The sequence below is a fragment of the Acrocarpospora sp. B8E8 genome (assembly GCF_039871605.1).
In the GTDB taxonomy this organism is placed as follows: domain Bacteria; phylum Actinomycetota; class Actinomycetes; order Streptosporangiales; family Streptosporangiaceae; genus Acrocarpospora; species Acrocarpospora macrocephala.
Window position 1 is genome coordinate 1 of record NZ_JBDPLV010000005.1, and the last position, 57,671, is coordinate 57,671.

A 57,671-nucleotide genomic window follows, 5' to 3' on the forward strand; every position below is an offset into this window, starting at 1 on the left:
TCACAGAGACGATTCTACTCTGAGGATCTTGGAAGCGCTCAAATTTAGTGACTACAATTTGTGAGGGAGGGGCATCCTTTCCGCAGCTCAGGCAAGCGATACTACGGAGAGTCACAGCAAGCCCGGCTTAGACCCGAGACCAGAGCCCGGCCATGGACGCAGGCCAGTTCGTCATAGTCGACGTAGACCACCCGCGTGTCAGGAACCTGTTCGACGTCCGCGTACATCGCCCGCATCCTCCGCTGGAGGATTTCATGGGTGTTCTCGCGGGTCGGCAGCCCCGATCCGACATCGATGAACTGCCGGACCCCGGCCTCGGCCAGCTCCGTGACCACTCGGTGAAGGAAGTACCGGTTCTCCCGCACCTGGGCAGGAAGGTCGGGAAGCAGCTTTACCAGCCGATCCGCCGCATCCCGGTCCGCCTGGAAGTTGTCTTTCCCGCCCAGCAGGCGATCGTAGATCCGCGCACCGTTGGGAACGTCGGCCTTAAAGAGCACCGCACCCGGCACCAGATCACGACGCTGCTTCAGCGCGGAATCAGGGTCGAGCTCGGCCGGCACGTTCACGGACTCAGGGCCGGCCATTGAAGCCAGTGGCTGTGGGCCAGGGCCGCTGATCATGTCGTCGTTCTCCGATCGGGTAATGCCGTGCGTGAGGAGGAGACGGGTGGGACGGCGGCTCAGGAAATGCGAGGCCCTCCCACTGTTGGGGCCAAGGGTCAACCACGCCGCCGCCCCGCATGAGGGAGTTCGGCCCGCGGAGGCCGCAACAACCGGTGCGGCGGCTTTCCGCGCTCCACAGAGGGCCAGGGCGGCCGTCACGCCGTGAAGCATCGCGTTTCCACTCCTTCGGTCTGTTGGGGGATGACCTGGCCTTGTAGGGGAGGCCCGAGCCGGTCCACGCAGTCCACGCACCCGCAGTGCGACCAGGTTCCGCTTCCATCCAGGGCGGAGGTGCAATCTCCCCAGGCGTTCACTCGTAACCCCCAGATCTGACCACCGGCCACTGAGTCGGCCGCCCTCGGTTCGTCGAGGCGTACGTGCTCTCCAAGGCAAGACGCAGTTGGTTCGATCCTTGGCGGCAGTCGGGCCACTTCGATCTCGTGAGCCAGTACGGTCCGGGTGGGGTCTGTCGATCTATTGGTGGTACGACATACTGCATCGCGCTCAAGATCAGTGCGCCCGGCAGCTCCCAGCAGTCAGCCATGCCAACGCCCACCAGAAAATACAGGGAGCGCCTATCGGGATCGACGATGACGGGCACGTCGGGATTGGACAGCCGCTGGATCGTGGACAGGCCAATGTGCCGAGGGACGCGGATAGCCTCCCAATTTCCCTGCCCCACGATGATGGTCGTCGGCAGGCGGCGTGTGCACATTGGGGCCTGCGCTGGGCCGTCAACAATCCGCATGACTGCGAAGGTAGGGAATTTCGGGGCCTGCCAACCGAACTGCCAGTTTGGCCCAACCGGCTGTTTGCCTCGTCAGAGGATGTTCAGACGCTCCGCGAGACCGTTCACTTGCCGCTGATATGTGCGGTGGGCGCGACGACGAAGGCGGGCCACCATGTTATGAGCAGCAGGGCTACGAGCCAGGTCCTCCGGAGCCATCTCTTCAAGGTCCAGGAGGTGGACCAGCACGGCGGTATCTTCGCGCCGAAGGTCATGGCACCGAGCCACCTCAAGGAGAAAAGTGAAACGACGCTCCAACGATGGCAGGCGGCTGGTGTCGATTTGATTCGCGACTCTCAAGGCTTCCGCAGCCTCGCCGGCTTCCATCTCGATGTTCAACCAGTGGAGTTGCACGTTGGTAGGGCCGAAAACGGTCCAGCCCACGTTTCCTTCGCCGACCTCGCGAGCGCGTAGCATGGCCTGGTCCCGGAGACGGTCACGCGCCTTCCACCATCGCTTGCGGCGTGCATCGGCGACGACCGCCACGAGCTCCAGAGCACCTGTCATCGCAGCCGTATGCTTGCTGCGTAGTTCATCACGTAGGTGTTCGATGCCGAGGAGCGCGACTTGTTCGGCGCCTTCATACTCGCCATCGCCGAGGAGAACATGGCCGAGATTCCATTGAGCCACGGCTATGCGCACTGGATCATCAGCGTCTTCGGCTGCGCGTAAGGCACGGTCAGCGACCATGAGCGAGAGGTCGACCCGGCCAGCTCGGCGACAGTAGGAACGGAGCATGAAGTACAGGTCAGCCGCTACGCGAAGAGTCTCTCGTCGCGTAGCGATGTCGCTGCCGATGCGATGGATACGCACGGCGTGCTCGGTTTCGACGATCAGGCCTGGGAGGAGGGAGGCAGCCTCCGTGAACCTAGTGCGACTTGTCTGCCACATGCGCCAGGCTGACTCCACGCCCTCACGTAGCGCGGCAGGGGCAAGGGGTTCTGAACTGGCTGAGGGCCCGTAACCCATCAGGGCGTGGGTGACGCTTGGGGCGACGGTGATGTCACTGGAATCGTACTCACTCGGCGCTTCACCCAGCAGAGCTGAGATGGGCACACCAAGCTCTTTGGCAAGAGCGTGGAGGACCTGTAAGGACGGGGTCTTGAGGCCGCGTTCGATTTGCGAAAGGTATTCTTCGGTGATGCCGATGAGCCCGGCGATGGCGACCTGCGTGCGCTGCCGCTTCTCCCGCCAGAAGCGGACATATTGCCCTATGGGAGGTGCGGGCGGGCTCATCTCGGGCATCCTCGGCATCCTTCCTGACGAAAGCAGCGTAGACCGCGTTAATGCCCGTGTGGTCTGATCCGATCGACTGTGTGACACAGGAGGGACGTTGGCCGCTCGCCAGCTCGTGCTCTGGGACATCGACCATACCTTGATTGACACTCGGGGTGTTGGCCGGGAACTGTCCGCTATGGCCTTCGAACGTGTGACGGGGATGGCGATGCGGGTGCAAGCGAAGATCGATGGCATCACTGAGCCGGTTATTTTCAGGGAGACCGCTAAGCTCCACGGTCTGCTGACGGGCCGTGCGCTCTTCGAGCGATTCGCCGAGGCTCTTGCCGAGGCGCATCTCACGCGATTTGCTGAATTGCGAGAGCGTGGACACGCGCTGCCCGGTGCGGCGGCTGCCCTGAACGCCATGGCCATGATGCCCGGCGTTGTGCAGACGGTGGTGACTGGCAACGTCCGCTCGGTGGCGGAGACCAAGCTCCAGGTGTTCGGCCTTGACGGCTACATCAACTGGGGTATCGGGGCATTCGGGGAAGACAATGACACCCGCGCGGAATTGATTCGCATTGCTTTGGAGCGGGCAGAGCGAGCCTTTGGCCAGCCCATTACGCCCTCCCAGGCCGTAGTCATCGGAGATACCCCTGCTGACGTGGAGGCCGCCTTCAAGAACGGCGTTTCAATGATCGCCGTGGCATCGGGCCGGAGTTCCTCGTCTGACCTCTACGAAGCTGGCAATCACTACCTTGAAGTACAGCGTTCAAGTGATCGCAATGGCATGAGGCCGGAATTTCACGTCCTGCCGAACCTCATGAACACGGCATCGGTGCTGGCCCTCGTCCGTCGCGCCGACTAGTTGCCATGCAGCTCAGCATAGCGAACGGTCTCGCGGGAGCGTCTGAACATCCTCTGACGAGGCAAACAGCCGGTTTGGCCAAACTGACAGTTCGGGTGGCAGGCTCCGGAATTCCTTACCTTCGCAGTCATGCGGATTGTTGACGGCCCGACGCGGGACGGCGACCGCCACGAGGCAGACGCTGCCCCTCCGTACAGATGGGAGAGCGGCTTCCCGCCGCTGGCGATGCTGCTGTGCGAGTGGCGGTGGTCCTACCCGGCCGCAACACCACACCGTGCGGCACACAGGGCCACACCGAGGGCCGGGAGCGGACTCACGTCGAACGGTGGCCACACGTCACGTTCACCGGCCGGGCGGCCTTCCCCGAGGTCGGCCCCATCTACCGCACCAGCCTGGCCACCGTCCTGCTGATTCATTTGTTGACGCGACGGCGGCGATACGGTGCGGCATGCCCCTGCGGGGCACTAGCCCCGGGAGGGTTCCAGCTGCCTGCTTCATAGAGGAGCAGGACACTCTCGCCAACCGCATAGACAAGGACAGCTCCTTTGAATGACGCAGTTGAAGACACCGACGCCCGGCGTGTCGCCGAGTTGCGGGATGCGCTCGTGGAGCGCCTGATCGCGACCAGGCAGATTACCTCGGCCGAGGTCGAGGCTGCCTTCCGTGCCGTGCCACGGCACGAGTTCGCTCCAGCCGGCACGCCGTTGGAGGCCATCTACAACCCCGGCGACTCGGTGGTCACCAAGCGCGACGAGTACGGCGTGGCCGTATCCTCGATCAGCGCGCCGTTCATCCAGGCGCGGATGATCGAGCAGGCGGAACTCGGACCGGGCATGAGCGCCCTGGAGGTCGGGTCCGGCGGCTACAACGCCGCCCTTATGGCCGAAGTCGTCGGCCCGAATGGCCGAGTGGTCAGCGTGGACATCGACCCGGAGGTGTCCGACCGGGCCCGAACTTTGCTGGAGACGACCGGATACGGCGACAGGGTCACGGTGGTGTCCGGCGACGCCGGGCATGGCGTGCCCGAGTTCGGGATCTTCGACCGGATCATCGTGACGGTCGGGGCACCGGACATCCCTGGGTCATGGCTGAAGCAACTGGCCAGGGATGGGGTGATCGTCCTTCCACTGATCATGAACGGGGTCACCCGATCGATCGCGTTCCGGCGCCAGGGCGACCACCTGGCGAGCACGTCCGCCGAGGTGTGCGGGTTCGTCCCCATGCAGGGCGATGGGGCACAGCCTGAAAAGGTTCTCCTGCTCCCCGACGCGCAGGGCTGCCACGTCCGGCTCCGGTTCAACGACGGAGGGCCGGAAAACCCGAGCCTGCTGGACGGGGTGCTGGCGACCGAACGGACCACGGTGTGGTCCGGCGTCACGATCCCGCATGGCGTTTCGTTCGCTGACCTGCACTTGTGGTTCGCCGGGTTTCTGCCTGGGTTCTGCAAGCTGGCTGCGGATGAGGGAACCGTACTCGCCGAGGAGCGTAAGACCTGGTTCCCGTTCGGGGTCGCGCGCGGTGATTCTTTCGCGTACCTGGCGGTGCGCCCGGCCCTGGAGGGCGCCGGAGTCGAATTCGGGGCGCGAGCCTATGGGCCGCACGGCCAGGATGCCGCCACCGCGATGGTTGAGCAGATCGAAGCGTGGGACCGGCGTGCTCGACGAGGACAGGTCCCGACGTTCGCTTTCTGGCCGACCGGAAGCGACAGCGACAGTGACCAGATCCGGGCCCGGCTGCCCGAAGGTGTGGCGGTCTTTACCGCGGCACACGGGCTAATCACAATCTCCTGGCCCCCGGCGGGCTGACCGGCCGTCGTTTCGGCGAGAGCCAGGATGCACTACACCCAACCCCAGATGAGGAGTGTGATCCGATGGCTGTACCGCTGACCCTGGACGGCATTGAGGCCCTGGACATGGAGAGCATCGCCGAGGAGGACTTCGTCCTGGACATGCGCGTGGTGGAGGCGACCACGCCGCTCGTGGTGATGATGTGCTCTACCGATGACGGGTGCGGCAGCACGTGCGACGGCAGCGCGTGCAGCACCAGCTCCAACGACCCGGCCTGATTCAGCCCTCTCGCTGTCGGCGTCCGTAACACTCTGGGGCGCCGACAGCCTGGCCCTAGGAACCAAAGGACCAAGGACCAAGCCCAGAGGTGGATTACCGTGACCGTGCCCACCCGCTACCAGCACGCCGGCCTGGTGCTGGTGCGTGCGACGACCGACCCCGGAGACCTGGACCCACCGGTTCACCTGAACTGGTCCGATTCAGCCGCGATCGAACGTGACGGCCGAAACTGGCTGTCCAGAGTGTGGTCGCGCGGTGAGGTACGTGAGGCACTGCAGTTGGCCAGCCCTGTCCTCGCGGCGCGCGTCACCCGGCTCCTGGATCCCGACGCCGCTTCCACCGTCAAGGATGTGCGCCGCGACCTGCGGCGGGTCGTGGTGTCCGTGGCCTCATATCTGCTGCGCTGGCAGCGGCGCGCCACGCCGTTCGGGATGTTCGCCGGAGTCACCGCCGCCGGGCTCGGGCCCACGGCGGCCAAGGTGGGTGCCGGGCACCGGGCGCTAGCGCGCGCGGACGCCGAATGGCTCACCACGCTGATCAACCGGATCGAGCGCCATCCTGGCCTGCGCCCGTATCTGATGGTGGCGGCCGACAGCTCCGCGTTCGTGCGCGATGGCCGCCTGATCACGATCGGGCGGGCCGATGTGAGGGCTCGTGTTCCCGGCCCGCTGCGGGAGATCTCCGTCCGCTACACCCGGCCCGTCCAAATCGCGCTGACCACCGCGGCCAACCCGATCCAGTTCGAGACGCTGACCGCCCTGCTTGCTACCCGATTCCCGGCCGTCGCGCCGGAGAAAATCTCCTCCCTGGTACACGCCCTTGTCGATCAGGGCTTCCTGATCACCAACCTGCGCCCGCCAATGACCGCCGTCGACGGGCTGACCCACCTGCTCACCGCCCTGCGCGCGGCAGGCGCAGAGCGGCTACCCGACTTCACGGTGCTGCTGGAACAACTCGAAGAGATCAGCGACCACCTGGCTCGTCACAATCGCGGCACCGACCCACAGCCCGCTGCGGAGCTCCGCTCCTTGATCGCCGCCCGGATGGCAGCGCTTGCCACCGGGACGGGGTCTGTGCTGGCCATCGACATGCGGCTGGACGGGCAGATCACCTTGCCCGAACCGGTGCTGGCGGAGGCCGAACTGGCGGCCAGTGTCCTGCTACGGCTGACCTCCCAGCCATTCGGGTCGGCGGCGTTTCTGGACTACCATTCCCGATTCCGCACCCGCTACGGCGTCGGCGCTCTGGTGCCCGTGCGCGAATTGGTGGCCGATTCCGGGCTCGGCTACCCAGGCGGCTACCTCGGCGCGCCACGCGCCCGGCCCGCCTGGCGGATGCTGACGGACCGCGACGCTGCCCTCCTGTCGCTGATCCAGAAGGCCACCCTGGACGGAGCCGAAGAGATCGAGCTGACCGATGCCGATATCGCGGCGTTGACCGTGGGCGACCACACCGACATCGTGGCACCCCAGCGCATCGAGCTCGGCGTCGCGTTACGCGCCGCGTCGGCTGAGGCGATCGACCGGGGTGCATTCGAGTTGTGGGTCACCGCCGCGCCCCGCGCCCACACCAGCATGGCCGGACGTTTCGCCCCCCTGCTTGATGAGATCGACCGGGATCTACTGGCCGCGACCTACACAGACCCGCATCCAGGAAAGGACGCCGGGTGGGAGTCGCTTCGCGGCGTCGTGAACAGCGCTGTTCACGACGATGTTGACGACACTGTGGTGGCGGTGCAGCTGTCCTTCCCCCCGCGCCGCCCGCACAACGAGAACGTGGTACGCGTCCCGCGGCTGCTCCCCGACGTCGTGTCCCTGGCCGAGCACCCCGACGGCGACGTCATCGACATGGACGACCTGGCCGTCACCGCCGACGCTCACCAGATGTTCCTGGTACAGCGCTCTACCGGGCGGCGAGTAGTCCCCCGGATCCCGCACGCGTTGGACACCTCGCTCCAAACCCCGCCGCTGGCCCGGTTCCTGGCCGAGGTCGCCGACGCTCGCAGCGCGGTATTCGGACCCGTCGACATGGGAGCCGCCCGTACCCTCCCGTACCTCCCGCGCCTGCGCTACCGGCGTACCGTGCTGGCGGCCGCCCGGTGGATCCTCACGGTCACTGACCTGCCAGATCGTGAAGTCGATGCCAGGTGGGAGGCGGCGCTGAACTCATGGCGGCGACGCTGGAAAGTCCCGGCCCGGGTCGTCTTGTGCCATGGGGAGCTCCGCCTGCCGCTCAACCTTGACCACGGCCTGGACGGCGTTGTGCTGCGGGCGCGCCTGGAGCGCGCAGGGCGGATCGAGCTCCAGGAAGCCGGGCCACCGCACGGTCAGGACTGGATCGGGCGCCCGGCGGAATTGCTGATCCCGATGACCGCGATCAACCCGCCGCCGCGCCGGCTGCCGGTAACCGCGCCACCGGGCGCGCTCTTTCGGCCCGGTGACGCGGCGCTGGTCCACGCCCAGCTCGCGGGTAACCCAGCCCGGTTTGACGAAATCCTGACCAGTCACCTGCCCGCGTTCGTCACTACGCTCGGTGACCTGATCGAGCGCTGGTGGGTGCGCCGACACCGCGACCTGATCCTGCTCGACACCGATCAGCACCTGGCCTTGCTGCTGCGCCTGACCGCCCCCGAGCAGTACGGAGCCGTCGCGGCGCGCCTTGCCGCATTCTCGGCCGGATTGGCGGCGCGTGGCCTGCCCGCACAGCTCACGCTGGTCTCTCACTCGCAGCATCCCGGCCGCTACGGCGACGGTCCGGCCGTGGCGGCGGCCGAGCAGGTGTCCGCCGCCGACACGACCTCGGCCATCGCGCAGATCAACGTGGCTGCAGCAGCTGGAGTTGCCGCCCAGGCCCTAGCCGCCGCGTCGATGGCCGACCTGGCGGCGGCGTTCGCCCCCGACCCGGTCAGCGGTTGCCGAGCGCTGCTGAGATGCCTGAAGCAGGAACACGGACCCTTGGACCGGCCCCTCCGTGACCTGGCCCTGAGCTTCGCCGACCCCACCGGCGATCTTCGAGCCGCGCGGGCTCTGCCGGGCGGGGACGTGATGGCGTCCGCCTGGCTCGCCCGGCGGACGGCGCTGACGGCCTATCACCGCGTGCTGGCCGAACAACGCGACCCGGCCACGGTGCTGCGCACGCTGCTGCACGAGCACCACATACGCGCCCTCGGCGTCGATCCGTCGTTCGAGAAGGCCACCGGACGTTTGGCCCGGGCGGTAGCACAGCGCCGACTGGCCCTGGCCGGTGCCCTGTGAGCATCGACCAGGCGGCCGGGCCGGTGACGCTCACCGCCGACCAGGCCGCCGATCAATCCCTCGCGACGGGGGCTGTCGGGACCGCGCTGCTGTCCGTCGAACGTGCCCTGGCCGGCTCCGGAGGCTGGAGAGACGCACACGAGCGCATCCGGCAGGTCACGGCGGGGCCGATCGACGCAGCCGCGCACGCCGGACTGTACTACGGCGCCCCGGCGATCGCCTTCCTGCTGCACGCCGTCGGCACCGGTGGGCACCCCCGCTACCGGGCGGCGGCCACCACCCTGGACTATCCCGTGCTGCGTCTGATCCGCCGTCGCCTGACGGCGGCCGAGAACCGGATGAAGCGCGGCGGACCCGCCCAGTTCCGCGAATACGATCTCTTCTACGGGCTGACCGGTCTCGGGGCGCTCCTGCTGCACCGGCTCCCCGGCAGCGACACCTTCGCCGACGTCCTGCGCTACCTGATCCGCCTGACTGAACCGCGCCGGGAGGACGGGGAGGGCGGGCTGGAGCTGCCGGGATGGTGGGTCCCGCACGATCCTGACCGGCTGCTGCCGACCCCGGGAGGGCACGCGAACCTCGGGATGGCGCACGGCGCCGCTGGCGTACTGGCACTGCTGGCCCTGGGCATCTCCCATGGCCGTATCGTCGACGGGCAGGCCGAGGCGGTCGAGACGTTGGGCTCCTGGTTCGACCGGTGGCGGCAAGATTCGGCGGACGGACCGTGGTGGCCGCAGTGGATCACCCGTGAGGAACTGCGCACCGGGCGCCTCCTGCAGAAGGGTCCCGTTCGGCCGTCATGGTGCTACGGCGCGGCCGGGATCGCCCGCGCCCTCCAGCTCGCGGGCCTGGCCACCGGCGACACGGTACGGCGGGCGACCGCCGAGCAGGCGCTGGCCGCGTGCCTCGCTGACCGGCAGCTCGACCGGATCACCGAGGCGGGACTGTGTCACGGCCTGGCAGGGGTGTATCAGACCGCGTTCCGGGCTGCCAGCGACGCGGGGAGTCCCGCGATCGCGCAGCGGCTGCCCGCACTGGCCTCCGTACTGATTCGGCGCACTACAGCCCCGGACACCGAAGGTGAGGGGGCCGGATTTCTGACCGGATCCGCCGGGGTGAGCCTGGCGCTGGAGACCGCGCGGCACACCGCGCCACCGTGCTCGGGATGGGACACATGTCTGCTGATCGCATGACTCTCGCCCGGCCGGATCAACTCGCAACCGGCGTGCTCACCGTGCTCGGCGGCACGAGCCTGGAAGTCGTCGCGGCCGGAAACGGCCTGGATCCGTGTGACCTCGCTGAGGCTCTGCAGGTGTATCACGCTGCCGGGCTCGCCGCGCTGGAACGGCGCGCAGGCCACGAGTGGTATCAGGTGCGCGTCCAGTTTCCCGACTGGGGCACGGCCGAGACGGCCGCCGCCACACAGCTCGGGACCCGCCTGGATCTGCTCCTAGATGGCGGGGCTGTGTCCGGGTGGTGGTTCCTGCGCAAGCATCCCTGCTGGCGGCTGCGGCTGCGCGACGCGGACATCACGGCCGTCGACCAGATGCTCGACGAGCTGACCACCGCCGGGATACTCGCCGGGTGGCGGCCGACCATCTACGAGCCGGAGATCGCCGCCTTCGGCGGTCCGGCCGCAATGCAGACCGCCCACGACCTGTTTTGTGCCGACAGCCGCAGCGTGCTGAACTACGTCCGCCAGGACGCGCCGGGCCTGGGGCGTCGTGAACTGTCCCTCCTGTTGATCAACGGACTGATGGGCGCGGCTGGGCTGGACGCGTTCGAGCGCGGCGATGTCTTCGCCCGGGTGGCTCGGCTCCGGCCCGCACTCGATGCCGCCCACGTGGCGCGCGCCGAGGAACTAGCGGGGAAGGTGCGGATCCTGCTGGCTGTTCCGCTACAGCCGAGCAGCACACCGAGCAGTGCCCTGTTCGCACCCGGCGGGCCCGTCGCCTTCGCCACGCCCTGGCTCGCCGCCTTCCAGAGCGCAGGCCACTGGTTCGGCGAGGCGGCGGCCGTCGGCAGACTCGAACGTGGGGTACGCGCGATCCTCACCCACGTGGCGATCTTCCATTGGAACCGGATCGGCCTGTCGGCCGCCACCCAAGCCGTCCTGGCCCGCGCGGCGCGCGCCGCCCTCCTCCCGGAGACTTGATCATGGACCGCACGACATTGAACGCCGCAGTACGCCGCTTCCCGCTGCTGGGCCGCCCCCGCCCCGCCTGCCCCTCCCTGCCCGAACGGGTCGCGGAGATCGCCCACATCGCCGAGGCAGCCGCCCAAAGCCACGGAATCGACACCATGGCCGAGGCAGCGCACGCCCTGAACAAGGCCGCTCTGCTGGCCAGCGACTGCGGCCTGCCTGAGCACGCCCGAGACCTGTGCTGGCGGCACATCAACCTCTACCGCCAGCCGGGCACCCGGCTTACCGTGCTGCAGGCCCGGTATCTGCTCGAACCCGTCCTCAACCTAGCCCGGCTTCAGCTCCGCGCCGAGGACGGCGATCCCGCTCTGCGGCTGGTGGAGGCAATGTACCGGGCCGTCACAGCGAACACCGACTTGGTCGTCGACGGGCACACGCTACCGCTCGCCGACCTCACCGGAACCTGGGAGGAGCACTACAGACTCCGCGAGTGGGTCTGGCTGCACTACGTCGGCGACGGGATCCGCGCCCTGACACTCGCAGATCGCTGGGAGGAGGCGGTCACGCACGCCACGACACACAGAGGGATCGGCCTGCACCTCATGGAGGGCAGACAGGCCGCGATCATCGCCCCCCTCCTGCGCGGGGAGCTGTCGGTGGCGCGAGCGCTGCTGGAGGAGAGCACGCCGACGCGACCATGGGAACAACAGGTCGCTTCCTGCCTGACCGTGATGTGCACCGACCCGGATAAGACCTCCGCCGCTCGGAACATCACAACGATGATCGAGCACTTCCTCGGATCGGAACCGGTTCCCGGCTATGCGGTCTTCCGAGCCCGGCTCGGACTGACCGTTGTCACCCTGGCCAGCGACGCCGACCCGGCGGCGGCCGCCCACGTGCTCGCCCGAGTGGCCAGAGAGGCGATCGAAGCCGATGACGGGTACGCCGCCCGCGACGTGCTCGGTTACCGCAGTGTCCTCATCAGGCTGGCCAACGTGCAGCGTGAAGCACTGTCGGCTCTGGTGACCTCCTCTGGTTTGGGGGCCGGGAGCGTATCGGCACCGCTGCTCGATTCCCTCATCAGCTCGACGAAGGTCGCTGAAGTGGCAATGGCGGTCTGGACCAAGAGCTGGACAAGCGCCTGGATGCGTTCCACGAGCCCCGCGAGGACACCCACCCGCTAGCCACGTCACCAATCCACCGAGGCGGAAGACCTCGCAGAGCTTGAAGGAATACAACTGTTATGACCGCTTGGACACCGGCACCACGTATCGGCTGAACACCAGGTCCCGCAGCACGTCGTCGCCGCCCTCCACGATCGACACGTACCGCACGTCGCGCAGCAGCTTGCCGATCACCGCGTCGTGGGTGTATCCGACGCCGCCGAACATCTCCGACGCGGCCGAGGCGATCTGCCAGCCGGTCTGGCCGCAGAACATCTTCGTGGTCAGCGCCGACTTCAGCGTGCCCACCCGGAGGAATTCCTCGCCCGCGTCCGGCCGGGCCGCGATCTCGTCGTACTGGCGGGCCGCGGCCAGGCACTGGTTGGCCATCACGTCGATCTGCATCTCGAACTGGCCCAGCTTGGCCGCGAACACCGCGTTGTTGGCCAGCGCGGTGCCCTTGACCTGCTTGGACTTGCCGTACTCCATGCACACGTCGCGGATCCTGCGGGCGATGCCGAGCGCGGTCGTGGCGATCAGGATGCGGCTGGCGTTCAGCCCCACCTCCAGCAGCCGCAGCCCGTTGCCGCGCAGCACGTTGGCGGCCGGCACCCGGCAGTCCGCCAGCGTCACCTGGTAGGTGGCCGAGGACCGCAGCCCCTGCACATCCCAGCGCTTGTCGATCCGGATGCCCGGCGTGTCCCGGGGGACCAGCACGGCCAGGTAGCCGGCCGGGTCGTCCTCGGCGCGGGCGATCACCACCAGGAAGTCGGCGAAGTCGGCGTTCGTGGAGAACGCCTTCTCCCCGTTCAGCACGATGTGGTCCCCGTCGCCGCGGGCGGTCGTGGTGATCCTGGCCAGCTCGCTGCCGGCCGCGTGCTCGCTGCCGAGCGTCGCGCAGAAGCCGTTCCCGGCGACCAGCTTGCCCAGGTAGTGGTCCCGCAGCTCGGGGGAGCCGTACCAGGAGAGCATGCTGGTCGTCAGGACCGGGATGAACAGGGTGAACGCGGCGCCGGCGTCGGCGTAGGCGAGATCCGCGACGATCCGGACGCTCTCCTCCAGGCCGAGGCCGGGGCCGCCGTGCTCCTTCGGCACCCACCAGTTCGCCAGGCCGGTGTCCGCGAACCGCTCGTACAGCGGGAGCGGGGCCTCGGCCAGCGAGTCGAGGTAGGCGTCCTTGCCGGTCAGCTCCCTGCGGGCGAACGCCTGGACCGCCCGCAGGTACTCCGGTTGCTTCATTCCGCCTCCCGGTCGTCGAGCAGCTCGGCCAGCAGGCGCACCGTCGGGCACTCCAGCAGGCCGGTCACCGGGACCGACGCGTTCAGCGCCTTGCGGATCCTGGTGGTCAGCTCGATCGCGAGCAGCGAGTGGCCGCCCAGCTCGAAGAAGTTGTCGGTGGCGCCGATCGGCTCGATGCCCAGCACCCGCGACCAGATCTCGGCCAGCGCCGCCTCGGTGCCCTCCTTCGGCTCCACGTACGGGTTGTTCAGGTCCGGCCGGGGGTGGCGCTCCTGCTCGTCGAACTCGTCGTCGGCGCTGTGGATGTCGCCGGTGACCCACTGGGCCAGCCGGCCTTCCAGCGGCCCGGTCGAGATGACCAGGTGGCCGACCCGGTCGGTGGCCGACAGGGCCCGCTCGAAGATGTCGACGCCCTCCGCGGGGGCCATCGCGAAGCCGACGACGGCCTCGCTGTGGCCTTCCAGGCGGCCGGCGTCGATGCTCCAGGTGTCCCAGTCGACGGTCACCCAGCGGCCCCGGTCGGATACCCGGGCCTGCCGGATGTAGGCGTCCAGCGCCGCGTTGGCCGCCGCGTACGGCGCGAGCGTCATGCCGCCCAGCACCGCCGCGATGGACGACAGCGTGACCCGCCGGTCGGGGGCGTGCCCGCCGAGCACCTTCTGCAGCACGTGGAAGCCCTTGACCTTGGCCGCCAGGTGGGCGTCGCACTGGTCGCGGTCCATCAGGTGGGCGAAGTTGAAGTACGCCCCGTCCTGCACGCCCGCGCCGTGCACCACGACGTCGATCCCGCCGAACCGCTCGACCGCGGCCGCGACGACGGCCGCCATCTGCGGCTCGTCCGCCACGTCGGCGGACAGGCACAGCACGCTCGCGCCCCGGCTCTCCAGGTCCAGGATGTTGCGGATGTGCCGGGCGGTGCGCTCGCCGCCGGGGGGAGTCTCAGCCAGGTACGCGTCCCACTCCTCGCGGGGCGGCAGCGGGGACCGGGCGGTCAGGACCAGGTTGCAGCCGTACTTGCCGGCCAGGTGCCGGGACAGCACCAGACCGACGTCGCCGAGGCCGCCGGTGATCAGCACGGTCTCGCCGTCCTTGATCGGGCGGGTCTCGTCGGTCAGCTCGTCGATCGGGAACGGCTCGTAGGTTCGCAGCCAGGTCTCGCCGGCGCGGACCGCGACCGGGCCCTCGTGCGGGGTGAGGATCGCGGCCAGGATCTGGGTGGTGAGCTGCCCGAGCGCGGCCTCGTCGCCGGCCGCGACGATGTCGGCGTCGATCGTGCGGGCCCGGACCCGGGGGTTCTCCTGGGCCAGGCTCGGGGCCAGCGCCGCCAGCGTGGACTGCTCCGGGTGGCGCAGGTCCGAGCCGAGCACGCCGACCGCCCGCGAGGTGAGCAGGGCGAGCTCGGCCCGCGGCGCGGAACCGCTGTTGTCGACCAGCTCCCTGGCCAGCGCCAGCACGGAGTAGAAGCCGCGGCGCTGCTCGGCGTCGAAGTGCTCGGCCGGGTCCTGGCCCGGCTCCGGCTCGACCCCGGCCAGGCTGAACCCGTGGATGATCGCGCGCGGCGCGACCAGCAGCGAGTACAGCAGCTCGGCCATGTCATCGGGTTTGTCCGGCCGGATCGTGAAATTTCCGGCGTCGTCTTGGTCGAAGGTCGTGCCGCGCCGTACCGCGGTGACCTCGGCGCCCGCCGCGTTCAGGCGGTCGATCAGGGCCTCGCCCCGGGCGTCGTCGGCGAAGACCAGCCACGGACCGGCCGCCCGCAGCCGCTCGTCCAGGTCGGCCACCGCGAACGGCCGCTGCTTCCAGGTCGGCAGGTACGTCCACTTCGACCGGTCGAACGTCTTGTCGTTGCTGACCGGGGCGGCCTGCATGTTCGGGTTGGCCTTGACCCAGTAGTGGCGCTTCTGCCACGGGTAGGTGGGCAGCTCGACCCGGCGCCCCGCGCCGCGGTGCAGCGCGGTCCAGTCGATCGCGCTGCCGGCCTGCCACAGCCGGGCCAGCGTGGCCAGCAGCCACTCGGCCGCGGGCTCGCCGTCGGCGGGAGCGACGGTGATCTCCTCGGCCGGTACGTCCTCGCGCGTCACGTGCACGCCGAGGCGGCGCAGCCCGTCCGCCAGCGCGCCGAGCGCGTCGCCGCGGTCGGTGCCGTCTTCGATGCCGAGCACGGCGTCGATCGCCGCGAGCAGCTCCGGCCACCAGGCATCCGGCACGCTCTCCGGCGTGACCAGGCGGACCTTCGGGTTGCGGCGCTGGGTCTTGGCGCCGATCCAGCGGGCGGAGTCGGCCAGCGCCAGGACCGCGTCGTCACGGTCGGCGACCACGACCGCGCGCCGCAGCGCGAAGCCGCCGCGCGACACCTGCAGCGTGAACGCCACGTCCGCGAGGTCCTCGGCGGCGTCACCGGCCAGATAGCCGGCGAGCCGCTCGCCGAGCTGGTTCAGCGCGGTCTCATCGGCCGCGGAGAACGTCAGCAGGTGCGGACCCGGCCGGTCCGGGCGGGGCGCGCGCGGCGGCGCCTGCTCCAGCACCACGTGCGCGTTGGTGCCGCCGAGGCCGAACGAGCTGACCCCGGCCCGGCGCGGGTGCGGCCCCTCGGGCCAGGGCTGGTGCTCGGTCAGCACGGTGAACCGGTCCCGCGCCGTGGCCAGCGCCGGGTTCGGCTGGACGTAGTCCGGCACGCCCTGCAGCAGCTCGTGCTTGAGGCTCAGCGCGGCCCGCATCAGCCCGGTCACCCCGGACGCCCGGTCCAGGTGGCCCAGGCTCGGCTTCAGCGAGCCGAGCACGGCCGGGATCTCGCGCGGCTGGGTGAACACCCGGTTCATCGCGGCCAGCTCGATCGAGTCGCCCAGCATGGTGCCGGTGGCGTGGCACTCCACGTACCCGATGGTGTCGGGCTTGACCCCGGCCACGCCGAGCGCCGATTCGATCACCTCGGCCTGGCCGTCCACGCCCGGCGCGGTGTATCCGGCCCGCATCCGGCCGTCGTTGTTGGCGGCCGAGCCGAGGATGACGGCGTGGATCACGTCGCCGTCCGCGAGCGCGTCCGACATCCGCTTGAGCGCGACCGTGCCGACGCCGCTGCCCATCACGGTGCCGCTCGCCTCGGCGTCGAAGCTGCGGACCTTCCCATCCGGCGACATGATGCCGCCCTGCTCGTACAGGTAGCCGGCCGGCTGGGGGAGCGGCGTGAACGCGCCGCCGGCCAGCGCCAGGTCGCACTCGTAGGTGAGCAGGCTCTGGCAGGCCAGGTGCACCGACACCAGCGAGGTGGAGCAGAACGTCTGCACCGACACGGCCGGGCCGCGCAGGCCCAGCTTGTACGACACCAGCGAGGCCAGCGAGTCACGCTCGTTGCCGATCGCCATCAGCAGCGCCCCGCCGGGCTGTTGGGACAGGTGGAAGATGTTCTGCACGATGTAGTCGGGGAACCCGCACCCGCCGAACACCGCGACCTGCCCCGGCACGTCGGTGGGGCAGTAGCCGGCGCTCTCCAGCGCCTCCCACGAGCACTCCAGGAACAGCCGGTGCTGCGGGTCCATCATCTCGGCCTCGCGGGGGTTGATCCCGAAGACCGTCGCGTCGAACTTGTCCAGGTCGGCCAGCGGGCCGCCGATCCGCACGTAGCGCGGGTCGGCGAGCTGCCCCGGCTCGACGCCGGTCTCGCGCAGCTCCGCGTCGGTGATCTCGCGCAGTCCCTTGATCCCGGACAGTACGTTGCGCCACAGTTCGGCGACGCTGTCCGCGCCGGGGAAACGACCGGACATGCCGATCAGCGCCACCGCCGAGTCGTAGTCAGTTTCGCTCATGACGTCCTTCCGCTCCGGAGCATGTTGCGCCGCTGTTCGATGCGCGACGAGCGCTGCTGCTCGCGCACGTCGGCCGTCTGCTCTTCCTTGGCCTCGCCCGCGGTGGCCGCTTCGGCGAGCGATGAGATCGTGGGCGACTGGTAGAGGATGTGCGGCGGGAGGTAGGACAGCCCCAGCGCCTTTCGGACTTCCGTGATGATCTCCATGCCCAGCAGCGAGTTGCCACCCAGCTCGAAGAAGTTGTCGTGCACGCCGACCGACTCCAGGCCGAGCGCCTCGGTCCACACCTCGGCGATCTTCTCCTCGGTCTCGGACTGCGGCTCGACGAACGCGGTCGACAGGTCCGGCCGGGGGTGCCGGCCGAACGCGTCCCTGAGCTTCTTGACCGTCGCCTGGTGGCTCTCGATCGAGGACTTGCGGCTCATCGCGACCAGCGGCGCGAAGTCCTGCGTGGAGGCGACGACATGCCGCTCGCCGCTGGCCAGCACCCGCATCAGGGTCTCGAAGCCGTCCTCGTAGCTGAGCCCGAACAGGCCCCGGTACCAGGTGAAGTACTGCTTGGAGCCCTCGTCGTAGTTCTCCAGGCCCTCGGTCCAGCCGTTCCAGGTCCACTCGCACCAGTCGACCGAGGTGACCAGCGTGCCGGGCAGCGGGTCGCTGAGCGCGAACGAGTCCAGGAACGCGTTGGCCGCGCAGTAGTCGACCTGGCCCGCGCCGCCGCCGGTGGCGGACGTGGTGGAGGAGTACAGGGCGACGAAGTCGACCGGCACGTCCTTCAGCACCTCGGCCAGGGCCAGCGAACCGGCCACCTTCGGCGCCAGCGTGCGGTCGATGTCGGCCACCGTCTTGAACTGCATCAGGCCGACGGCCGGCACGCCGGCGCAGTGCAGCACGCCGTTGAGCTCGCCGAACCTCTCGATCGCCGCGTCGACCGCCCGCCGCACGTCCGCGACCTGGGACACGTCGCCGGCCACCGTGATGACCTCGGTGCCGCCGCCTTCCAGCCGGCGCAGCCCTTCGACGCGCCGCCGTACCTCGTCGGCGGTGGTGGGAGCGGCCAGGATCTGGCTCCACTGGTCCTTCGGCGGGACCGGGGTGCGGCCCATCAGGACCAGGTTGGCCTGGTATTTCTCGGCCAGCAGCTCGGCCATGCCCAGGCCGATGCCGCCCAGGCCGCCGCTCACCAGGTACGTCCCGCCGCGCCGCACCGCCACGGCCGGGTCGGTCCTGTCGATGTTGGCCGCGTCCAGCACCTCGTAGCCGGGGGTCCACCTGCGGCCCTCGCGCAGCGCGACGACCTGGTCGACGGGGTCGGCCCGCAGCTCGGCCAGCAGCCCCCGCAGGGAGGCCGGTCCGGTGGTGGCGTCGATGTCGATCAGGCGGGTCTTGACCCTCGGGTACTCGACCGGGATGAGCCGGGTCGGGCCGAGCAGCGTGTTGCGCTCGGGGAGGATCGCGTCGCCGGCCAGCACCTTCTGGCTGCCGACGGTGACGATGTCCAGCGCCCAGGCCGGCAGGCCGAGGTCGACCGCCGCCCGGGCGAAGGAGACCAGCGTGTGCAGGCCGCGCTTGAGGCATTCCTGGGTGGCGTCGCCCTCGGCCGGGGCCGGGTCGGCGGTCCACAGGTGCACGACTCGCTCCGGCTCGAACCCCCGGCTGCCGAGCGTGCGCAGAGCGGCGACGATGTCTTCCTGCGAACCCGGCCGGACGACGAATCCGTCAGGGCCGTCCTGGTACGCGTCGCCGGGCCGTACCAGCACGACCTCGTGGCCGAGGGCGTCCAGCCCGCCGCGTACGGACGCGGTCAGCGTGTCGGCCAGGCCGGTGTCGGTGTAGACCAGCCACTTGGTGAGCTCTTCCTCGCGCACCAGCTGCGGCGCGGTCTGCCGCCACACCGGGACGTTGATCCACCGCTCGTCCGGCAGGCGCGGCAGCGCGGTCGCGATGCTGGTGGGGTCGCTCTCGTCCAGCATCGGCACGCCGGTGCCCAGCGCGGACTGGTCGATCTCCAGCCAGTAGTCCTGGCGCTCGAACGGGTAGGTCGGCAGCGGCACCCGGCCGGGCGTCCAGTCGGCGTCCGGACTTGCGTGCAGCGCCTCCCAGTCCACCGGCACGCCGGCCAGCCAGAGCTTGCCGACCGCGGTCGCGGTGGCGGCGAGCGTCTCGACCTGGTCGCCCTGGCCGGGCAGGGTGGTGACGATCAGCGGCCACTGGTTCCGGTCGCAGTCGGGGTGGCCGCGGGTCAGCGCGCCGAGCGACTGCCCGGGGCCGATCTCGGCCAGGGCCAGGTCGCCGCCGCGCAGCACGTGCGCGAGCCCGGCGCCGAATTCCACCGTCTCGCACATGTGCCGGGCCCAGTAGCCGGGTTCTGTGACGAGGTCGGCGGTGGCGATCGCGCCGGTGACGTTGCTGACGTAGGGGATGGCCGGCGGGTTCAGCGTCACGTTGGCGCTGATCCAGGAGGTCAGCTCGGCCGCGATCGGGGCGAGCATCCGGGAGTGGAACGCGTGGGTGGTCTGGAGCCGGCGGCAGCCGATCTCGGCCGACCTGAGCCGCGCGGCGGCGGCCGTGACGGCCTCCTCCGGCCCGGCCAGCACGAGCTGGGAGCCGGTGCGGACCGCGATGTCGAGATCGAGGTCGCCCAGCACCGACTTCAGCCGCTTCTCGTCGGCGGCCACGGCCAGCATCGCGCCCTCGGGCTGGGAGGTGATCAGCTTGGCCCGGTAGGCGACCAGCCGCAGCGCGTCGGCCAGCGACAGCACCCCGGACAGGCAGGCCGCGACGTACTCGCCGAGGCTGTAGCCGACCATGATCTCCGGCTTGATGCCCCAGCTCATCAGCAGCCGGGCCAGCGCGTACTCGGCGACGAACACGGCGGGCTGGATCAGGTGCGCGTTCGGGGTGGACTGCGGGGACGCGTCCCCGGTCCGGCCGAGCAGCGCGGCCAGGTCGGCGGCCTTCCCTGCTGCGGCCGCGACGAAGATGTCGGACAGCTGGGAGGCTTCGGTGAGGCCCAGCACGCTGACGCATTCGTCCACGTCCGCCCGGAAGCCGGGCTCCGCCTCGTACAGGGCGGCGACCATGCCCGGGTACTGCTCGCCGACCCCGGCGATCAGGAACCCGGCCTTGCGGCCGACCGTCGTGTCGGTACGGCCCAGCGGCCCGGCCGGGTCCGCGAGCAGCGCGGCGGCCTTGGCGTTGCTGTCGGCGATGACGACCTTGCGGTGGTTGAAGACCTTGCGGCCCACCTGGAGGGTGTAGGCGATATCGCCCAGGTCCAGATCGGGTCCGGCGGCGATGCCCTCGCCCAGGCGGGTCAGCGCCCGCTCGGCGGCGGCGGCCGACCGGGCCGACACCGGGAGGATCTGCCAGCGGCGCGGGCGCTCCTGGCGCGGGGCCGGGACCGGGGCCTCGAAGATGATGGCGTGCGCGTTGGTGCCGCCCATGCCGAGCGAGCTGATCCCGGCGATGCGCGGCTGGTCGGCGCTGCGCGGCCAGGGGGTGGGCTGCGCCGTCACGTAGAACGGGCTGGTGTCGAAGTCGATCTCCGGGTTCGGCGCGTTGTAGTGCAAGGTCCCCGGGATCAGCTCGTGCCGCAGCGACTGGACGACCTTGATCAGGCCGGTCACGCCCGAGGCGCGGTCCAGGTGGCCGACGTTCGGCTTGATCGAACCCAGCACGCAGTACTGTTTCTTCTCGGTCTGGCCGAACGCCCTGGTCAGCGCCGCGACCTCCATCGGGTCGCCGACCTCGGTGGCGGTGCCGTGCGCCTCCACGTACGAGATCCGCGACGGGTCCACGCCCGCCTTCTCGATCGCCTTGGACACGCAGCGGCGCTGGCCGTCGATGCTGGGGGCCAGGTAGCTGAACTTCATCGCGCCGTCGTTGTTGATCGCCGACGCGCGGATCACCGCGAGCACGGTGTCCCGGTCGGCGATCGCCTTGCCCAGGCGCTTCAGCGCGACCACGGCCGCGCCGTCGCCGAACATGCTGCCCCGGCCCTCGGCGTCGAAGGTCCGCACATGGCCGTCGGGCGACTCCTGGCCGCCCTCCTCCCAGAGGTAACCGGTCCGGTCCGGGATCCGGATGGAGACGCCGCCGGCGAGTGCCATGTCGCACTCGTCCCGGCGCAGCGCCTCGCTGGCCAGGTGCACCGCCACCAGCGAGGTCGAGCAGAACGTCTGCACGGTCACGCTCGGCCCGGACAGATCCAGCCGGAACGATACGTTCGTGGCCAGCGAGTCCTTGTCGTTGCCGATCATCAGCGCGGACGGATCGATGCCCATCGCGAACGCTTGCAGCCGGGTCAGCAGGTAACCGCTGATGTTCATGCCGGCGAACACGCCGACCGAGCCGCGGTTGTCGGTCGAGCCGTAGCCGGCCGACTCCAGGACCTCCCACACGCATTCGAGGAAGAGCCGCTGCTGCGGATCGGCCAGCGTGGCCTCGCGCGGGTTGTAGCCGAAGAACGCCGCGTCGAAGCCGCGGATCTCCTCGAGAATCGGTCGGCTCCGGACATAGTTCGGCTTCGAGAACGTCGTCGCGGGGACGCCCGCCTCGATCAGCTCCGCGTCGGAGAAAACCGTGAAGGATTCGACGCCGGTGCTGATGTTCCGCCAGAACGTGTCGACGTCATTGGCTCCCGGAAATCGACCGGCCATGCCGATGATCGCAATATCGGACTCGTCCGCCGCGTTTCGCGAGTCACCAGGTGGATGTTGCTGATTCATCAACATGCCCCTTTATTAATTAGAAAGTCGTGATCTGGACAGCCGCGACGCTGAATTGCCTGGTCGGCGGCTATGCGGCTGTCTATGGGACGGGTTTCTGGTTAATTTGTGGGAAATCGATGGTGGCGATTGTGATTTCAGAGCAGCCCGCCGCGGCCCCAGCCGCGGGTGAGCCGGCGAATGGCGAACGCGCCGGCGATCAGCGCGATCCCCAGCAGGATGGCCGCGGGCAGCAGGGTGCCGGCCGTGTCGCCGGCGACCGCGGCCTGCAGCATTTCCAGGGCCCAGTAGCCGGGGGACACATGTGCGGCGACCTGCGCCCATTCCGGCATCAGGCTCAGCGGCACCAGCGCGCCGCCGAGCGAGCTGAGCGTCAGCGCGCCCACGTCCGAGATCACGCTGAGCTCGCCGTGGCTGCGCACGATCGCGGCCAGCAGCGCGCCGATCGCCAGCAGCGTGAACGCCCAGACCAGGATGGACATGAGGACCAGCGGGATGTTGCTCGGGATGGGCAGGCCGATGACCAGGCAGCCGTATCCCAGCAGGACGGCCTGCTGCACGACCATCACCAGGTAGATGGGCAGGGTCTTGCCGAGCAGCAGCTCGGCGGCCGGCGCCCGGCTCACGCGGAGCCGGTCCCAGGTCTTCCAGGTCCGCTCGGCCAGGATCGCGTTGCCCGCGATGGAGATCGCGAACACCGAGAACATGACCAGCAGCCCGGTAACCACCTTGGTGGTGCCGCCCTCGACCGCCCGCACGTAGAGCGGCTTCAGGACCAGCATCAGGACCATCGGCATGACCAGGTAGCTGATCATCTGGCCGGGGTCGCGGAGCCGGATGGTCGTGTTGTGGCCGGCCAGCGCGCCGATCCGGTACACGGATTCGCGCAGCGCGGCGATCGGCCCGGCCCGGTAGCCGGTGTCAAGAAGCATCGCTGACCGCCAGGGATCGGTAGAGGTCGTCCAGGGAGGGGTTGTGGACCTCGATCGTGCTGATCGGCCGCTCGGCGCGGCTGAGCAGGTCGATCAGGGTGGCCGCCGGCTGCGTGGTGGAGACGCGGACCTCCTCCTCGTTGTCGTGGATCAGGCACACCTCGCCGGGCAGCCCTTCCACCAGCTCGTCGTAGGTGCCCCGCGCGATGATCTTGCCGTTCCTGGCGACCGCGATGGTGGCCTGCAGCTCGACCAGTTCGGGCAGGTAGTGGGTGGTGTAGACGATGGCGGCGCCGTCGCCGGCGCGCTGCTTGACGACGTCGAGCATCGCCTCGCGGGTCTCCAGGTCGGCGCCCGCGGTCGGCTCGTCCAGCAGCAGCAGGCCGGGCCGGTGGATCAGCGCGGTGGCCGCCTGGACGCGCCGCTGCTGCCCGCCGGACAGCCCCGCCGTCTTCCTGTCGATGAACGCGCCGAGCCGCAGCGCGACGGTCAGGTCCTCGATGGCGCTGTCCAGCGCGGTGCGGCGCAGCCCGGCGAGCTTCCCGAACAGGATGAGGTGCTCGCGCACGGTGATCGACGGGTAGAGCGCGATATGTTGCGGCGCGACGCCGACCTGGCCCTTGCTGGCCGACGGCGGACGGCCGTCGATGGTCACGTGACCGCTGTCCTGACGGATCAGGTACGACACGATCTCCACGAAGGTCGTCTTGCCCGCGCCGTTGTGCCCGACCAGGCCGACGATCTCACCGGCCGCCACACTCAGGCTGAATCCGTCCAAGGCGAGGACCGAACCATATCGTTTGACAAGATCGATGGCTTGCAGCAACGTGTCACCTCCTTATGTATTCAAAACTTTTCGCGTGTCACGCGAATTGGGAATTCGGGCGGCGTCATGAATACGCCGCCAGTTGAATACGATTGACCGGTGAAATCGAGTTACCGCTACAATAGCGGCGGGCGGCCCTGCCGCTATTGGCAAGAAGTGGCCGGAGACAACAGGCCAACGGCGCAAGTGCGGGCGGCGATCCCTGGCGGTAGGGGTCACCCCCCTATCCGCCCGGCCGCGAAGACAGGGGTTGCGCCCGCTCGCCCGTTGGACCGCTTCCAAGCCGTCTGACCTGCGCATACAGTCCTATTACGGCTTGACCAGAACGACCTGTTCAGGGTGACGGGTAGCTGTCATGCTCTCCGAGTGACTATCGAACGCTCTGACACAACGTTGCCGGAGGAAGGCGAAAGTCGCCTCGGGGAACTGCCACCCTTCGCGGTGGGTCCGGTCGCCGCGGTCGCGGCGCTGCTCGCGGCCGTGCTGACCGCCTTATCCGGCCGGTACGGATTCCATCGCGACGAGCTCTACTTCATGGTCGCCAGCGACCACCCCGACTGGGGCTATGTCGACCAGCCGCCGCTGACCCCGCTGCTCGCCCGCGCGAGCACCGCCCTGCTTGGCGACAACCCGTTCGCGCTCCGCGTCGTGGCGACGCTGCTCTGCGTGGCCGCCGTCGTGACCGTCGCGCTGATCGCCCGCGAGCTCGGCGGCGATCGCCGGGTGCAGTTCGTCGCCGCCTGCTGCGCGGCCACGTCCGCGATCGTCCTGGGCCTCGGCCACCTGCTCGCCACCGCGACCCTGGACATGTTCGCCTGGCTGCTGGTCAGCCTGCTGGTGCTGCGCCTGCTCCGCACCGGCGACGGCCGCTGGTTCCTGGCGATCGGCGTCGCGATCGGCGTCGGCCTGGAGAACAAGCAGCTCATCGCGCTGCTGGTGGTGAGCCTGTTCCTGGCGCTCCTGCTGGTCGGGCCGAGGCACGTGCTGCGCACCCGCTGGCTGCCGATCGGCGCGCTGATCGCCCTGGTCATCGCCGCCCCCAATCTGATCTGGAGCGCCGCGCACGGCTGGCCGCAGTTCGCGGTCGCGGCCGGAATCAGCGAGGAGGACGGCGGTGAGAACCGCGCGATGCTCGTCCCGCTGCTGATCGTGCAGCTCTCCCCGATCTTCGTCCCGCTCTGGGTGGCGGGTCTGATCCGCCTGTGGCGGGACCCGTCGATCCGCTGGGCCCGGCTGTTCCCCGTGGCCACCGCGCTGCTCGTCGTGATCGTCCTGATTACGGGCGGCAAGTCGTACTATGTGCTGCCTTTGTTGCTGGTGTCGATGGCCGCCGGTGTGGCGCCGATCGTCCGCTGGGCTCGCCCGCCCGTGCTCGTCGCGGGCATCGCGGTCGCGGCGGCCGTCAACATCGTCGTCGGCCTGCCGGTCCTGCCGCCCTCCGCCGCGCAGCTCCCGAACGCGTTGAACGCCGAGGTGGGGGAGCAGATCGGGTGGCCGGAGTTCGTCCGGTCGGTGGGGGACGCCTGGAACCAGATCCCCGAAGCGGACCGCGCCAACGCCGTGATCTTCGCCCAGAATTACGGCGAAGCCGCGGCAATCGCGCAGTACGGCCCCGACTACGGCCTTCCTAGCGCCTATTCGGGACATATGGGCTACGCCGACTGGGGTCCGCCCCCGGACACCGCCAACGGCCCCGTCCTCCTGATCCACGCCGCAGAAAACCGCCGCATTCCCGCTCGATTCACCGACTGTCGCCTCATCGGCCCGATCGACACCGGCTATGACGTCGAAAACAAGGTCCTGGAGAACGTCATTCAGATCTGCGGCGCCGCCCCCGTCTCCTGGTCCGCCCTCTGGCCGATCCTCCGGCGTACCTGATGCTGGCACCAATCGGCGGGGAGAAGCTGCCACCGGGAGCCCAGTCAATCGCGGCGCTTGTCGGCCTAGCCTGGCGGCATGCGCGTAGGTTGTCTGATCGGGTCGGGACGCGACTGCGACGTCTTCGAGGCTGGAGCCGGCAAGGTCATCCGGCGGGCCAAGGACGGCCGGAGCCTGGAACGCGAGGCGTCCGTGATGCGGCACGCCCGCCGTGGCGGCTTTCCCGCGCCGGAGGTGTACGACGCCGACGGTCCCGACATCCTGATGGAGCGCATCGACGGCCCGAGCCTCCCCGAGGACGCCGCCGCGCACCCGTGGCGGATGTCCGAACACGGCATGCTCCTCGGCGACCTGCTCACCAAGCTGTCGGCCGTACGCGCTCCGGGCTGGCTTCCGGCGGCCTGCGGCGGCGGCAAGCTGCTCCATCTGGACCTGCACCCTTACAACGTGCTGCTCACTCACGACGGCCCCAGGGTCATCGACTGGGCCAATGCCGGCCGCGGCGCTTCCGCCGCCGATGTCGCCTCCACCTGGCTGGCCGTCGCGTCCTTTCCGTTGCACGACCCCGCACTGCGCCGGGGCCGCCCGCTCATGCTGGCGGCCTTCCTCGACCGGGTCGACCGCGAGGCGGCCCGGCCGTACCTTTACATGATGGCGGAGCGCCGCCGTACCGACCGAAACGCCGACAATGCGGAGACGGCCGCCATCGACCGCCTCCTCGCCCGCGAACAGCCCGTGAACGTTCCTTGAGGAGGCACTGAAATGGTAGATCGACGTGAAGTCCGGGTGTCCGACGGTGATCGCGAGGCCGCCGTCGCCCGGCTCCTGTCCGCCGTGGACGAGGGCCGCCTCAGCCTCGACGAGTACAACGACCGCATGGGCCGCGCCTACGAATCGGTCACCTACGCCGACCTGGACAACCTCTTCTTAGACCTCCCCGGCACCGCCCCCACCGCGGCCCCGGCCACCACCGCCACGCAGACGAAGGCGCCGGTCGTGGCGACGGGCGCGCTGCCGCGCTGGCTCAAGGTGCTCTGGGTGGCCTGGGCCGCCAAGGTCGCCCTCAACCTGGTCATCTGGGTCATGCTCAGCATCACCGAGGGCGAGCTCCTGTACTTCTGGCCGATGTGGATCATCGTCCCGCCGGGCGCGGTCCTCTTCGCCCTCAGCGTCGCCACCTCCAGGTCCCGGCAGAGTCGCGCATAAGCCCTACGCGTGCGGCGCGGCGACCTGTGGCCCGTGGCCGGGGGCGACGGATCCCTGCAGCACCAGGGCCGCTCCTCCGATGGCCGCGGAGTCGCGGGGATTGCTCGACAGGTCGACCTGCACCACGTGGATCTTGCGCGAGAATGCCCGCTCCGCGAGGCGGCGGCGGATCTCGCTGACGTAGAGCGAACCGGCGACGGCGAAGCCAGGACCCGCGAGCACGAGCGTGTCGAGGTCCCAGAGGTTGGCGAGCGTCATGGCGCCGTCGGCGAGGAGCAGGGCCGACTCGTCGACCAGCGCGCGGGCCTGCCCGTCGCCGTAGATCGCCGCGCGGGCGAGGACGTCGAACGCCCGCGCGTCCGGGTCGTCAGGGCGGATCTTCAGGCGGTCCGCCAGGTTCGGGATGGAGCGGGCCCGGTCCACCAGCGCGGCGGGTGCGGCGTACAGCTCGAGGCAGCCGCGGCTGCCGCAGCGGCACCACGCGCCGTCGCGGACCACCGAGACGTGCCCGATCTCACCCGCGTTGGAGCTGGCGCCCCGATGGAGCGCGCCGTCCAGGACGACCCCTGAGCCGATTCCCGAGTTCATGTAGAGGCACCCGAAGGTACGCTCCCGCGAGACCTGCCGTCCCCAGAACTCGCCCACGGCGGCCGCGGCCGCGTCGCTGTCGACGAGCACCGGCACGCCCAGCTGGGCGGTCAGGGCCTGGCCGAGTTCGAGGTCGGCCCATCGCTCCAGGCCCGGGAGCGCGAGGAACCTGCCCCGGGCGACGTCGACCGGACCCGGGCCGACGACGGCAAGACCCGCCACGCTCTGCGGCGAGAGGCCGAGGCCCTGCGTGACGTCGCGGTAGAGCGAGGCCAGCTGGGCGACGACGTCCTCCGGCTTCTCGGCGGGCGGCGCCGAGACGAGCTCGCGCCCGATCGTGCCGCCCCGGGTGTCCGTCACGACGCAGGTGAGGGTGTCGGCGCCGACGCGGATCCCGACGCCGTATGCTGATCGGGAGTTGATCACAAGCAGGGTCCGGGGCTTGCCACCGGTCGCGACCGTGGCACCGGTCTCGCGCACGACGCCGTCGTCGATCAGGCGGCGGACGATGTTGGAGATCGTCGGCTGGGTCAGCCCGGTCGCCTCGACGAGCTCCACCCGGCTGATCGGCCCCGCGGACCGGATGAGGTCGACGACGAGCGCGCGGCTCCCTGGCCCCGCCACCGCGGACTCTCGTCGGGCCACGCTCAACCACCTCTAGTCCAGGCCGCAGGTACGGCACGACTACGTTACGGTCACGAGGTTAGTTCACGAGGGAAGGGCACCGATGGTCGCGTTATCGACGGGTACGGCGACACGCCCCCGGGCGGGCACGCCAGTGGGCCTCGCCCTCGTGCGCGACGCCGAGGTTCTCGGTGCCGAGCCGTTCTTCCACGAGTTCATCGCGGGCATGGAGCGCATCCTCGTCCCCCTGGGGGTGTCCGTGCTCCTCCAGGTGGTCGCCACCGTCCGGCAGGCGAGCGACCGGATGCGCGCGTGGGCGGCCGAGGGGCAGGTGCAGGGGATGATCCTTATCGACCTGCTGCCCGGCGACGAGCGGGTCGCGCTCGTCGGCGAGCTGGGCATGCCGACCGTGGTCATCGGCGACCCGGTCACCGCCGGGGGGCTGCCGGCGGTGTGGACGCAGGACGAGGTGGCCATGCGCGACGTCGTCGCCGCGCTGGTCGCGGCCGGGCACACGCATCTCGGCCATGTCGCCGGGCCGGCCGAGATGGCGCACACGATCATCCGCCGCCGCACGTTCGACGCCGTCGCGGCGGAACACGGCGTGCGCACGACGACGTTCGACGGCGACTACTCCGAGGCGGCCGGGGTGCGCGCCGTCACCACCCTCCTGGGGATCGACGACCGGCCGACGGCGCTGATCTTCGACAACGACGTCATGGCACTCGGCGCGCTGCACGAGGCGAGCCGCCTCGGCCTGGCGGTCCCGGCCGACCTCTCGCTCGTGGCGTGGGACGACTCGGCGCTGTGCCAGCTCGCGGAGCCCCCGCTCAGCGCCGTCAGCCATGACGTCCAGGCCCTGGGCGAGATGGTCGGCGAGACCCTGGCCGAGATCCTGTCGGGGGCCGCGCCGCGCGTGATCACGGCCGTGCCGGCGACGCTGGTGGTCCGCGGCTCGAGCATTTAATAGATTACTAATCTTTCTTATTGACTTCGGGGCTTCCTGTCCTGCACGCTGTGGTTCGAGCAACCCCAGAAATGTGCACGTAACCCCCGGGACACACGAGTCCCGACACCCCCCGGAACATGAAGCAAAGGAAGCCCCATGCACCGCACCACGCCACGGGCCGTACGCGGGGTGGCCGCGTTCGCCGCCGGAGCACTCGTCCTCTCCCTCGCCGCCTGCGGCTCCGATGATCCCGCGCCTGGTCCGGCGACCGCGTCGGCGACCGGCGGCGGCTCCATCGACGTCGTCACCCGCTTCACGGCGGGCAACTCGGCGGCCCAGGCCCAGAAGCGCGTCTTCGACGCGTTCACCGCGGAGACGGGCATCAAGATCAACCTCACCGAGGGCCTCGAAGCCATCGACGACCAGGTGGAGACCGCCGTGGCGGCGGGTAAGTCCCCCGACCTGGTGATCGTCAACCTCTTCGACAAGACGGTGGGCTGGCTGGGCGCGGGCGTCACCGTCCCCGCCGACCAGTACGTCAAGGACTGGGGCCTGGCCGACAAGATGAAGCCGGAGGCCCTCGACGAGTGGCGGGTCGGCGGCGTCGCCGGCGGCCAGCTGCAGGGCCTGCCGTTCTCCGGGTTCAGCTGGCCCCTCTGGTACAACACCGACCTGCTGACCAAGGCCGGCGTCACCGAGGTCCCGAAGTCCACCGACGAGCTCATCGCCGCCGCCAAGAAGCTGCGCGAGGCGGGCGTCGGGCCCGTCACCGTCGGCGGCAACGACTGGACCGGACAGAAGCTCTTCTACCAGATCGCGCAGTCGTTCACCGACGCCGCGACGATGCAGAAGGTCATGCGGGAGGGCGGTTACTGCACGACGCCGTCGGTGCTCAACGGCATCAAGCTCTTCACCGACCTGCGCGACGCCAAGGTGTTCGTCGACAACGTCGCGGGCCTCAGCGCCGACGACATGTACGCGTCCTTCTACTCCGGCAAGGCCGCGATCATGTCCGCGGGCTCGTGGGCGTACACGGAGTCCAAGGCCTCGGGCACCGGGATCGAGACGCACACGACGCTCGGCGGCTTCCCGGTTCCGAGCGGCTCGGTCTACCCGAAGCCGACGGCCTACCAGGGCTTCACCGGCGTCGGGTTCATGATCACGAAGCAGGGCGCCGCGCCCGACAAGATCGACAAGGTCCGGCAGCTCGTGACGAAGTTCTACGACCAGCCGACCGTCGGTGACTTCGTCAAGGACGCCAGCATCCTGCCCCCGGTCACCGGCGACTTCGCCTCGTACGCGACCGACCCGCTGCTGAAGGCCTCGCTCGGCCTCGACGCCAACGTCGACTACGCGGTCCTGCCCGACGTCTGGATCGGCTCCGCGTCCGACCCGATCACCCAGGTCCTGACCGGGGCCTACGGCGAGGCGAGCCCGCAGGAGATCTGCGAGGGCCTCGACACCGCCACCAAGGGCTGAGACCTGCCCGCAGGGTGGGGCCGCCAGGCCTGGCGGCCCCACCCGGCCCGAAAGAAAGCGCACGAATGCCATCGACCAAGTCGCCCCGGGTCCTCTGGCTGACCGTCCCGTCCCTTGTGTGGTTCGCCGTCTTCTCGGTCGGCCCCCTCGCCGCCATGTTCGTCATCGCCACCTTGCGGTGGAAGGGGCTGCTGTACGAGCCCACGTACATCGGCCTGGAGAACATCGGACGCGTCTTCGCCGACCCGACCTTCCACGCCGCGGTGCGCAACAGCGCGATCCAGGTCGCCGTCGCGATCCCGGTGATGATCCCGCTGGCCTTCATGCTCGGCTACCACCTCAACACCAAGCCGCGCGGCTACCGCGTCCTGTCGGTGCTCTACTTCTCGCCGGGCCTCATCTCGATCTCCATGACCGGGATGATCTTCTACGGGGTGCTGTCCCCGAACGGCGGCGTCAACGGCCTGCTGCGCGGCATCGGCCTCGACTCCTGGGCCACCGCTTGGCTCGCCGACCCGAGCACCGCGCTGGCGACCCTCATCGCCGTCGACCTGTGGCGCGGCGTCGGCTGGACGGCGGTGCTGTTCGCCGCCCGCCTGGCGAGCCTGCCCGCCGAGGTGATCGAGGCGGCCCAGATCGACGGCGCCGGACGGCTGCGCACCATGTGGCAGGTCGCCTTCCCGATGGTCAAGGACTACGTCCGCACGCTGGCGATGCTGCAGTTCCTCTGGACGCTGTTCACCTCGGCCGCCCTGATCCTCCTGCTCACCAAGGGCGGCCCTGGCACCTCGTCGACCACGCTGTCCTACCTGGTCTACGCGAAGGCCTTCTCCCAGCGGGATCTCGGTTACAGCCAGGTGGTCGGCGTCGTGCTGCTCCTCCTCGGCATCGCCGGGATGCTCCTCATCCGCGCGCTGCTGCGCAGCCCTGAGGAGGACTCCCGATGAGAGAGCGCAAGGGCGGCCTGCTGGCGACGGTCCTGTCCTGGTCGTACGCGCTGGTGCTGGCGGCACCGCTCTACTACCTCGTGGTCAGCGCGCTGAAGTCCAACATCGAGATCTTTACACGGCCGTTCGCGCTGCCGGCGCAGTGGCTGTGGGAGAACTTCGGCACCGCCTGGCGGACCGCCGATCTGGGGCGCGCCTTGCTCAACTCCGTACTCATCTCGGGCGTGGCCATCGTGCTCACGTTGTGCCTGGCGGTGCCGGCGGCGTACGCGCTGGCCCGGACGAACAACCGGCTCGCCCGCATGATCACGGGCACGTTCTCCGCGGGCTTCCTCATCCCGCCGTTCGCCGCGCTGATCCCCACGGTCGTGCTGGCGATCGAGCTGGGGCTCTTCGGCACGCGCGAGTTCCAGATGCTGTTCCTGCCCGCGAGCGCGCTGCCGCTGTCCGTGCTCCTCCTCACGCAGTTCATGCGGACCGTGCCGCCGGCCCTGGTGGAGTCGGCCGCGCTGGACGGCGCCGGGCACTGGCGGCTGCTGACCCGCGTCTTCGTGCCCATCGCGAGGCCGGGCGTGGTCAGCGTGACGATCCTCCAGCTGCTCACCTTCTGGAACGAATACCTCTTCTCGCTGACCATCACCGGGACCGCGCCGGACGTGCGGACGGTCCAGGTCGCGCTGCCGACGATCGTCGCCGACGCGACCAACCTCGGCGTTCTCGCCGCCGGCACCGTGCTCGCGGTCCTGCCGGTGTACGTCGCTTATTCGATCATGAACCGTCGTATGCAGGAAGCACTCACCGCAGGAGCAGTCAAGGGATGACGCAGATCACGCAGGTAAACACCGCCGCCGCCACCCGGCTCGACCTCGGTGGCGAGTGGGAGCTGATCTGGTCGGCGGGTCCGGACGACGTCCCCGATGCCGTCCGTACGGCGGCCATCCCCGCCCAGGTGCCCGGCGAGGTGCACACGGCGCTGCTCGCGGCCGGTCTCCTCGCCGATCCCGACGTCGGGTGGGGCGAGCTGGCGCAGCGGTGGGTCGGCCACTCCCACTGGGTCTACCGCCGCCACGTCCAGTGGTCGCTGGCGCCCGGGGCCCGCACCGACTTAGTGGCCGAAGGACTCGACACGATCGCCGATGTCTACGTCAACGGCCAGCTGGTCGGAGCCGCGCGGGACCAGCACCTGGCGTACCGGTGGCGGGTGGACGACGTCCTGCTGCCGGGCGACAACCTCGTCGAGGTGCGCTTCGCCTCGGCCTGGGACGCCGCCCGCGAGCACGAACGCGCGCACGGCCCGCTGCCGAGCCCGTACGACGAGCCCTACCCGCACGTGCGCAAGGCCGCGGCCAACTTCGGCTGGGACTGGGGACCGCACTACGTCACCGCCGGCATCTGGCGTGACATCCGGCTGGAGACCTACGCCGGCCGGATCGACCACGTGCGGCCGCTCGTCCGGCTCGATCACGGCGTGGCCTATGTGACGGCACACGTGCGCGTGGACGCGCCGGCGGGCTCGGACGTGCGCGTCGAGCTGACCGACCCGGCCGGTCGGCGGTCCGGGTCGGCCGTCGGCACGGTGGCCGGCGACGAGGCGGTTATCGTTCTGCGGGTCGACGACCCCGACCTGTGGTGGCCGGTCGGTCTCGGCGCGCAGCCGCTGTACCGCCTCCGGGTGGAGCTCGAGCACCTCGGCGTGGTGCTCGACTCCACCGCCGTACGGGTGGGCCTGCGCAGCGTCGCGGTCGACGAGACCCCGGACCGGCTCGGAAGCCGCTGGACGCTCGTCGTGAACGGCCGGCCCGTACGGGTGCGTGGCTACAACTGGATCCCCGACGACACCTTCGCCAGCCGCGCCACGCCCGAACGGGTGGCGCACCGGATCGACCAGGCCATCGCCGGGAACGCCAACCTCCTGCGGGTCTGGGGCGGCGGTCACTTTGTGACAGAAGAGTTCCTCGACGCCTGTGATGAGCGCGGTGTCCTGGTATGGCACGATTTCCTCTTCGCATGTGCCGCTTACAGCGAGGACGACGAGATGGTCGAGCTGGTGACCGTCGAGGCGGAGCAGGCTGTCGCGCGGATGTCGGCCCACCCGAGCCTGGTGCTCTGGTGCGGCGGCAACGAGACCGTCCTCGGCTGGCACCACTGGGGGTGGGCCGACCAGGTCGGAGTCCGCGGGTGGGGCGCGCGCTACTACCTCGACGTGCTGCCCGGTGTCCTGGCCCGCCTCGATCCGACCCGGCCCTACGTGCCCAACTCGCCCTGGTCTGGCACCGTCGACCGCGATCCGGTGATCGACACGCACGGCCTGAGCCACCTGTGGGACGCCTGGAACGAGCGCGACTACGCTCACTACCGCTACCACGACCCGGCGTTCGTCGCGGAGATGGGCTGGTGCGGTCCCCCCGCGTGGACCACGCTCGGGCGCGTCGTCGAGGGCGAGACACCCGGACCCGACTCGCCGCAGACGCGCCACCACCTGCGCGCGATCGACGGCGTGCACAAGCTGACCCGCGGCCTCCAACCGCACGTGCCCATCCCCCGCAGCGAGGCCGACTGGCACTTCGCGACCCAGGTGGTCCAGGCTCGCGCCGTCTCGGCCGGCGTCGAGTGGCTGCGCTCCCGCGAGCGCTGCGGCGGGGTCGTCGTCTGGCAGCTCAACGACTGCTGGCCGGTGATCAGCTGGTCGGCCGTCGACAGCACGGGCATCGAGAAGCCCCTCTGGCACGCCCTCCGCCACTCGTTCGCCCCCCGGCTGGTCACGGTCCAGCCGGTCAGCCCCGGGCCGACCCACGACCCCACCGGCGACGCGGGCCTGGAGCTCGTGCTCGTGAACGACTCCGACGCCCCCTGGCATCCCGACGTCCTCATCCGGCGGGTCGGGCTGGACGGCCACGAGCACGCGCGAACCCGCGTGCGGGCCGGCTGCCCGGCCGGTGGCCTCGTCCGGCTGCCCGTCGATCCCGAGGTCGGGCACCCCGCCGACCCGCGGGCGGAGATGCTCGTCGTCGACGCCGGGGGAGTGCGGACCACCTGGATCTACCGACCGGAGCGGGAGCTGACCGCCCCGCAGCCCGACCGCGCCGTCGACGTCACCGTCGTCGACGGCGAGCTGCACGTCACGGTTACCGCCGTGACACTGCTGCGCGATGTGTGCGTGGCCGCCGACCGGCTGGCCGCGCCGCTCGACCTGGAGCCGTCCCGGCTCGCCGTGGACGGCGCTCTCGTCACGCTCCTGCCGGGCGAGAGAGAGGTTTTTCGAATCACCCGTCGAGACGGCGGCGCGATCCGCGCCGCCGCTCTCCCCAGCACGCTGCTTGACATGTCGGTCCGGTCCTTCGGCGAGGTCACGGGCTCCACAGGGAATCGCAACGAAGGAACCCCATGAAACACCGCCTCAGGATCGCGCTCGGCGCGATATTAAGCGCCCTCATGGTCACGACGACGGCAGCGCCGTCGATGGCGGCGGCCCAAGACGGGCGCCAGATCCACGTGGCCAAAACCGGAAAAGACACCAATGCCGGTACGGCGGCCGAGCCGTACCTGACGATCAACCACGCGGCGCAGGAAGCGCAGCCCGGCGACACGGTGGTCGTCCACGCCGGGCTGTATCGCGAGACGGTCAAGCCGGCGCGCGGCGGCGCCGACGAGACGCAGCGCATCACCTACACCAACGCCGGCGACGGCGAGGTGGTCATCAAGGGCTCGGAGGAGATCGACACCTGGGTCCAGCACAGCGGTGACGTGTGGAAGGTCACGCTGCCGGCCAGCTTCTTCGGCACCTACAACCCGTACGCCACCGGCCAGCCGCAAGGCGGCGGAGACGGCGTCTTCCCTGGCTACACCGCAGGTGACGTCTACCTGAACGAGCAGGCCTACTACGAGAAGGCCTCGCTGGCCAACGTGCAGTCCGCGGCCGGCACCTGGTTCACCGAGGTGTCCGGCGGCACCACCACCATCTACGCCAACTTCGACGGCGCCGACCCGAACGCCAAGCTGGCGGAGATCAACGTGCGCCGCCAGGTGTTCGCGCCGGACGTGTGGGGCCTGGGCTACATCACCGTCCACGGTTTCACCGTCAAGCACGCGGCCGGCACCTACTCCGACTTCCCGAGCAGCCCCTCCCGGCGGCAGGCGGGCGCCATCAGCGTCAACGGCGGCCTGAAGTGGATCATCGAGAACAACATCGTCATCAACGCGCGCACGATCGCCATCGACATCGGCCTCGGCTGTGACGAATGGGCCGGCAACCGGCCCGGCGAGACCCGGACGAACTTCCGCGACACCAACAAGTACGGATCGCACATCGTCCGCAACAATTACATCGCGAAGTCCGGCCAGTCCGGCATCGCGGGCGTCTTCTCCTGGAACTCCGACATTCTGTACAACCTCATCGAGGACACGAACTACCGCGGCGAGTTCAGCGGCGCGGAGACGGCCCCGATCAAGGTTCACTACATGAACGAGGGGCTCATTAAGGGCAACTACCTCAAGAACTCCAAGGGCGGCAACTCTGCTGGCATCTGGACGGACTGGGGCAACCAGAACGTCCGCGTCACCGGAAACATCGTCATGAATAGCCCGTGGGGCTACTACGCGGAGGCCATCCACGGCCCGATCCTCGTGGACAACAACGTCTTCATCGGCAACAGCGACATCCGCATGCTGGACGCCACCGGCGTCGTGTACGCCAACAACATGTTCATCGACAACGGCCGCTTCGCCGTGGACGGCGGCGGCCGGGACGCCTACTACTTCCAGCCGGGCACGATGAACGAGACGACCGCGCCCACCTCGGTCCAGAAGTTCTTCTGGTACAACAACCTGGTCCAGGGCTCGACTCTGCCGAACGACGCGACCGGCAAGACGCACGTCAAGGAGGGCAACTCCACCGGCGTGCTGTCCGGCGTCCAGGTCGCCGCGACCAACCGCGAGGTGAAGCTCGACTTCACCCTCGACGCCGCCGGCATCAGCGGCCTGACGCCGGTGACGAAGGCCAGGGTCGGGATCATCCCCCTCGCTAACGAGAGCATCGCCGCCGACGTCACCACCGACTTCTTCGGCAAGCCGTTCAGCGGGATGGCCGGACCCTTCGCCGAGGCGAAGAACGGCGCCAACTCCGTCACGCTGTGGCCCCCGGCGGGCCAGACCGTGCCGGAGCCCCCGGCCCCGCCGACCGACGTGCCGGTCAACCTGTCGCTGAACCCCGACGCGAAGGCCCTGGCCTCCTACGAGGACGGCAACCTGCTCGCCAAGAACGCGATCGACGGCAACGGCTCCTCGCGCTGGTCCAGCGACCACAGCAACGACCCGAACGCCTGGATCCACGTCGACCTCGGGGACGAGTACGACGTGTCCAAGGCCGTCCTGTCGTGGGAAGCGGCCTACGGCAAGGCGTACAAGATCCAGATCTCGGGCGACGGCCAGCAGTGGGACGACGTCTTCTCCACCACGACCGGCGGTGGCGGCGTCGAGACGGTGCAGATCCGCAAGGTCGCCCGCTACGTCCGCATGCAGGGCGTCCTCCCGCAGACGCAGTACGGCTACTCGCTGTACGAGTTCGAGATCTACGGCACCCCGGTGCAGCCGGAGGTCCCGGTCAATGTCGCGCTGAACCTGCCGCCGTCGGCGTACACGGCGTCGTCGCAGTCCAACGACGGCAGCGGCGAGACCAACAGCCAGCCGCAGAACGACCGCTCGGCGTTCCGCGCGTTCGACGGCAACACCGCCACGCGCTGGGGCTCGAACGGCGGCGACACCCAGTGGATCCAGGTCGACCTGGGCAAGACCTACGTCCTGGACAAGGTCGTGCTCAACTGGGAGGCCGCCTACTCCTCGACGTACAAGATCCAGACGTCGGCGGACGGGAGCGCCTGGACCGACGTCCACTCCCACAACGACTCCACGCCGACCGGCGATCACATCGACGAAATTGTCCTCGACCCGCCGGCGGAGGGACGCTACGTCCGCATGCAGGGCACCAAGGCGGCGACCCAGTGGGGCCTGTCGCTCTGGGAGTTCGAGGTGTATGGCAAGGTCAAACCGGCCGACACCGCTCCGACCTGGCCGGCGACGGCGCAGATCCAGGTGAGCGAGGTGACGGCTACGGGGGCGAAGGTCACCTGGCCCGCCGCGACCGACAACCAGGCGGTCACCGGTTACCAGGTCTACCTCGGCCAGGCGCTGAAGGACACGCTGGCAGCGGACGCGCGCACCTACGCCGTGACGGGACTGGCCACCGGCCGGACCTACACCGTGAAGGTGACGGCGCTCGACGCCAACGGCAACGAGAGCCAGGGCCTGACGAAGACCTTCACGACGCCCGGCAACCCGGCGACGAAGGCGCTGTCCACCACCTACCCGACCACCTACAACGACTGGGAGGAGGGCCTGCTCGCCGGTGACGGAAAGCAGGGCGTCATCGTCTTCGGCAACCCGCGTGACGAGACGGTCGTCTTCAACGACCGGGACTTCTTCATGGCGCGGTCGGAGAACCGCCCCCACCGGACGTTCAACACCGTCAGCCAGGAGAACATCAAGAGGATCCGGGACCTGCTGATCGCCGGCAAGTACCAGGAGGCCAACCAGCTCGCCGCCGACGTGCAGGGATACCAGGGTGGCGGCGAGGGCAGCAAGCACCCGGGCTTCAAGATGACCCTCCAGATGCCGGCCGCCGGTGAGGTCACCAACTACGTCCGCTCGACCGACTACTCGGCCGGCGTCGTCTCGGTGAACTGGACCGACGACAAGGGCGACTGGAAGCGCGACGCCTTCGTGTCGCAGACCGACGGCGTCACCGTCCAGCACCTGCCGGCCCCGGCCGGGCAGAAGCTCGACGTCAAGCTCGGCCTGTCCATCGACTCCGGCATGAACCTTCTCAACAAGGGCTTGACGGCCGTCAACAACTCCACCACCGACTACCTCAACCTGCGGGTGAAGTACCCGAACGGCAGCTACAACGCCGGGTACGAGGGCGTCACGCGGATCGTCACGGACGGCGTCAAGACGATGTCCGGCACCGACGTGCAGGTCACCGGCGCGACCTACGTGACGCTGCTGTCCCTGACCCAGCGCTACGACGGCACCTACGCGGGGGGAGTGCCCGCCGAGCAGGACTGGAACAAGCAGCTCCTGCAGGCGAAGCTGGCGGCGCTCTCCGGCGACTACCCGACGCTCCTGAACCGGCACGTGACCAAGCACAGCGAGATGTTCAACCGGGTCTCCGTCGACTTCGGGGCCAGCCCCGAGGATCGCTCGAAGTCCAACGAGGAACTGCTCGCCCAGCAGAAGACCGCGACCACGCCGAATCTGGCGCTGTTCGAGCGCATGTTCAACTCGGGCCGCTACCACCTGATCGGTTCGAGCAGCCCGACGGCCCCGCCCGACCTGCTCGGCAACTGGACCGGTGACAGCAACGTCGGCTGGGACGGCTACTACCACCTGGACGCCAACCTCAACCTGCAGATCTCCGGCGGCAACATCGGCAACCTGCCCGAGGTCATGGCCGGCTACTGGTGGATCAACAAGGCGTGGCAGCAGGACTTCCGGACCAACGCCCAGAAGCTGCTCGGCACGCGCGGCATGCTGACGGGCGGCAACACGCCCAACGGCGAAGGCCTCATCTCCAACATCAACTTCGACTACCCGTACCAGTACGTCACGGGCGGCGAGTCGTGGCTGCTCTACCCGTTCTGGGAGCACTACCAGATCACGGGCGACAAGACGTTCCTGGAGCAGCAGTACTACCCGCTGATCCGCGACATGGGAGACTTCTACGAGGACTTCCTCGTCGAGAAGGACGCCAACGGCAAGTACGTCTTCGCCGGGTCCATCTCGCCGGAGAACCGTCCGGCCGGCGGCGTGCCGCTGTCCGTCAACTCGGTGTACGACATCGCCGGCGCCCGGTTCGCGCTGTCGACGCTGATCGAGACGAGCAAGGCGCTCGGCAAGGACCAGGACAAGATCGCGCTCTGGCAGGAGAAGCTCGACAACCTGCCGCCGTACCTGATCAACAACGACGGCGCGCTGGCCGAGTGGGCCTGGCCCGACCTGGCGAACAAGAACGCCTACCAGCACCGGCACTCCAGCGGGCTGATGCCCGTCTGGCCGTACGGCGAGGTCACGCCGGAGAAGAACAAGCCGCTGTACGACGCGGCCACGGTGTTCCTGCAGAAGAAGGACGGCGGCAGCTACGAGAACGCCGGCCACGGCCTGCTGCACGGTGCGCTGATCGCCGCCAACCTGAACAACGCCGACTCCGTCAACGCGAAGCTGATGCGCTTCGCCAGGGACGATTATTACTACAGCAGCCTGTCGACGTCGCACTACAACAACAAGGGCGTGTTCGCCACCGACGTCGTCAACTCCGTGCCGACGATCATGATGGAGATGCTGGCCACGACCGACCCCGGCACGCTGGAGCTGCTTCCCGCGCTGCCCAAGGGCCTGAAGAAGGGCTCCATCTCCGGCATGCTGGGCAAGAGCCGGTTCACCATCGACGACCTCGACTGGGACATGGACACCCACAAGGTGAAGGTCACCTTGACGTCCGACATCGACCAGAACCTTACGCTGATCCAGCGCGACGGCATCGAGCGGATCACCGGCAGCGGCATCCAGATCGGAAACTCGCCGCTCGGCACCATCGCCCGCGTCCTTCCCCTGAAGAAGGACCAGACGGTCACGCTCGACCTGACCCTTCGCGACACGAGCCGCGTCAACCTGGCTCTGAACAAGCCCGCGACCGCCTCCTCGCAGTCCAACGCCGACCAGGCAGCCGCCAAGGCGTTCGACGGCGACCCGGCCTCCCGCTGGAGCGCCGGCGAGAGCGCCGACAACTGGCTCCAGGTCGACCTGGGCGGCATCTACGCCCTCACCGAGGTCGACCTGCGGTGGGAGGCCTCCTACGCCAAGCGCTACAAGCTCCAGGTGTCGATCGACGGCACCACCTGGAAGGACGCCTTCACCCAGGCCAACTCCAGTGGCGGCACCGAGAAGATCCCGGTGAACGCGCTGGGCCGCCACGTGCGGATGCAGGGCGTGGAGAAGTCCGGCCAATGGGGCTACTCGCTCTACGAGATGGAGGTCTACGGCCAGCCCGCGCCGAACATCGCCCTCGGCAAGACGGCCACCGCGTCGTCGGCGTCCAACGCCCAGCAGACGGCCGCCGCCGCCTTCGACGGCGACAACACCACCCGCTGGAGCGCGAGCGAGTCGGCCGCCAACTGGCTCCAGGTGGACCTGGGCGAAACGTACACCGTCTACCAGGTCGCCATCGACTGGGAGGACTCCTACGCCAAGGGATACAAGGTGCAGACCTCTCCCGACGGCCAGACCTGGACCGACAAGTTCCTCGAAACCGCCAGCAACGGCGGGACGGACCTCATCGACCTGAACGCCGACACCCGGTACATCCGGATGCAGGGCGTGGAGAAGTCCGGCCAGTGGGGCTACTCGATCTACGAGATGAAGGTCTACGGCGCCCTCCCCGACACCGCGACCACCATCCTGGTCTCCGGCGTCACGGACGGCACCGAGTACGGCGACAGCCAGGACCTCACCATCAGCTGGGAGGTCGTGGGCACCGGCGTCAAGACGGTGACCGGCACCCTGGACGGCCAGCCGTTCACGTCCGGTTCGGTCCAGCCGCTCTACCGGCTGCCCCTGGGCGAGCACACACTCAACGTCACCATCGAGACCCAGTCCGGCGGCCGGCTCGAGCAGCCGGTGAAGTTCACGACGGTCACCTCGACCGACGAGATCTCCGTCCTGATCGACCGCTTCAAGACCGCCGGCGAGCTCAGCGCCACCGGCGCCACGAAGCTCGAGGACAAGATCTCCAAGGTCATGGTGTCGGAGGACAAGGAGCGCGAGCGGGACAAGAAGAAGATCGTCAAGAAGCTGACGCGCTTCATCGAAGCCGTCAACGACCCGAAGATCGTCTTGAATCCGGTCGTCAAGGCGACGTTCCTGCGTGACGCCAACGCACTGATCGTGCAGAACGGCGGCACGCCCGTCTAGATCCGACCAGAGACAAATAAGGGGGCACCTTCCTTGCGGGAGGTGTCCCTTTTGGCTGTCAACTGCGCAGTAGCGGCCAGACGAAAGTCCGAGGCTAGTTCTGTTCGGATCGGAAGGTGCGTCGATGTGTCCCGGGGGTCACGCCGCGGCGCGCGGTGAAGTGGTGGCGCAGGGCGTCGGCGCTGCCGAAGCCGGCTCGCGTGGCCACCGCCTCCATGGGCAGGTCCGTACTTTCCAGGAGTTCCTCGGCACGCTGCAGCCGCTGGTCGAGGAGCCAGCGGAGCGGCGTGGTGCCGGTGGCCGCCTTGAACCGCCTGGCGAATGTTCGCGGCGATGTGAGCGCCCGGGCGGCCAGCATCTCCACGGTCAACGGACGGTCCAAGTGTGCCCGCATCCAGTCGATCAGGCCGGACAACTCGTAGCCGGTGGCGGCCGCGGGGACGGGCAGTTCGATGAACTGTGCCTGCCCGCCGGACCGATGAGCCGGAACGACCATGCGGCGGGCCAGTGCGTTGGCTGTGGCGGCGCCGTGCTCGCGGCGCACCACATGGAGGCAGGCGTCGATTCCGGCCGCGGCTCCGGCGCTGGTGAGGATCGGACCGTCCTCGACGTACAGGACGTCGCGGTCGACCCTGATCTCGGGATACCGCTCGGCCAGCCGGTTGGCGAACTGCCAGTGGGTCGCGGCTCGCCGACCGTCCAGCAGGCCCGCCACGGCCAGGGGGAACGCGCCGGTGCACACGGAGAGCACCTGGGCGCCGCGAGCGACGGCGCTTCGCAGCGCCTCGACGACCGTGGACGGCACTGACCGGTCCAGGTCCGGCCAGGCCGGAATGGTCACCAGGTCGGCGGACGCCATCCGATCCAGCCCGTGGTCGACCTGGATCGCGAACCCCGCTGTGGTCTCCACGGCTCCCGGCCTCGGCGCGCACACCGCGAAGTCGTACACCGGCAGCCGGTCGTCGGACCGATCGAGCCCGAACACCTGACACACCACACCCAGCTCGAATGGTGCGGCGCTGTCGCCGACCAGGGCGACCACGTCGCGTATCACACCGCGATTGTGGCAGAAAGTTCCCGCACCCTGGCAGCCCTGCCACTACTGGTCGATGCCCCGACCCGCCAAGCTCAGATCGTGGCAGCGGACAAGTACGATTTCCCCCTCCCTGGAACCGGCCGCGCGGCAGTCGTCGTCCCAGCACCCGGTCCGGGGCCCCACCAGTGGGCGGGCGCACCGAGCGCTGCCCTCGACGTGGACGGGTCCATCGTCCTGGCGTACCGCGTCCGCAGCGGTATCGACGGGGACTACAACGTCATCGCGCGCTCCGCCGACGGGGAGCGACTCGCCACGATCGGCGTGGTGACCAGGGACCGCCTCGGCGCCGCGATGGTCGAGCGTCCTGCTCTGGTACGCACCGACTCCGGCCGTTGGCGGCTCTACGTCAGCTGCGCGACCCCCGACAGCCTGCACTGGTGGATCGGCGTTCTCGAGGCGTCCGAGCCGGAAGAACTGGCCCACGCGGAGGTGCGCCGGGTGTTCGAGGGCGACGAGCGTACAACCGCGGTCAAAGATCCGGTGATCCGGTACGACGGCCGACGCTGGCAGGCGTGGATCTGCTGCCACCCGCTGGACAAGCCAGGCGAGGAAGACCGTATGAGCACGGCGTACGCCACGAGCGACGACGGGCTGACATGGGAGTGGCACGGCACGGTCCTGACCGGTCGCCCCGGCACCTGGGACGCGCGCGGCGCACGCCTGTCCAGCATCCTGCCCGACGGCCGCGCCTGCTACGACGGCCGAGCCTCCCGAGAGGAGAACTGGTTCGAGCGCACCGGCCTGGCCACTCCAGCCACTGGCAACGGCACCACACCACTGCTGGTCCAGCTCGACGACTCCCCGGTCGTGGACGTCCGCTACCTCGACATCCTCCCACTCCCCACCGACGGCTACCGGATCTACTACGAGGCACGACTACCCGACGAAAGCCACGAACTACGAACCGAACTGATCCCACCCGGCTACTGAAGCCTCAGATCGCCCGCCGGTGACGTGCTCAGTAGTGGTAGCGGGCCTGAAGGATGCGTCTGCTCGGCCTGCCGTCGGCGTCATCGAGACCGTCACTCTTGAACGGTCCACCGCCAGTACCGCTGATTACGCACGCCCTGATGCGCAGGGCGGTCGGAATGGGACGCCGCGGACATGTTGCCGCCACTCGGCGTCCGTGATCAGATCGCCCGTTTCGGCGCAGATCCGTGCTGAGACGCGTGCCGGATCCACGTCCCACAGCCGTACGTCCCGACCCGCGCTGGCGAGGACGGTCCCGTCGAAGCTGAAGGCCAATTCCGTGTAGCTCTCCCCGGCGCTGTTGATGATGACGTCGGTCTCCGGGCTCTCGGGATCGGCGACGTTCCACAGCCAGAGCTGCCCGGCCCCGGTCCCCACCGCGAGGGTCGTGTTCGTGGGATCGAAGGCGAGGGCGAAGATTCTCCCGCCGGGTCCGGTCAGGGGCTCGCCCAGGAGACGCGGTTCGCGGGGTTCGGTCATGTCCCACAGCCGGACCGTCCCGGACGCGTTTCCTGTGGCGAGGACGGTTCCCCGCTGGTTGAAGGCCAGGGAGCGCACGTCGTCCCCAGGCGACGTGACGAGCTTGCCGAGCGACGCCGGGCGAAGCGGGTCCGCGACGTCCCAGAAGGCCACGGTGCCGCCTTGTGTGGCGGCGGCGAGGGTACGGCCATCGGGGCTGAACGCCACGACGAAGACGTTGCCCGCTTCGGGACTCACTTCGCCGATCGGCTGTGTCGTACGGGCATCCCAGATATGTACGGAACCATCCCGGCTTCCGGCCGCCAAGAGCCTCCCGTCGGGGCTGAATGTGACGCTCTCGACGAGGGCCGCAGGGCCGGTCAGGGAACCGCGGGGGACGGGATCGCGCGGGTCGCCGATGTCCCACAGCACCACGGCGTTGCCCAGCCGCGTCCCGCCTGCCAGCGTGCGCCCGTCGGGGCTCACGGCCACCGTGCCGCCGATGCGGTCGTAGGGCGCGGGGGCGGTGAGGGCCGGGCTGACCGGAGTGGGGCGGCGGTCGCGGACGTTCCACAGCCGGATGTCCCCGCCCGCGGCGGCCAGGACGTGCTCCCCTCGGCGGAAGACGACGTTGTCGATCGGATGATCCGTACGGGCGATCACCGGCTCGGGGACGTGCCACAGCCGGGCGACGCCGTCCGCGCCGTTGGTCGCCACGAAGCGGTCGCGGAACGCGACGGCCGTGACGGGCTCCGGATGCGGCAGCGAGGTCACCACCTGGGCCGTGGCCACGTCCCAGATCCGGGCCGTGTTGTCCGCGCTGCCCACGCCGAGCAGACGGCCGTCGGAGCTGAAGCCGAGCACGTTGATCCATACGCTGACCGTGGCGACCAGCGGCTTGCCGACGGGCTGGGGCTCGGCCGGGTCCGTGGTGTCCCACAGCCGGACGGCGCCGTCGTTGCCGCCCACGGCGACCAGTGTGGAGTGGTACGCGACGGCGTTGACCCGGCTCGGGAGGGCCAGGGCGGCCCCGGCGGGGCGGGTCCGAGCCGGATCGCCGACGTCCCACAGTTGCAGCGATCCGGCGGTCTCCGTGCCGTTGCCCGCCGCGAGCACCTGCCCGTCCGGGCGGAACGCGAGCGCGTTCACCGCTCCGTCCGGGCCGGTGAACGGGCCCCGCATCGTGGTGGTGCGCAGGTCCCACAGGTGGAGCGCCCCCTCCCCGCTGCCGATGGCGAGCGTCCGCCCGTCGGGGCTGAAGTCCAGCGCGTACACGGTCTCGGCGGGGCCGGTCAGCGGCGTGCCCAGCGGTGCCGGGTGGGCGGGGTCGGAAAGATCCCAGAGGCGTACGGATCGGTCCTCGCCGCCGGTGGCGAGGACGCGCCCGTCGGGGCTGAAGGCCACGGCGTAGACGGCACTCGAATGCCCGATCATCGGCGCGCCGATCCTGACCGGACGCCGCGGATTCGTCAGGTCCCACAGCAGGACGGTGCTGTCGGCCTCGGCGGCACCGGCGGCGGCCATCAGCCGTCCGGACGGGGCCACGGCCACGGCCTGCAGCACGCGCGTGGGGCGGACCACCCGGGTGACCTCGATCGAGCTGGTGAGCTCCATGATCCCGGAACGGGCCTCGATGGTCGGCGAGATCCGATAGGCGGCCAGGGCGAGCTGGGCCGCCAGCGCGGGATCGGTGTCGCGCAGCCGGCTGGCCGTCATCGCGACGTTCCGGGAGATCGCGACATCGCGCGCCCGGTCGGCCTCCGCCCGCTGCAGTTGCGAGTAGGCGGCCAGCCCTCCGGCCAGGACCGCCAGCGCCGCGAACGCCGCCAGCAGCCGGTAGAGGCGGCGGTTACGCTGGCGGTGCTGCTGTGCGCTCGTGTCCAGGAACTCCAGCTCCAGCGGGTTGAGCTCGGCGTGGTGAGCCGGTTCCCTGGCCCATTCGCGCGCCGCCTCCAGCCGCCCCCCTCGATAGAGGCCACCCGGATCGCGCTCGCCCGCCTGCCAGGATTGCGCCGCCTGAGTGAGCTGCCGGTGGACGCGCAACCCGACCCGGTCCGCGTCGATCCAGGAACGCAGCCGGGGCCAGGCGAGCAGGAGCGCCTCGTGACTGATCTGCACCGTCGTGGCGTCCACGGTGAGCAGCCGCCGCTCGACGAACCGGTCGAGCACGGGCCCGACCTCGTCGGCCAGCTCACTCCGCTCGACCCTGCGGCGGGTGTCGGCGGTGTCCGTCCCGATGTGGGTCAGCCGCAGGAAGAGCCGCCTGGCCAGGTCCCGCTGGGCCTCGGTGAGTTCGGAGTAGACCGACTCGGCGGTGTGCGCCACCGCTCCTTGCAGGCCTCCGCTGGCCCGGTAGTGATCGACGGTCATCGTCCGGCCGAGGGAGTTCTCCCACGTACACAGGAGGGTGTGAGAGAGCAGCGGAAGCGCGCCCGCCTCGTGCGGAGAGATCTCCCGGATGATCAGTTCGACCAGGCCGCCGTCCACGTCGAGCCGTGCGCGGCGGGCCGGCCCCTCGATGGCCTGCCGCAGCTCGGCCTCGCCCATGGGTCCGACGACGATCTGGTTGTGCTGCAAAGCCTCCGCGAGTTTCGGATACCGCAGGGCATGCGCGTAGAAATCCGCCCGCATCCCCACCACCACCGGCACCGTCTCCGCGAGCCCGCACAGCGCGTCGACGAACTCATGGGCGTCCTCCGTCGTGCCGGTGAAGATCTCCTCGAACTGATCGACAATCACCGTCAGCCCTGGTTCGCCCGTCAGGCCGGATAACGCCTGAAGCGGGTACGCCCCGGGAGTCACCAGCACCCATTCCGGCAGCGCCGCGATCAACCCCGCGCGCAGCACCGACGACTTCCCGGATCCCGAAGGGCCCACCACCATGGTCAGTCCGGCGTCCACCCGGTCCAGCAGGCGCCGGGTGAGATCATCCCGCCCGAAGAACCACTCGGCGTGCTCCGGCTGGAAGGATTCCAGTCCGCGATAGGGCGCCACCTGATCGGCTGGCCGGCGACCCGGCAGCCGCCGTACCCGCAGCAGCGCCTGCACCCAGCGGTCGAGGCCCTCTTCATCCGTCACCCCACAGGTGACAAGGACCTTCTCGAACTGGGACGCCTGCGAAGCGAGCGGCAGATTGGCCCCCCGGAACCACCCTCCGAGCGTCCCGTACGGCACGCCGACGGCCTTCCCGAGCTCCCGGATGGTTTTCCTGGCCGAGTTGCGCAGCAATGTCAGTTCACGAGCCAAATCCTCCCGGGTGACGACCCGATCGGGATCCGGACGTTGCCTGTCCTGGTCCAACGCGTCTGCCACCGCTGCCCCCAGTGTTCTCCGCCTTGAAAGGCAGCGTGAACGACCCGTGCGACCTTGTGCGGACATTTTCGACAACCCTGGTCAGCCACGCAATGGGTCTCCTTGACTGGCCTTTATCGCGGGGGCGATCCAACGGGGGACCGGGGCGATTGCCGCGCGGGGTCAGGTATTCGCGGCCAACGGAAGGTAACAATGCGAAAATCGAGAAAACGGGGCATCAGCGTGCTGGTCACGCTGTTGTTGGCGCTGGCAGGGGCATTAGCGATCAGCTCGCCCGCCGCCGCCTGGGTTTACTGCAATTCGGTCAGCCTGGTGCAGGGCGGCTACGACGCCGAAACGGTCATTGTCTATCCGACCTACAACGACAACTCGACCAACTGCGACATGCGGATCAACGAGCACGGCACCACCGGCCAGCGCGAGGCGATCAGCCAGCTCCAACACAACATCAACGTCTGCTACGGCCCGAACCGCTGGGACCAGGGAACCCCGCACGTGACGAACCACCTCACCGTGGACGGCGAGTATGGCCCGCAGACCTACGCCGCCATAAAAGCCGTGCAGCGGCATCTGAATGACCCGGCCGTCCAGGTGGACGGCTACGCCGGCCCGCAGACCCGCTCCCGAATGCACCACCCCAGCGTCGAGGGCTACTGCATCATGCCGGCCACCGTCCCCTATCCCGCCATCGTCTCACCCTGATCAGCCTTCCCGGAAACCGGCGGGCTCATTAAGAAAGCAAATTCCTCACATCACCAGGAGCTTCCATGCGAATGGCCAGAACGCTATTCAAGTCAGCAATCGCCGTAGCAGCCCTCACCCTTCTCCTGCCAGGGCACGCACACGCCGAAGCGTACGACGAGGACACCTGCTACCTCGGCGCCGGCTCCACCACATGCACCACCCCCGCCGACGGCGTAGAGGCCCACAACTCCCAGCACTGGGTCCAGGTGTACGGCGCCGCCGGCCACATCCTCGTCGTCCGAGACAAGGACCCCGGCCATAACAACGCAATCGTCTACAGCGGCAACGGCCAAGGCCGCTGGGTCACCATCTACGGCCTCTACGGCGAGACCTACGTCCTATCCGCCGCCAACTACAGCGGCGTCCCCGGTTATGTCCGCATCCGCAATTACACCTGACACCAACGCGCCCGTTTGAGATAGCCGGGGCTTGAGTACGGCCCCGGCCCTCCAACGCAGCGGCCCCACCCGCACAAAGCCGGCCCTGGCCGCCATCGAAACCGATCGGCGCCAGGGCCGGATCGGGCGCGGCGCTACACAAGATGGCGCACCGGTTGACGGTCGCGCTCGGCGCGTGGACTCGATCCGCCGACAGTACCGACCTTGTCGTAATCACCTGCCGATGCTTAAGTGATCGGGTGAGTCGCGAATCGGATATCGAACATGCTCCGGCGAAGACGGACCCGGCAGGCGGCAGGAATTACATCACGCTGGCTCTTGTCCTGGGCGCCGTTCCCCTTCTGCTCGCCAACTGGTTCATCGTTGGCATGATTCTAGGACACGACTGCGTCCTCTTATATGAGGGTGGCAATATAACGGAATGTGGTGGCGGGCTTTCGGAGGAAGAAGTGCTCGCAACATCGGGACTGGTCGCCCTGGTGATACTCGTCATCCAGATAGGACTGATCGTCCGGGTGAGCCGATCCGGCCCGCGGTGAGAGGTTGCATGGCCGACGACGGCGCACCTTGGGCGCGTCCGGCTTCGCGAGGTGCTCGCGAAGCCGGGCAATCGGCAAACACCAGACTCACTGCCGATAAGTATTGCGGGTGTAGTCGAGGCTGAAGGCGCCCAGGTTGCCGAAGTACATCGCGGTCAGGTAGGCGGGATCCGTGGCGATGACGCCGGGCTGCAGGTCGCTGCCGTCGTTGAAGTCGTCCCAGGCCCACGGCGCGTGCGCGGCGTTGTCCGTGCCGTTGTCGCCGGCGAAGGCCCCCCAGGAGGCGTACGGCTGCGGGTCGTTGCGACGCTCCCATAGCCCGCTGGCGCCGAAGATGTCGACCAGCTGGTAGGCGACCGACCGGTCGTTGCCGCCGGAGGGCACCTCACCGGCGCCGCGGCTGGGGAAGTAGACGATGCCGTCGCCTCCGGGGAAGCCGCCGCCGTTCCATGCCTTGCAGCCGTGTCCCTTGGTCTCCTGGAAGCTCGTCGGATGCTGCTCGCCGTCCCAGGGCTGCGTGATCAGCGTGGCGTCGATGTTCTCGCGTCCGTTGGTGAACGGGCTGCCCGCCGGCGTGTAGGAGTAGAAGTTGTCGTGGGACAGGGTGACCATGGCCTGGAGCGTGCCGTATGCGCTGCCATCCTTGTACACGGTGAGCAGCAGGCCTTCCATGTCGTTCTCGTGCGAACCGAGCAGCTTCCAGTCCCGGGCATGGAAGTAGCCGTAGGCGATGAACCAGTGCGTGCCGGTCTCGACCACCGAGTAGTAGACCGTGCCCACCAGGCGTGCGGCGTTCGCGTCAAGGTTGTCCCAGTTGTTGCGCGTGTTCCAGTCGCCGTCGTAATCGACGGACGCCAGATAATCGGCGATGTACTTGGAGGATGCGCTGTCCTGATAGTGGATCGGTGCCCACCGATAGGCGAGGTCCGCATCACTCGCCGCAGCATGTGCGGGCATCGGTGTCGCGGATAACAATAACGCCGTTGTGACCAGTCCCGCGATCCAGCGTCGTGCCATGGCTTCCTCCTGCGGCTGGGGGGTTCCGGCGGAACGCTAATCGCGACTCCCGACGTCGGGAAGGTGCTGTGATCAGGCTTCACCTGGTAATAACCGGGTTGTCATCTGGATGTGGTGTGGCTTGTCAAGACCGGCGTGAAATTCCGTGAATGAACTAGGCGAGTAAGTCCTGAGTTTGCTTTGCGGCGGACTTCGTGACGATAGACCACCCTGACAGTGCGAAGCCGGTCGTCTTCAAGCGCCGCATCTCCACAGGCTCCAGCAGCCAAGACGTAGTCCCAGACCTGGTTTTGGCCGACCCGGTCGCCGAACGCTCGGTCGGAGCGAGCAAACGCATGCTTGACGATCAGCGCGATACGCGATCTCTTAGGTGAAGCGGCTGGGCCTCGTGGAGATCTTGACGCCATCGGCGCGGCATGTTGTGATCCAGGCATTCGTTATTTCATACTTGTTTAGTAGGAAATGAGGAGTTGTGAGGGTTCTCCGCCGTGCGGCCGCGATGGCCGCGCTTCTGCTGGGCGCGGTTGGCATCCAAGTCGTCCAGGGCGGAGCGGCGCAGGCGGCCCTGCCTACCGCCGCCGTCGCGCTCGGTGACAGCTTCATCAGCGGGGAGGGCGCAGGGGACTACCAGCCCGTCGTCGACGCCTCCGGGACGGCGCAGGCCTTCCCCGGCTGGTCGGCGGCCAACAGTAACGCCTATTTCTGCCACCGGTCGGCGAACGCCTCGTTATTCAAGGCGTCGCTCCCCGGCATCCAGGACCGCTTCAACCTCGCGTGCTCCGGCGGCCAGCCCGCCGACATCGCCAACCCCTCCAGCGCCCGCGCCACGGGCCGCTCCGTCGCCTCGCAACTCGACCAGCTACGCTCCGTCGCCCAGACCCACGACATCGACGTCGTCCTCATCGGCCTCGGCTCCAACAACACCCAGTTCACCTTCGGCGACGTGGCCACGTTGTGCGCCAACCGCTTCATCGCCGACGCCTGGACGGGCTGGTGGGAGTTCTGGGCCTACCTGAACGGCGAGGTGCCGCAGGAGCCCTGCACCGTCTCGGACCTGGCCACCGACGCCGAGGTCGCCGCCGCCGCCACCGAGACCACCGCCGCCCTACGCCAGATCCTCGACACCCTCACCCAAATCGACGCCGACGGCGTCCACCTTGTAGTCCTGCAGACCTACACCAACCCGCTGCCGCTCGACGTCGCCCCGCAGTACCGGGACGAGGACGGCCGTACCGACACCCGAGACAAGTTCCGCGCCCTCGGAGCCGAGCGGTACGCCGCCGGCTGCCCGATCCACCGCGCGAGCCTCGCCCCCGGGCACATGTTCTCCCAGAACCTCGGCTCCCTGGTCAAGAACGCCTACACCACGCTGGCGGCCGAGCGTCCGACGACCGACCTGCGCGTGCTGGACGTCCAGAAGGCCTTCGACGGGGCCCGGCTCTGCGAGAACCCCGGCAGCCCGACAGGCGTACTCGCCACGCCGGTCCGGGTGCAGGACGGGCCGTCCGGCACGTTCATCACCAGCCTGTCCGGCTGGGAAAAGATCGGCATCCAGCGCCTGGCGAACACCTGCGTCACCTACTTCCAGACCTGCCAGGAATCGTGGCACCCCAACGCCGCGGGCCACACCGTCCTCGGCCAGTGCCTGACCGGCACCCTCACCGCCGCACCCCGCACGATCGTCACGTGCGCCCGAAACGCGAACGGCACGCTCACCATCTCCTGACGTCTCCTCTCGATGCGCGGCAGCCGGGCCATCGAGGTCGAGCGTGTCGGACAGACGACGGAAGAACCGGTCGACGCGGTGTCAGCTACTGGAGCCCGGCGCGGACGGACGTGATGCGCTGGGTGTTGAAGCCGAGCCAGTGCATCCGGCCCACGTAGCGGGCGTGTTCGACCTTGAGGCAGCGGTCCATGATGACCGTCGCGCCGCCGTCCGCTGCGATTTGCGCGCCCTCCTCGTTGATCACGCCGAACTGGCACCAGAGGGCACCGGCGTGGATCGCCACAGTCTCGCGCGCGATCCCCGGCAGCGCGTCCGGCGCGCGGAAGACGTTCACGATGTCTAGCGGCACGGGTACGTCCAGCAGGCTCGGGTAGCACGTCTCTCCGAGGATCTGTGTCTCGCGGGGATTCACGGGGATCACGCGGTAGCCGTGCCGCTTGAGGTAGTAGCCGACGAAGTAACTGGCTCGCAACTCGTTGTTGGACAGGCCCACGATCGCGATGGTCCTCGCGCTGTGGAGCACGCGTTGGATCGTCAACGGGTCCTGGTAGTGCCCGAGATCGGTCATCCGCTCGCCACCTCTTTCCCCACGTGTGCGAAACCCTGCTCCAGGTCCCAGATCAGATCATCGACGGACTCGGTGCCGACCGACAGCCGTACCGTCCCTGGTGCGATGCCGGCGGCCCGGAGTTCGTCGTCGTTCAGCTGGCGGTGCGTCGTGCTGGCGGGGTGGATGATCAGGCTCTTCGCGTCGCCGACGTTCGCCAGATGGGACCAGAGTGTCACGCCGCGGATGAGATCCTGCCCGCCGTCTCGGCCACCGGCGCAATCGAATGAGAACACCGCGCCGGCGCCACGCGGCAGGTACTTCTCCACGAGTGGCCGGTACCCGCTCGTCGGCAGGCCGGGGTAGGTGACATTCGACGCCAGCTCGTGCGACTCGAGGAACGCCGCGACCGCCCGGGCGTTCTCGACGTGGCGTTCCATCCGCAGCGACAGCGTCTCGAGCCCTTGCAGGAACAAGAACGCGTTGAGCGGCGCGAGCGCCGCGCCGAGATCGCGCAGGGTCTCGGCACGCAGCTTCATCAGATAGCCGTAGGTCCCGAACGTCTCGTGGAACTGCAGCCCGTGGTAGGCCGGCGACGGATCCGCGACCACGGGGAACCGCCCGTTGGACCAGTTGAACGTGCCGGCCTCGACGACGACCCCGCCGATGCTCGTGCCGTGGCCGCCGATGAACTTGGTCGCCGAGTGGATCACAATGTCGGCGCCCCATTCGATCGGGCGGCACAGGTACGGCGTCGCGAACGTGTTGTCCACGATCAGCGGCAGCTCGTACTCGTGCGCGATGGCTGCCACAGTCTCGATGTCCAGCACGTTCCCGGCAGGGTTGCCGATCGTCTCGCCGAAGAAGGCCTTCGTGTTCGGGCGGACCGCCTGCCGCCACGCGTCCGGATCGTCGGGATCGACCCACGTCAGCTCGACGCTCATCTTGCGCAACAGGTGCTTGAGCTGGTTCACCGTCCCGCCGTACAGCGCCGAGGACGAGACGACGTGGTCGCCCGGCTGCAGCAGCGTGAAGAGCGCGGCCGCCTGCGCGGCGATCCCGCTGGCGAACGCCACCGCGCCGCAGCCGCCCTCGAGGTTCGCCACGCGCTCCTCGAACACCGCGACGGTCGGGTTCATGATGCGCGAGTACGTGTTCCCGTACTCCTGCAGGTTGAAGTACGCCGCCGCCGATTCCGGGTCTTCGAACACGTAGCTGGTCGTTTGGAAGATCGGCACCGCACGTGCGCCCGTGTTCGGGTCGGGCCGTTGTCCGGCATGCAGCTGCCGTGTCTCGAATCCGAACGCGCGGGCTTCCTCGGCGCGGGGGAACTTGTCGGTCACCAAAGCCTCTTCCTCGACGTCACTCGCCGGCCCTGCTTTCAGCCAGGAAGCGGCGGATAATGGGCGTCTGACGGGCTTCCTCGAGCAGGAAGCAGTCATGGCCGTACGGCGCCTCGATCAGCTGGAACTCGACCGGCTTGCCGAGAGCGCGAAGTGCGTCCTCGATCTCCCTCGACGCGGACGGCGGGTACAGCCAGTCGGAGCTGAACGCGATCAGCAGCGTCCGCGCCGAGACGTGTTCGAGTGCCCGCGCGAGCGATCCGCCGCCGTGCTGTCGCGCGAGATCGAAATAGGTCAGCGCCCGTGACGTGAAGAGATAGGTGTTGGCGTCGAAGCGCTTGACGAACGAGTCGGCCTGGTGGCGCAGGTAGCTTTCGACCTCGAACTCCGGTTCGGTGATCGTGTGGCGGATGTCGTCGGCGAACTGCAGCCGCCGGCCGAACCTGTCGCTCAGCGCCGGTGCGGACAGGTACGTGACGTGGCCGACCATCCGCGCCACCCCCATGCCGGCGTGGGGTGCGCGGCCGGTGCCGTAGTAGTGGCCGCCCTGCCAGGCGGGGTCGCCCATGATGGCGTTACGCGCGATCGCGTTCCAGGCCACGCCCTGCGGGTGCAGGGCGTGCGTGCTGGCGATCGCCACGATGGCATCGACCTGATCAGGGAACAGGATCGCCCACTGCAACGCCTGCATCCCGCCGAGCGAGCCACCGGCCACCGCCGCGAGCCGCTCGATACCCAGGACATCCAGGAACGCCCGCTCGGTGCGCACCATGTCCGCGACCGTGATGACGGGGAAGTCGGATCCGTACGGTCTGCCGGTCGCCGGGTCGATCGACGACGGCCCCGTCGTCCCGCTACAGCCGCCGAGCAGGTTCGTGGAGACGACGAAGTACCGGTCGGTGTCGAACGCCTTGCCGGGGCCGATCATCCCGTCCCACCAGCCGAGTCCGCTGCCGGCCGCGCCGTCCCGGTCCGCCGCCCCGAACCCGTCGCGGGTGCTGGCCTGAGGCGGCGTCTTCGCGAAGCCGGCCGCGTGGGCGTCGCCGCTGAGCGCATGGCACACCAGGATGACGTTGTCACGCGCGGGGGAGAGGGTGCCGTAGGTCTCGTACGCCACGCGGATCGGGTGCAGTGCCTGCCCGCAGTCCAGCCGCACCGGTTCCGGCAGGTCGAGGTACCGCGTTTCGACGCTGCCGACCGAGCCGGCGGGGAACGTCGAAGCCGGCACCATGGGCGGAAGCATACCTAGCCATTGTCCTCATGGCCAAGATATTGTCAAGTATTCCGATGGGAAATACAGAGAAACCCTGACCCAGATGGAACGGGATGGAACGCCCTACTTGCGAAGGCCGATCCACCACCCCGAAAGACGAAAAGGACATTACGCGACATGACCACGATCGACAACGGAGTCAACGTTCAGGCCCTGCTCGACGCACGTGAGGTGTTGAAGGGCGCACCTGAGGCAGCTCAGTTCACCTGGCGGGCCTCCGCCAAGTGGGAGAACGGCGTCCACAGCACCACGAGGATCCAGAACTTCTTCGGCCTCGGGCAGGAGCACAGCCACAAGAGCGAAGCGGTGTTCACCGCCGACCACCCCGAGGTCTTCGCGGCGGAGGACAACGGCATCACGCCGATCGAGTACCTCCTCGTCGGCCTGGCGAGCTGCCTGACGGCAGGCGTGGCGTCCGTCGCGCAGAACCGCGGCATCCAACTGCGCTCGGTCGAGTCGACGGTCGAAGGCAACCACGACATTCGCGGGATCCTCGGCGCCGACAGCGACGTACGCAACGGCTTCAACGACATCAAGGTGACGTTCACGATCGACGCGGACGCCTCGAAGGAGGACATCGAAGCGCTGGTGGCCCAGTCCCAGAAGCGCTCCGCCGTGTTCGACGCCCTCACGAACCCGACGAGCGTCACCGTGGAAGTCGCCTGAGGGAGATCGAGCCATCGAACGCACCACCACGGTCGTCATCGGCGCGGGGCACGCGGGCCTCGCCGCGAGCCACTTCCTGCACGGCCGGTCGATCGACCACGTCGTGCTCGAGCGCGGCGAGGTCGCGAATTCCTGGCGCCGCGAACGCTGGGACTCCTTGCGGCTGCTCACTCCCAATTGGCAAAGCCGCCTGCCGGGCCATCGCTACGAAGGCCCGGACCCCGACGGCTACATGACGATGGGCGAAGTGATCGAGTTCATCGAGCGCTTCGCCACCGTCTCGCGCGCTCCCGTCCGGACCGGCACGAACGTCACATCGGTACGGCGCACCGACGACGGATACCGCGTGACGACGAACTGCGGCGAAATCAGCTGCCGGGCCGTGGTCATCGCGAGCGGCGCCTGCAACCAGCCGGCGGTACCGCAGTTCACCGCTGAGTTGCCGGCGTCCGTCGTGCAACTGACGCCGTTCGACTACCGCGGCCCCAGCCGGCTCCCCGACGGCGGCGTACTCGTCGTGGGAGCGTCGGCGACCGGCGTGCAGCTGGCAGCCGAGCTGAAGCGGTCGGGGCGGCCGGTGATCCTCTCGGTAGGGGAGCATGTACGGCTGCCGCGCCTGTACCGCGGCCGCGATGTGCTGTGGTGGATGGACGCGTCGGGCGTATGGGACCAGCGCCACGACGAGGTCGATGATCTGACGCGGGCCCGGCGGCTACCCTCGCCGCAGCTGGTCGGAACCCCCGAGCGCAGCACCCTCGACCTCAACGCGCTCGCCACGATGGGTGTCGAGCTGGTGGGCCGCTGGGCGGCGGTGCGTGACGGCCATGCGCTGTTCTCCGGCGGCCTGCGTAACGTGTTCTCGCTCGCGGACCTCAAGATGCGGCGCCTGCTGGACACGTTCGACGAGTGGGCCCGGGCTCACGGCCGCGACGCCGAGGTCGATCCTCCCGAGCGCTTCGCGCCGACACAGGTACCAGAGTCGGCGCGATGGCAGCTCGACCTGCGAAGCGGCGAGATCCGCACGATCGTGTGGGCGACGGGATACCGGCCCGACTACGGGTGGCTCGACGTGCCTGTAGTCGACACGAAGGGCCAGCTGCGCCACGAGGGCGGCGTGGTCGACAGCCCGGGACTGTACGCGCTGGGACTGCCCGTGCTGCGGCGGCGCAAGTCCACATTCATCCACGGCATCGAGGACGACGCGCGCGAGGTGATCGATCACCTCACGCGCTACCTGGCCTTGTCATGAGGCCGGCCTTCAGGATCTGGGGCAGGCATAGAGATTGGTTTCACGGCTGTTGGTGAGTCGTGAACTGCTCGGAATCGTCCCCGCCTGATATGGCGGTAACGAGAACGACGAGATTCGGTGCTTCTGCTGTTCACGCAGGGTCCACGCGTTTACCGTTCGGCGCATGGGACTGATCGAGGCCGGAGCCTGGGGTCTGGGTCGTGTGGCCGCGGCGGCGCGTCCGGGCCGTCCGTGGCTGCGGGTGAAAGCATCACCATGGTGGGCGCGGGTCCTGGTCGCCGCTGGAGCGCGGCGGGCGTCCACCTCCGACAGTATGGCCGTCACATACCCCGCCAATGCACCGTCGGCGCTCACATCCGCAGCCGAAACGCCAGGCGAGTCCGATCCACCGGGGTCGTCGGCGGCGATGTTCGAGCTGCATGACGTCTGTATCTTCTACGGTGATGTCCAGGTCCTGCGTCGCGTGACAATGTCCATCAGCCGCAAGCAGATCACCGCGCTGATCGGGCTGTCAGGTTCCGGAAAATCCTCGCTACTGCGTTCCCTGAACCGCATGAATGATGATGTTCCAGGTTTCCGGATCGAGGGTCGGATCGCCTACGAGGGTCAGGACCTCTACGCTGCCGAGGTCGACCCGCAGGAAGTCCGTCGCCGCATCGGAATGGTCTTCCAGCGGCCTAACCCGTTCCCGAAGTCGGTTTACGACAATGTCGCCTTCGGGCCCCGGGTCAACGGCATGACGGGCGGGATGGACGACATTGTCGAGGAGGCGCTGATCAAGGCCGCCCTCTGGGACGAGGTCAAGGACAGGCTCAAGGCCAGCGCACTTCTCTTGTCCGATGGGCAGCAGCAGAGGTTGTGCATCGCGAGGGCCGTCGCGATCGAACCTGAGGTGCTCCTCATGGACGAGCCATGTTCCGCCCTGGACCCGATCGCGACGGCCAAGATCGA

38 protein-coding genes (1 of these 38 running past the window's edge) are annotated in these 57,671 nt (G+C 69.0%); 24 read left to right on the forward strand and 14 right to left on the reverse strand.

From position 1 onward, the window contains the following. Window positions 1-101: 101 nt before the first annotated feature. Window positions 102-566: an SAM-dependent methyltransferase gene (locus tag ABGB08_RS06330; protein ID WP_347587255.1), complete on the reverse strand. Its 465-nt coding sequence runs from the start codon at window positions 564-566 to the stop codon at window positions 102-104. 916 nt (window positions 567-1,482) lie between these two features. Next, window positions 1,483-2,694, reverse strand: coding sequence for a helix-turn-helix domain-containing protein (locus tag ABGB08_RS06335; RefSeq protein WP_347587257.1), 1,212 nt, complete (start codon window positions 2,692-2,694; stop codon window positions 1,483-1,485). An 88-nt stretch (window positions 2,695-2,782) separates the two neighbouring features. On the opposite strand from ABGB08_RS06335, the gene ABGB08_RS06340 reads away from it, so the two are divergent. The 7 genes from ABGB08_RS06340 to ABGB08_RS06370 all read left to right on the forward strand — a co-directional run bounded on the left by ABGB08_RS06340 (window position 2,783) and on the right by ABGB08_RS06370 (window position 12,182). Then, a complete protein-coding gene (locus tag ABGB08_RS06340) occupies window positions 2,783-3,535 on the forward strand; it encodes a haloacid dehalogenase-like hydrolase (RefSeq protein WP_347587259.1) in 753 nt (250 codons plus the stop codon). Window positions 3,536-4,080: 545 nt separating this feature from the next. Then, window positions 4,081-5,340: a methyltransferase, FxLD system gene (gene fxlM / locus ABGB08_RS06345; RefSeq protein ID WP_347587261.1), complete on the forward strand. Its 1,260-nt coding sequence runs from the start codon at window positions 4,081-4,083 to the stop codon at window positions 5,338-5,340. Window positions 5,341-5,405: 65 nt separating this feature from the next. Further along, entirely contained in the window at window positions 5,406-5,600 is a 195-nt protein-coding gene (locus tag ABGB08_RS06350; RefSeq protein WP_347587263.1) for an FxLD family lanthipeptide, read from the forward strand. Window positions 5,601-5,699: 99 nt separating this feature from the next. Continuing rightward, window positions 5,700-8,855, forward strand: a complete 3,156-nt coding sequence (locus tag ABGB08_RS06355; protein ID WP_347587265.1) for a lantibiotic dehydratase — start codon at window positions 5,700-5,702, stop codon at window positions 8,853-8,855. Further along, window positions 8,852-10,048, forward strand: a complete 1,197-nt coding sequence (locus tag ABGB08_RS06360; protein ID WP_347587267.1) for a lanthionine synthetase C family protein — start codon at window positions 8,852-8,854, stop codon at window positions 10,046-10,048. The genes ABGB08_RS06355 and ABGB08_RS06360 overlap by 4 nt, the downstream gene beginning before the upstream one ends. Then, window positions 10,045-11,010 carry a thiopeptide-type bacteriocin biosynthesis protein gene (locus ABGB08_RS06365; RefSeq protein ID WP_347587269.1) on the forward strand — a complete coding sequence of 322 codons (966 nt, stop codon included), beginning with the start codon at window positions 10,045-10,047 and terminating at the stop codon, window positions 11,008-11,010. Before ABGB08_RS06360 ends, ABGB08_RS06365 begins: the two co-directional genes overlap by 4 nt. A gap of 2 nt (window positions 11,011-11,012) precedes the next feature. Beyond that, the gene (locus tag ABGB08_RS06370; protein WP_347587271.1) at window positions 11,013-12,182 is read left to right on the forward strand and encodes a hypothetical protein; all 1,170 of its coding nucleotides are present in this window, start codon (window positions 11,013-11,015) and stop codon (window positions 12,180-12,182) included. 57 nt (window positions 12,183-12,239) lie between these two features. Here ABGB08_RS06370 and ABGB08_RS06375 read toward each other — a convergent pair whose 3' ends face one another. From ABGB08_RS06375 to ABGB08_RS06395, 5 genes are all read right to left on the reverse strand, one after another. Beyond that, the gene (locus ABGB08_RS06375) at window positions 12,240-13,400 is read right to left on the reverse strand and encodes an acyl-CoA dehydrogenase family protein (RefSeq protein WP_347587273.1); all 1,161 of its coding nucleotides are present in this window, start codon (window positions 13,398-13,400) and stop codon (window positions 12,240-12,242) included. Then, on the reverse strand, window positions 13,397-17,203 hold the full coding sequence (locus ABGB08_RS06380) for an SDR family NAD(P)-dependent oxidoreductase (RefSeq protein WP_347587275.1): 3,807 nt from the start codon (window positions 17,201-17,203) through the stop codon (window positions 13,397-13,399). Before ABGB08_RS06380 ends, ABGB08_RS06375 begins: the two co-directional genes overlap by 4 nt. After that, entirely contained in the window at window positions 17,200-21,933 is a 4,734-nt protein-coding gene (locus tag ABGB08_RS06385) for an SDR family NAD(P)-dependent oxidoreductase (RefSeq protein ID WP_347587277.1), read from the reverse strand. The genes ABGB08_RS06380 and ABGB08_RS06385 overlap by 4 nt, the downstream gene beginning before the upstream one ends. Window positions 21,934-22,070: 137 nt before the next feature. After that, complete coding sequence (locus ABGB08_RS06390) at window positions 22,071-22,865, reverse strand: ABC transporter permease (RefSeq protein WP_347587279.1); 795 nt, start codon at window positions 22,863-22,865, stop codon at window positions 22,071-22,073. Beyond that, the gene (locus tag ABGB08_RS06395; protein WP_347587281.1) at window positions 22,855-23,691 is read right to left on the reverse strand and encodes an ABC transporter ATP-binding protein; all 837 of its coding nucleotides are present in this window, start codon (window positions 23,689-23,691) and stop codon (window positions 22,855-22,857) included. Before ABGB08_RS06395 ends, ABGB08_RS06390 begins: the two co-directional genes overlap by 11 nt. Before the next feature lie 366 nt (window positions 23,692-24,057). On the opposite strand from ABGB08_RS06395, the gene ABGB08_RS06400 reads away from it, so the two are divergent. The 3 genes from ABGB08_RS06400 to ABGB08_RS06410 all read left to right on the forward strand — a co-directional run bounded on the left by ABGB08_RS06400 (window position 24,058) and on the right by ABGB08_RS06410 (window position 26,775). Next, window positions 24,058-25,569, forward strand: a complete 1,512-nt coding sequence (locus ABGB08_RS06400; RefSeq protein ID WP_347587283.1) for a glycosyltransferase family 39 protein — start codon at window positions 24,058-24,060, stop codon at window positions 25,567-25,569. A 78-nt stretch (window positions 25,570-25,647) separates the two neighbouring features. After that, on the forward strand, window positions 25,648-26,319 hold the full coding sequence (locus tag ABGB08_RS06405; RefSeq protein ID WP_347587285.1) for a phosphotransferase: 672 nt from the start codon (window positions 25,648-25,650) through the stop codon (window positions 26,317-26,319). Between the two features lie 12 nt (window positions 26,320-26,331). Next, complete coding sequence (locus tag ABGB08_RS06410; RefSeq protein ID WP_347587287.1) at window positions 26,332-26,775, forward strand: DUF1707 domain-containing protein; 444 nt, start codon at window positions 26,332-26,334, stop codon at window positions 26,773-26,775. A 3-nt stretch (window positions 26,776-26,778) separates the two neighbouring features. Here ABGB08_RS06410 and ABGB08_RS06415 read toward each other — a convergent pair whose 3' ends face one another. Next, window positions 26,779-28,008 carry an ROK family transcriptional regulator gene (locus ABGB08_RS06415; protein WP_347587289.1) on the reverse strand — a complete coding sequence of 410 codons (1,230 nt, stop codon included), beginning with the start codon at window positions 28,006-28,008 and terminating at the stop codon, window positions 26,779-26,781. Window positions 28,009-28,090: 82 nt separating this feature from the next. Here ABGB08_RS06415 and ABGB08_RS06420 point away from each other — a divergent pair, with 82 nt between their 5' ends. From ABGB08_RS06420 to ABGB08_RS06445, 6 genes are all read left to right on the forward strand, one after another. Further along, window positions 28,091-28,954, forward strand: coding sequence for a substrate-binding domain-containing protein (locus ABGB08_RS06420; protein ID WP_347587291.1), 864 nt, complete (start codon window positions 28,091-28,093; stop codon window positions 28,952-28,954). 138 nt (window positions 28,955-29,092) lie between these two features. Next, a complete protein-coding gene (locus ABGB08_RS06425; RefSeq protein ID WP_347587293.1) occupies window positions 29,093-30,415 on the forward strand; it encodes an extracellular solute-binding protein in 1,323 nt (440 codons plus the stop codon). A gap of 65 nt (window positions 30,416-30,480) precedes the next feature. Next, a complete protein-coding gene (locus ABGB08_RS06430) occupies window positions 30,481-31,362 on the forward strand; it encodes a sugar ABC transporter permease (protein WP_347587295.1) in 882 nt (293 codons plus the stop codon). Beyond that, on the forward strand, window positions 31,359-32,183 hold the full coding sequence (locus ABGB08_RS06435; protein ID WP_347587297.1) for a carbohydrate ABC transporter permease: 825 nt from the start codon (window positions 31,359-31,361) through the stop codon (window positions 32,181-32,183). The genes ABGB08_RS06430 and ABGB08_RS06435 overlap by 4 nt, the downstream gene beginning before the upstream one ends. Continuing rightward, complete coding sequence (locus tag ABGB08_RS06440; RefSeq protein WP_347587299.1) at window positions 32,180-34,750, forward strand: glycoside hydrolase family 2 TIM barrel-domain containing protein; 2,571 nt, start codon at window positions 32,180-32,182, stop codon at window positions 34,748-34,750. Before ABGB08_RS06435 ends, ABGB08_RS06440 begins: the two co-directional genes overlap by 4 nt. Then, window positions 34,747-41,382 carry a discoidin domain-containing protein gene (locus ABGB08_RS06445; RefSeq protein ID WP_347587301.1) on the forward strand — a complete coding sequence of 2,212 codons (6,636 nt, stop codon included), beginning with the start codon at window positions 34,747-34,749 and terminating at the stop codon, window positions 41,380-41,382. Before ABGB08_RS06440 ends, ABGB08_RS06445 begins: the two co-directional genes overlap by 4 nt. Window positions 41,383-41,476: 94 nt before the next feature. Here the strand turns inward: ABGB08_RS06445 and ABGB08_RS06450 are convergent, their stop codons facing one another. Then, entirely contained in the window at window positions 41,477-42,436 is a 960-nt protein-coding gene (locus ABGB08_RS06450) for a helix-turn-helix domain-containing protein (RefSeq protein ID WP_347587303.1), read from the reverse strand. A gap of 81 nt (window positions 42,437-42,517) precedes the next feature. Between ABGB08_RS06450 and ABGB08_RS06455 the strand changes: the two genes are divergently transcribed. Then, window positions 42,518-43,408: a hypothetical protein gene (locus ABGB08_RS06455; protein WP_347587305.1), complete on the forward strand. Its 891-nt coding sequence runs from the start codon at window positions 42,518-42,520 to the stop codon at window positions 43,406-43,408. Between the two features lie 126 nt (window positions 43,409-43,534). On the opposite strand, the gene ABGB08_RS06460 is transcribed toward ABGB08_RS06455, so the two are convergent. Continuing rightward, complete coding sequence (locus tag ABGB08_RS06460) at window positions 43,535-47,218, reverse strand: hypothetical protein (RefSeq protein ID WP_347587307.1); 3,684 nt, start codon at window positions 47,216-47,218, stop codon at window positions 43,535-43,537. 222 nt (window positions 47,219-47,440) lie between these two features. Between ABGB08_RS06460 and ABGB08_RS06465 the strand changes: the two genes are divergently transcribed. The 3 genes from ABGB08_RS06465 (at window position 47,441) to ABGB08_RS06475 (ending at window position 48,899) form a co-directional block, all read left to right on the forward strand. Beyond that, the gene (locus ABGB08_RS06465) at window positions 47,441-47,920 is read left to right on the forward strand and encodes a peptidoglycan-binding domain-containing protein (RefSeq protein ID WP_347587309.1); all 480 of its coding nucleotides are present in this window, start codon (window positions 47,441-47,443) and stop codon (window positions 47,918-47,920) included. A gap of 71 nt (window positions 47,921-47,991) precedes the next feature. After that, on the forward strand, window positions 47,992-48,360 hold the full coding sequence (locus ABGB08_RS06470; RefSeq protein WP_347587311.1) for a hypothetical protein: 369 nt from the start codon (window positions 47,992-47,994) through the stop codon (window positions 48,358-48,360). 155 nt (window positions 48,361-48,515) lie between these two features. Further along, on the forward strand, window positions 48,516-48,899 hold the full coding sequence (locus ABGB08_RS06475) for a hypothetical protein (RefSeq protein WP_347587313.1): 384 nt from the start codon (window positions 48,516-48,518) through the stop codon (window positions 48,897-48,899). Between the two features lie 87 nt (window positions 48,900-48,986). On the opposite strand, the gene ABGB08_RS06480 is transcribed toward ABGB08_RS06475, so the two are convergent. Continuing rightward, the gene (locus tag ABGB08_RS06480; protein ID WP_347587315.1) at window positions 48,987-49,916 is read right to left on the reverse strand and encodes a hypothetical protein; all 930 of its coding nucleotides are present in this window, start codon (window positions 49,914-49,916) and stop codon (window positions 48,987-48,989) included. Between the two features lie 472 nt (window positions 49,917-50,388). On the opposite strand from ABGB08_RS06480, the gene ABGB08_RS06485 reads away from it, so the two are divergent. Further along, on the forward strand, window positions 50,389-51,642 hold the full coding sequence (locus ABGB08_RS06485) for a hypothetical protein (protein WP_347587317.1): 1,254 nt from the start codon (window positions 50,389-50,391) through the stop codon (window positions 51,640-51,642). 85 nt (window positions 51,643-51,727) lie between these two features. Here the strand turns inward: ABGB08_RS06485 and ABGB08_RS06490 are convergent, their stop codons facing one another. From ABGB08_RS06490 to ABGB08_RS06500, 3 genes are read right to left on the reverse strand one after another with little or no spacing between them, the layout of a single operon-like run. Further along, window positions 51,728-52,210, reverse strand: coding sequence for a CoA-binding protein (locus ABGB08_RS06490; RefSeq protein ID WP_347587319.1), 483 nt, complete (start codon window positions 52,208-52,210; stop codon window positions 51,728-51,730). Next, window positions 52,207-53,532, reverse strand: a complete 1,326-nt coding sequence (locus tag ABGB08_RS06495) for an O-acetylhomoserine aminocarboxypropyltransferase/cysteine synthase family protein (RefSeq protein ID WP_347587321.1) — start codon at window positions 53,530-53,532, stop codon at window positions 52,207-52,209. The genes ABGB08_RS06490 and ABGB08_RS06495 overlap by 4 nt, the downstream gene beginning before the upstream one ends. 19 nt (window positions 53,533-53,551) lie before the next feature. After that, window positions 53,552-54,763, reverse strand: a complete 1,212-nt coding sequence (locus ABGB08_RS06500) for a homoserine O-acetyltransferase (protein WP_347587323.1) — start codon at window positions 54,761-54,763, stop codon at window positions 53,552-53,554. Between the two features lie 159 nt (window positions 54,764-54,922). Here ABGB08_RS06500 and ABGB08_RS06505 point away from each other — a divergent pair, with 159 nt between their 5' ends. From ABGB08_RS06505 to pstB, 3 genes are all read left to right on the forward strand, one after another. After that, on the forward strand, window positions 54,923-55,471 hold the full coding sequence (locus ABGB08_RS06505; protein WP_347587325.1) for an OsmC family protein: 549 nt from the start codon (window positions 54,923-54,925) through the stop codon (window positions 55,469-55,471). Between the two features lie 37 nt (window positions 55,472-55,508). After that, window positions 55,509-56,720: an NAD(P)-binding domain-containing protein gene (locus ABGB08_RS06510; RefSeq protein ID WP_347587667.1), complete on the forward strand. Its 1,212-nt coding sequence runs from the start codon at window positions 55,509-55,511 to the stop codon at window positions 56,718-56,720. Between the two features lie 406 nt (window positions 56,721-57,126). Further along, window positions 57,127-57,671 carry the 5' portion of a phosphate ABC transporter ATP-binding protein PstB gene (pstB, locus tag ABGB08_RS06515; RefSeq protein ID WP_347587669.1) on the forward strand. It continues 223 nt past the right edge of the window, so 545 of the gene's 768 nt are visible here — the first part of the coding sequence; the start codon lies at window positions 57,127-57,129; its stop codon lies beyond the right edge, outside the window.

Bases quoted from the DNA above. Each gene is read 5' to 3' on its own strand.
- ABGB08_RS06335 (WP_347587257.1), bottom strand. From the start codon at position 2,694: ATGCCCGAGATGAGCCCGCCCGCACCTCCCATAGGGCAATATGTCCGC.
- ABGB08_RS06350 (WP_347587263.1), top strand. From the start codon at position 5,406: ATGGCTGTACCGCTGACCCTGGACGGCATTGAGGCCCTGGACATGGAG.
- ABGB08_RS06365 (WP_347587269.1), top strand. From the start codon at position 10,045: ATGACTCTCGCCCGGCCGGATCAACTCGCAACCGGCGTGCTCACCGTG.
- ABGB08_RS06370 (WP_347587271.1), top strand. From the start codon at position 11,013: ATGGACCGCACGACATTGAACGCCGCAGTACGCCGCTTCCCGCTGCTG.
- ABGB08_RS06375 (WP_347587273.1), bottom strand. From the start codon at position 13,400: ATGAAGCAACCGGAGTACCTGCGGGCGGTCCAGGCGTTCGCCCGCAGG.
- ABGB08_RS06380 (WP_347587275.1), bottom strand. From the start codon at position 17,203: ATGAGCGAAACTGACTACGACTCGGCGGTGGCGCTGATCGGCATGTCC.
- ABGB08_RS06385 (WP_347587277.1), bottom strand. From the start codon at position 21,933: ATGAATCAGCAACATCCACCTGGTGACTCGCGAAACGCGGCGGACGAG.
- ABGB08_RS06390 (WP_347587279.1), bottom strand. From the start codon at position 22,865: ATGCTTCTTGACACCGGCTACCGGGCCGGGCCGATCGCCGCGCTGCGC.
- ABGB08_RS06405 (WP_347587285.1), top strand. From the start codon at position 25,648: ATGCGCGTAGGTTGTCTGATCGGGTCGGGACGCGACTGCGACGTCTTC.
- ABGB08_RS06410 (WP_347587287.1), top strand. From the start codon at position 26,332: ATGGTAGATCGACGTGAAGTCCGGGTGTCCGACGGTGATCGCGAGGCC.
- ABGB08_RS06420 (WP_347587291.1), top strand. From the start codon at position 28,091: ATGGTCGCGTTATCGACGGGTACGGCGACACGCCCCCGGGCGGGCACG.
- ABGB08_RS06425 (WP_347587293.1), top strand. From the start codon at position 29,093: ATGCACCGCACCACGCCACGGGCCGTACGCGGGGTGGCCGCGTTCGCC.
- ABGB08_RS06430 (WP_347587295.1), top strand. From the start codon at position 30,481: ATGCCATCGACCAAGTCGCCCCGGGTCCTCTGGCTGACCGTCCCGTCC.
- ABGB08_RS06435 (WP_347587297.1), top strand. From the start codon at position 31,359: ATGAGAGAGCGCAAGGGCGGCCTGCTGGCGACGGTCCTGTCCTGGTCG.
- ABGB08_RS06440 (WP_347587299.1), top strand. From the start codon at position 32,180: ATGACGCAGATCACGCAGGTAAACACCGCCGCCGCCACCCGGCTCGAC.
- ABGB08_RS06445 (WP_347587301.1), top strand. From the start codon at position 34,747: ATGAAACACCGCCTCAGGATCGCGCTCGGCGCGATATTAAGCGCCCTC.
- ABGB08_RS06470 (WP_347587311.1), top strand. From the start codon at position 47,992: ATGGCCAGAACGCTATTCAAGTCAGCAATCGCCGTAGCAGCCCTCACC.
- ABGB08_RS06480 (WP_347587315.1), bottom strand. From the start codon at position 49,916: ATGGCACGACGCTGGATCGCGGGACTGGTCACAACGGCGTTATTGTTA.
- ABGB08_RS06490 (WP_347587319.1), bottom strand. From the start codon at position 52,210: ATGACCGATCTCGGGCACTACCAGGACCCGTTGACGATCCAACGCGTG.
- ABGB08_RS06500 (WP_347587323.1), bottom strand. From the start codon at position 54,763: ATGGTGCCGGCTTCGACGTTCCCCGCCGGCTCGGTCGGCAGCGTCGAA.
- ABGB08_RS06505 (WP_347587325.1), top strand. From the start codon at position 54,923: ATGACCACGATCGACAACGGAGTCAACGTTCAGGCCCTGCTCGACGCA.